The following is a 45838-nucleotide window of genomic DNA, read 5'->3' on the forward strand; positions in this document are numbered from 1 at the left end:
TCCCTGGCGGGATTCTCGCCGTTTTCGTACCCACAACCCCGGCGGGTCAGCGGGGCAGGTTGCGCAGGTTCGAGCGGGCCATGGACATGACCTCGCCCATGCCGCCGCCGAAGATCTCCTTGGTCATGGCGGTGGCGAACCCGCGGATCTGCCCGGAGGTGATCGACGGCGGGATGGACAGCGCGTTCGGGTCGGTCACCACCTCGATCAGCGCGGGTCCCTTGCGGTCGAGACCGTCCTGGAAGGCGCGGCGCAGGTCCTTCGGCCGCTCGACGCGGACGGCGGGGATGCCGACCGCTCCGGCGATCGCGCGGTAGTCGACCGGGGGCGAGTCGGTGCCGTACGAGGGCAGCCCCTCGACGAGCATCTCGAGCTTCACCATGCCGAGGGTGGCGTTGTTGAAGACGACGATCTTCACCGGCAGGTCGTACGCGCGCACGGTGATGAGCTCGCCCAGCAGCATGGACAGACCGCCGTCGCCGGCGAGCGCCACGACCTGCCGCCCGGGCTGCGCGAAGGCGGCGCCGATGGCGTGCGGCAGGGCGTTCGCCATCGACCCGTGCAGGAACGACCCGATGACGCGCCGCTTCCCGTTGGGGGTGAGGTAGCGCGCGGCCCACACGTTGTTCATGCCGGTGTCGACGGTGAACACGGCGTCCTCGGCCGCGGTCTCGTCGAGCTGCACGGCCGCGTACTCGGGGTGGATGGGCGTGTGCTTCTCCACGTTGCGGGTGTACGCGCCGACGACCTTGTTCATCAGCCCGGCGTGCTTGTCGACCATCGAGCGGAGGAACTTGCGGTCGCTCTTGCGGCGCACCAACGGGTTGAGCAGGCGGAGCGTCTCTCCGACGTCGCCGTGCACGGGCAGGTCCAGCCGCGTGCGCCGGCCGAGGTGCGAGGCGTCGATGTCGATCTGCGCGGTGCGGACGTCCCCCGGCAGGAAGGAGTCGTAGGGGAAGTCGGTGCCGACGAGGATCAGCAGGTCGGCCGACTGCATCGCCTCGTGACAGGAACCGTAGCCGAGCAGGCCGGACATGCCGACGTCGTGCGGGTTCTCGTACTGGATGATCTCCTTGCCGCGCAGCGAGTGGCCGATCGGCGCGGCGGCCAGGTCGGCGAGCTCGAGCACCTCCGCGCGGGACCCGCGGGCCCCGGCGCCGACGAACAGCGTGACCTTCTTCGCCTGGTTGATCGCGTCGGCCAGAGCCTCGACGTCGGTGCTGTTCGGCACGATCCGGGCGGGGCAGGCGCCGGGCACGAGGATGGGCGCGGCGTCGTCGGGCACGCGTTCGTCGGCGACGTCGCCGGGCAGGGTGAGGACGGCGACGCCCGGCGCGGCGAGCGCGTGCTGGATGGCGGAGCGGGTGACGCGCGGCAGCTGGGCGGGGGAGGAGATCAGCTCCGAGAACACGGACGCCTCGTTGAAGATGCGGTCCGGGTGCGTCTCCTGGAAGAACTGCGTGCCGATCTGGGCGCTGGGGATGTGCGACGCGATGGCGAGCACGGGCAGGTGCGACCGGTTCGCGTCGTAGAGGCCGTTGATGAGGTGCAGGTTGCCGGGCCCGCACGACCCGGCGCAGACGGCGAGCTCACCCGTCACCTCGGCGTCGGCGGCGGCCGCGAACGCGGCGGCCTCCTCGTGCCGGACGTGCACCCAGTCGATGCCCTCGGTGCGGCGGACGGCATCGACGACGGGGTTGAGGGAGTCCCCCACGATCCCGTAGATGCGCTTCACGCCGGCGGCGACGAGCTGGTCGACGAGGTGTTCGGCGACGGTGCGGGCCATGAGGAGACCTCCCGGTGACGACTGTGGGTCCGTCTCGATCCTGCCCCGGACGTGCTTGTTCCGCAGGGTGGCAGGCGTGACGTGCGGCACCCCTTGACCTCAATCATGGTTGAGGTATGAGCATCGAGGCATGACGACGACCAGCCCCCCGCCCACCGGTCCCGCGCGACCTGCCGAGACCGCCGCGAACGTCCCGCAGCGCGTGCGAGACCTCGTCGCTCGCGTCACCGGCGACGAGAAGCACGACCCGAGCGCCCACTCCACGCTCGACGTCGTGTGGACCCTGTACGACCAGGTGCTCCGGGTGGACCCGGCCCGACCGGACGACCCGGACCGCGACCGGTTCCTGCTCTCCAAGGGGCACGGCCCCGCGTCCACGTACGCCGTCCTGGCAGCGCAGGGCTTCTTCCCGGCCTCCTGGCTCGACGACGTCGCGTCCTTCGACTCCCCGCTGGGTCACCACCCCGACCGCACCTTGGTGCCGGGCATCGAGATCGGCAGCGGCTCCCTCGGGCACGGGCTCCCGATCGGCGTCGGCCTCGCGACCGGGCTGCGCGGCCGGTCGCCCGCCCGCGTCGTGGTACTGGTCGGCGACGCCGAGCTGGACGAGGGCAGCAACGCCGAGGCGATCCAGGTCGCCGGCCGGTTCGGGCTCGGCAACCTCACCTGCGTCGTCGTGGACAACCACAGCGACATGCTCGGCTGGCCCGGCGGCATCGCGTCCCGCTTCGCCCTCGAGGGCTGGTCCGCCGCAGAGGTCCGCACCGGCGACCAGGCGCGCCTGACGGCCGCGCTGCGGCGCACCGAGGCGGACCGCCCGACCGTGGTGGTCGTCGACACCACCGGCACCGGAACGACACGGAGGCACGCAGCATGACCACCCTCACCACCACCGGACCTGCGCCCGCATGGTCCCTCGACCTGCGCACCCGCTTCTACGACGAGCTCGACCCGCTGCTCGACGCGCACCCGGACGTCGACGTCGTCCTGGCGGTCATCGGTGCCGGCTACCTGCCGCGCACGATCGCCCGCCACCCCGGGCGCGTCATCGACGTCGGCATCCGCGAGCAGGCGCTGGTGAGCGTGGCGGGCGGCCTCGCACTGGCCGGCCGCCGCCCGATCGTCCACACCTTCGCGTCGTTCCTCGTGGAGCGGGCGTACGAGCAGGTCAAGCTCGACCTCGGCCACCAGGACGTCGGCGCGGTGCTGGTGAGCGCGGGCGCCTCCTACGACGTGTCCGCCGGGGGCCGCACCCACCAGGCGCCCGCCGACGTCGCGCTGATCTCCGCACTGCCGGGCTGGACCGTGCACGTGCCGGGCCACGCCGACGAGGTCGGCGAGATCCTGCGGCGCGAGGCCGCCGGCACCGGGCGCGTCTACGTGCGTCTCTCCGGGCAGCGCAACGCCCGGCCCGGCCCGGTGGACGGGCGCCTGCACCTGGTGCGTGACGGCGGGGGAGCGGCGGCCGCGGACGGGACGGCGCCGCTCGTCGTCGCCGTCGGCCCGATGCTCGACACGGTGCTCGCGGCCACCGCCGACCTGCCCGTCCGCGTCGCGTGGACGGCCACCCCGCACCCGCTCGACACGGCGGGGCTGCGCGCCCTCCTGCCCTCGGACCGCCCGACGTCGCTCGCCGTCGTGACGCCGTACCTGGAGGGCACCGGGGCGGGCGCCGTGGCCGCCGCCCTCGCCGACCGGCCCAGCCGGGTGGTGCACGTCGGCGTGCCCGCCGAGACCGAGCTGCGCCGGTACGGCACGCCCCGCGAGCACGCGGCCGCGCACGGCCTCGACGCGGCGGGCGTCCGGCGACGCGTGGAGGCGCTCCTAGGCTGAGCGTCGTGACCAGCCAGCACCCCAGCGCGGCCTACGCCGCCCGTGCGCAGGAGTACACGGACCTGTTCGGCTCGATGGACGCGGTGCACGACGACGACCGCGACCTCGTCGCCCGGTGGGCGGCCGGGCTGGCCGGCCGCGTCGTCGACGCCGGCTGCGGGCCCGGGCAGTGGACGGACTTCCTCGCCCGGCAGGGCGTCGACGCGGAGGGCGTGGACCTCGCCGAGCCGTTCCTGGACCGCGCCCGCGCGGCGTACCCGGGCGTCCCGTTCCGCCGCGCCGCGCTGGACGACCTCGGCGTGCCCGACGGCAGCCTCGGCGGCGTGCTCGCCTGGTACTCGGTCATCCACACCGCGCCCCCGCGGATGGACGCCGTGCTGGCCGAGCTCGCGCGCGCCCTCGCCCCGGGCGGCGGTCTGCTGCTCGGCTTCTTCCGCGGCCCGCGGGTGGAGCCGTTCGACCATGCCGTCGCGACCGCGTGGTTCTGGCCGCCCGACGAGCTCGCCCGGCGGCTCGACCGCGCGGGGTTCGACGTCGTGGCGACCGCGTCCCGCACCGACCCTGGCGTCCGCCCGCACGGCGCGGTCACCGCGCGGCGCCGCCCCGGGTCCGACGCCTGAGCCGTCGGACGTCAGCCCATGCTGCGCAGCGCGGCGGGGATGGGCGTGTCCCCCGTGGAGAACCGCACGAACCGCCCGACGGTGGCGGGCTCGCGCAGCGTCCAGGCGACGACCTGCGCGACGTCGGCCCGCGGCACGCTCGAGTCGGTCCCGGCGGGGAGGGCGCCCGTCTCCGGGAACAGGCTGACCCGACCCGTGGGCGGCTCGTCGGTGAGGGTGCCGGGGCCGAGGATCGTCCAGTCGAGGTCGGTCGTGCGCAGGTGGTCGTCGGCGGCCAGCTTGGCGTCCGCGTAGGCGAAGAAGCCCGCGTCCTCGGGGACGCCGTGGTCCGGCGTCGAACCGACCCACGACACCATGACGTACCGGCGGACCCCGGCGCTCGCGGCGGCGTCCATGGAGCGGATCGCGGCGTCGCGGTCGACGGCGTACGTGCGCGCCGCGTCGCCCCCGCCCGCACCGGCGGACCAGACGACGGCGTCGGCCCCGACGAGGGCGGCGGCGATCTCCTCGGTGCTCGCGTGCTCGACGTCCAGCAGCACCGGCTCCGCGCCCAGGTCCGCCACCCGATCGGTCTGCTCGGGCTTGCGGACCACGCCGGCGACGTCCGTCACGGGGCCGATCCCGCCGTCGGCGAGCAGCGGGACGAGCTGGCGTGCGACCTTGCCGAGCGCACCGATGACGACGACCTTCATGACGACCTCCGAGCACGTGACGAACCGGACTCCCACCGTCGCGCACCGACCCCCCGGACGCCAACCGTCGAACCGGGTCCCGGCGCGACCCGGAGCCGATCCTGAGCGAGGGTTCTGCCGATCCTGAGCCGATCTTGAGGTCTCCGACGCACGCTCTTCGTGGGGCGACCCAAGAACGCACGGCGCCACCCCGACTCCCCCTTCCGCGGGGCGGCGCCGTGCATCCCCCGGAGCAGAGCTCGGCGGACCCCGCCGCGGCCGTCAGGTCGGCAGTCCGCGCTCAGGGCGGCAGTTCGAACTGCCGCCGGGAACGGGAACTGCCGACCAGTGGCGGCCAGTGCTCAGCGACCGTGCTCAGCGGGCCCGGGCGATGCGGGCGGCGAGGACGGCGAACGCGACGGCCAGCCCTGCCTGCACGACGACGGCCACCGCGAAGCCGCGCGGCAGCCCGGCCGCGCCGCCGTCGGCCGCCCCCGCGGCGACAGCCTGGAACAGCCCCCCGAGCACCGCGACGCCCAGCCCGAGGCCGAGCTGCTGGAGCGTGGTGAACAGCCCGCCCGCCACCCCGGCGGCCCAGGTGGGCGTGCGCGACAGGACGGTCCGCAGCACGGGCCCGTACATGAGCGCCTGCGCGGCGCCGAGCGCCATCAGCAGCGGCTGCAGCGCACCGGTCGTGCCACCGTGCCCGCCGCCCACCACGACACCCAGCCCGAGCAGCACCGCCGCCTGGACCAGGGCCGCGCCCGTCATCGTCCAGCGCCCCGTGCGCCGCTCGATGGCCGGCAGAGCGAGGGCCGTGCCGATGAAGGCCCCGCCGAAGCCGAGCAGCAGCACCACGGTGCCCCACGCGTCGGCACCGAGCGCACCCTGGGCGAGCGCCGAGACCTCGTACAGGAACGCCCCGTAGCCCGTGAAGAACAGGAGCGTCATGACGAGGCCGTGCCGCACGGCAGGGGTGCGCAGGACGCTCGGCGGCACGACGGGCAGCTCGCCGCGCCGCTCGGCCGCGCGCTGGGACCGGGCGAACAGGGCGAGGACGACGCCCGCGGCGGTGAGCATCGCGAGCAGCGCCGGCGGCCAGCCGGCGGACGCGCCGAGGGTCAGCGGCACGACGAGCAGGAGGAGGCCGGCGGCCAGCAGGGCCGCGCCGCGCAGGTCGAGGGAGAGGGGTGCCGACGAGCGGGACTCCGGCACGCTGCGCAGCGCGAGCAGCGCCGCCGCCGCGATCACGCCGGTGGCCACCTGCACCAGGCGCCACCCGAGGTGCGGGCCCGCGACGCCTGCCACCGCACCCGCGAGGACCTGCCCGGCGATGGTCGCGACGCCGCTGACCGCGGTGAAGAGGGTGACGCCCAGCGCGCGCAGGCGGTCGGGTGCTGCCGACTGGATCGTCGAGAGCACCTGCGGCGTGAACAGCCCCGCGGCGACGCCGAGGCCGGCCCGGAGCGCGATCAGCGTCGGCAGCCCGGGCGCCACGGCGGCCGCCGCCGACAGCGCCGCGAACGCCGCCAGCCCGACGGCGAGCAGCCGTCGTCGGCCGTACCGGTCACCAAGCCGCCCTGCGACGACGAGCGTGGCGGCGAACGTCGTCGTGTACGCGGAGAGGACGAGCTGGCCGCCCGACGTCGCGGCGCCGAGGTCCGCCGTGATCGCCGGGGCGAGGAGGTTGACGGACCCGAACGTCATGTTGACCGGGAGGTAGGCGACGAGGAGGACGGCGAGGCCGAGGCCTGTGAGCGCGCGGCCGGGAGCCGCCGCCGCGGCGAGCGGGACCGGGCGGCGCGCGCCGCGCGCAGAGGTCGCGGCGGCGGTGGTGGTGGTCGAGGTCATGCCACGACGGTGCGCCTGCGCCCATCCTGGTACCAGGAGCCTGCTGATCGTGGTACCAGCACCACCTGGTTCGCGGGTGCGATCGGGGCGACACTGGTCGTCATGACCGTCGCCGCGCCCGACCGTGCCGCCCTCGGGGAGTTCCTGCGCGAGCGTCGCGGACGGATCGGACCGGGGGACGTCGGGCTGCCCGTGAGCGGCCGTCGTCGCACCCCGGGCCTGCGCCGCGAGGAGGTGGCGCAGCTCGCCGGGGTGGGGGTCACCTGGTACACGTGGCTGGAGCAGGGGCGGGCGCGGAACGTCTCGGACCAGGTGCTGGACGCGGTGGCCCGGGTGCTCCGTCTCGACGCCGCGGAGCGGCGGCACCTCCTGGCGCTGGCCGGGCGGGAGGCCGCCGTCGCGCCGGGTCCGCCCGCCGAGGTGCGCCCGGAGCAGCTGGCCGTGCTGGAGCAGCTGCTGCCCTACCCGGCCGCGATCCAGACGGACTGCTACGACCTCCTCGCCGCCAACCGCGCCTACCGGTACCTGTTCGACGACCTCGACGCCCGCCCGCCGGACGAGCGCAACTGCGCCTGGCTGATGTTCACGGACCCGCGGTGGCGCGCTGCCCTGGGCGACACCGAGGACGTGGTGCTGCACAACATCGCCGCGCGGCTGCGGGCACGGGAGCCCGAGCATCGCGACGACCCGCGCTGGTCGGCCCTGCTGGCGCGGCTGCGCGCCACCTCGCCCGACTTCGTCCGGCACTGGGAGTCGTACGACGTCGCGGGGGACGGCACGCAGCTGCGGCGATACCGGTCCGCGCGCGTGGGCCGGCTGGAGGTGCACTTCCAGAGCCTGTGGCTCGACCGCGCGCGCGGCGACCGCGTCATCCTCATGACGCCCGCGGACGACGCGACCCGGCAGCGCCTGGAACGGCTGGACGCGCTGGTCGGCGCGGCTCCGGCGACGACGACGCGCGACGACGCCGTCTCCCGTGCCGACGTCGTGGCCGGGGGCGTCGCGGACCGCTGACCTGCGTGATCCTCGGAGGAGGGTCCGCTCGTCGTGGAATGGCCGTGTCGGGCACGACGGCCGCGGGGGATGATGGTCTCGTGCGCACCATCCGACAGAGCCGCAAGCTCCTCAACGTCCGCTACGACGTCCGCGGTCCGATCCTCGCCGAGGCCCAGCGCCTCGAGGCCGAGGGGCACCGCATCCTCAAGCTGAACATCGGCAACACGGCGCCGTTCGGCTTCGAGGCACCGGCCGCCATCCAGGCCGACGTCGTCCACCACCTGCCGGAGGCGCAGGGGTACAGCGACTCGCGCGGCATCTACGAGGCGCGCACGGCGGTGGCGCAGTACTACCAGTCGCGCGGCCTGCGCGACACGACGGTGGACGACGTGTTCATCGGCAACGGCGTCTCCGAGCTCATCTCGATGGTGCTGCAGGCGTTCGTCGACGAGGGGAACGAGATCCTCGTGCCCGCGCCGGACTACCCCCTGTGGACGGGGGCGGTGACGCTGTGCGGCGGCACGGCCGTGCACTACCGGTGCGACGAGGAGAACGGCTGGATGCCGGACCTCGAGGACATCGAGTCGAAGATCACCGAGAACACGCACGCGATGGTGATCATCAACCCGAACAACCCCACCGGCGCCGTGTACAGCAAGGAGATGGTCGAGGCGCTCGTGGACATCGCGCGCCGGCACGACCTCGTGATCCTCACCGACGAGATCTACGAGAAGATCCTGTTCGACGGCGCCACCCACCACCACGCGGCGGCCGCGGCGGGCGACGACGTGCTGTGCCTGACGTTCAGCGGACTGTCGAAGGCGTACCGGGTGTGCGGCTACCGCGCCGGCTGGGTCATGATCTCGGGCCCCAAGGAGAACGCGACCGAGTTCCTCGAGGGCCTCACGCTGCTGGCCAACATGCGCATGTGCGCGAACGTGCCCGCGCAGCACGCCATCCAGACGGCGCTGGGCGGCTACCAGTCGATCGACGAGCTCATCGTGCCGGGCGGGCGGTTCTACGACCAGGCGATGCTGGCCGACAAGCTGCTCAACGAGCTGCCCGGCGTCACCTCCGTGCGTCCGCGCGGAGCGCTGTACTGCTTCCCGCGCCTGGACCCGGAGATGTACCCGATCGACGACGACCAGCAGTTCGTCATCGACCTGCTGCGGGCCAAGAAGATCCTGGTCACGCACGGCACCGGGTTCAACTGGTTCGAGCCCGACCACTTCCGTCTCGTCACGCTGCCCGACGAGGAGGTCCTCACCGAGGCCATCGGCCGGATCGGGGAGTTCCTCGCCACGCGCCGCCGCTAGGCCCGCCCGCTCGACGTAGCGGTTCAGGCTCGTCCCGCCGTGTGACGAGCCGGAACCGCTACGTCGACGAAGAACACCTGCAACAAAAGGTTGCATCGACGCCCCGACGGGGCTAGGTTGATGTGCAACCAAACGTTGCAGGAGGGGTCATGGAGCGGGGAAGCATCGAGCGCGAGATCTACGTCGAGGCGTCGCCGGACGTCGTCTTCGAGGTGGTGAGCAGCCCGGACCACGTGCGCCAGTGGTGGCCGGACGACGCCGACTTCGGACCAGAACCCGGGGCAGCGGGCACGATCACCTTCGGGGACCCGGAGGTCGACGGGACGGTCCAGTCGTTCACGGTGGTCGAGTCCCGGCCGCCGCGCACGTTCTCGTTCCGGTGGACGCACCCGGCGGGCGAGGCGGCCGCCGCCGGCAACTCGCTCCTCGTCACGTTCGAGCTCGCCCCCTCCGGCGGCGGGACCCTGCTGCGCATGACCGAGACCGGCTTCCGCGAGCAGGGCTGGGAGGTCGCCGTCCTCGAGCAGCAGTACCGGGAGCACGAGGAGGGCTGGGCCTACTACCTGCCCCGCCTCGTCGCGTACGCCGCGTCGCAGCAGGTGCGGTCGTGAGCCCGGTGCCCGCGCCGGTCGACGACCACCTGTGGTCCGCCGTCGGCGACCCCACCCGGCGCCGCATCCTCGACCTCCTGCTCGCCGACGGCGGCGGCACCGCCTCGTCGCTGAGCCGGCAGCTGCCGGTCACCCGGCAGGCGGTCGCGAAGCACCTGGAGGTGCTGGACCGTGCCGGGCTCGTCCGCTCCGCGCCGGTCGGCCGCGAGAAGCGGTGCGAGGTCGACGCCGCGCAGCTCGCCCGCGCGGCGGACCAGCTGGAGACCGTCGGGCAGGCGTGGGACCGCCGCCTGCACCGCATCAAGACGATCGCCGAGGCGATCGAACGCACTCGGCAGAGCAGCGACGGCCGGGACCAGGGCTGACGACGTCGGCCCCCGATCGGACGCGAAGGAGAAGGACGATGGTGGACATCCTGCACAGGATCGGGGTCACGACCCCGACGCCTCAGACGGTGTACGACGCGCTGACGACGGTCGACGGCCTCGCCGGCTGGTGGACCGAGAAGACCACCGGGGACGCCGGGCCCGGTGGCACGCTCGAGTTCCGGTTCCCCGCCGGCGGCTTCGACATGGAGGTCGTCGAGCTCCGCCCGCAGGAACGGGTCGCGTGGCGGGTGGTCGGCGGCCCCGAGGAGTGGGTCGGCACGACGATCGAGTGGGACCTGCGCCAGGACGGCGACTGGACCATCGTGCTGTTCGCCCACCGCGGCTGGCGCGAGCCGGTGGAGTTCATGCACCACTGCAGCACCAAGTGGGCCACGTTCCTGCTGAGCCTCAAGGCGCTCGCCGAGGACGGCGCGGGCGCGCCGTCGCCCGACGACGTGCAGATCGACGACTGGAACTGACCCCGTCCCGCGCCCGCCCGGGCCGGCGTCACGTCGCGCGCGCCACGGCACGCGCGACGTGCGCGCGCGTGGCGGCGAACGCGTCCGCCAGCTCCCGTGCCTGGCCGGGATACTCGGCGTGCCCGGCAGAGTGCACCGCCAGCTCCAGCTCGGCCCCGGTCCCCGCGCGCTCGGCCGCGGCGACACCGCTCGCGACCCCGAACTGCCCGGGCGGCGGCACGTGCACGTCCCACAGGGCGCACTCGACCCGTGTCGGGACGCGCAGGTACCTCGCCGCGACGGACGCGTCGGTCAGGGCGAGCACGGCCCGCGCCTCCGGGTGCTCGGCGACGTACCGGCGCTGGGACTCGCCGCTGCCGGTGCACCGCACCGCCAGGCGCTCGTCGTACTGGCCGAAGCTCGGCACCTCGAGCGTCGCGCCCACGAACCGGTCGTCCCACGGCACGGCCAGCGCCCCCACCCCGCCGCCGAAGCTCGTGCCCACGTAGTACAGCGGCAGGTCGGCGGGCATCCGCGCGACCCCGGCGAGCGCCTCCTGCAGCGCGCTCGCCGCGTGCCACAGGTCGACGGCGCAGCGGCCCAGCACGTACGTCGCCACGTCCTCGATGCCCGCGAGCACATGCGCGGTGCTCACGTCCGGCGCCCCCACCCCCGCGTTGAGCGACCCCAGCCCGCGGGCGACCGGGAAGAGCACCGCCGCGTCGCGCGGCACCCGCTCGAACGACGGGGCGTCCCGGCCGCCGTACCCGTGCCCGTGCACGATCCCCACCCGGACGGGCCCCGCCGCGGGCAGGGCCAACCACGCGCGCAGGCGCAGGCCGCCGGCGGCGGTGAACGTCACGACCCGCACGTCGTGGGCGCCCCGCCGAGCCGCGGGCTCCGCCACGACGTCGGCCGCCACAGTGCGCGCCTCGGCGTGCCACGACCGCCACAGGTCGGCGAAGCCGGCCGGCTCCGCGGCGGGCGGCACGGCGAGCAGACCGTCCCGGTCGCGGCCGTACGTGCCGTCGAGGGGGCTGTCGGGGAACCATGCGTCGTACGGGGCGGGCAGCATCAGAGGTCTCCAGGGAGTGCGGGACGCCGGGCGGCAGGGTCGGGCGGCAGGGTCGGGTACGACGTCGCGTGACAGACTGTGCGCCGGGTCGAAAGGGGTGCGGGTGCTCGTCGCAGAACGCAGGTCACGGATCGTGGCCGAGGTGCGCCGTCGGGGCGCCGCGAGCGTCACCGAGCTGGCCGAGGAGCTGGGCGTCAGCGCGATGACGGTGCGCCGTGACATCGAGGCGCTGGCCGACTCGGGCGAGCTCGACCGGGTGCGCGGCGGGGCGACGACGCGCGGCGACGCCGGCGGCGGCCAGGAGCGCGGCTTCGCGTCGCGGGTCCAGCAGCAGGCCGACGCCAAGCGCGCCATCGCGCGCCGGGCAGCGCAGCTGGTCGAGCCCGGCATGGCGGTGGGTCTCTCGGGCGGCACGACGACGTGGGTGCTCGCCCAGGAGCTGCGCGCCGTCCCCGACCTCACCGTGGTGACGAACTCGCTGCCCGTCGCGGAGGCGTTCCGCCGTCCCGACCGTGCCGACGAGCCGTACACGCAGTCCGTCGTGCTCACCGGCGGGGTGCGCACCCCGTCCGACGCCCTGGTGGGGCCGGTCGCGGTGCGCTCGCTGGAGCACCTGCACCTCGACGTCGCGTTCCTCGGCGTGCACGGCGTGGACCTGCACGCCGGCCTCACCACGCCCAACCTGCTGGAGGCGGAGACCGACCGGGCGCTCCTCGCCGCGGGCCAGGACGCCGTCGTGCTCGCGGACCACACCAAGTGGGGCGTCGTCGGCCTCACGACCATCGTCGACCTGCACGAGGTGGAGCGCCTCGTCACCGACGACGGCCTGGACGACGACGCCCGCGAGCTGCTCGAGGCGCACGTGGGCGAGCTCTGGGTGGTCCCGGCCGCCGACGGCTGACCGGCGGTCCGGCCCGGCCGGACGGCACCCGGCCCTCGGCCTGCGCGGCGCACGGACGTCAGCGAGCGGTGCTGGCGCGCTGCACGACCCGCGCCTCCACGACCACGTGCTGCACCGGCAGGTTCGCACCCGGCGGGGTGGCGATCTGCCGTTCGAGCTCGCTCAGCGCGCGCTCGACGAGCGCCTCCTTGTCGGGGGCGACGGACGTCAGCGACGGCGTGGTGAACCGGGCGCCGCGCACGTCGTCGATGCCGACGACGGCGACGTCCTGCGGGATGCGCCGGCCGGCGTCGTGCAGGGCGGGCAGGGCGCCGAAGGCGACCGAGTCGTTGGAGCAGACGATCCCGTCGAGCTCCACCCCGCGCTCCAGCAGCTCGCGCACGGCGCGGAGCCCCTCGGCGGGGGTGAACGACTCCACCTGGGCGACGAGCGCCGGGTCGTCCGCGATCCCGAGCGCGGCGACCGCCTCGAGGTAGCCGGCGTACCGCCGGTCGGCGGCGTCCGACGGGCGGGCGTCCCGAGGCCCGACGAACGCGACCCGCCGGCACCCGACGGAGGCCAGGTGCGCGGTGGCGGCGTACGACGCGGCCCGGTTGTCGATGGTCACGTGCGTGAACGGGCTGACGAGGATGTGCTCGCCGAGCAGCACCAGCGGACCGGGGGAGGTGCGCCGGGTCAGGTCGGCCACGGAGAGCGCGCGCGGGATGTGGATGAGGCCGTCGGTCGGGGGCAGCCCGATGCCGTTGGCGACGTCGACCTCACGCTCGTGGTCGCCTGCGGTCTGCTGGATCAGGATCGACAGGCCGCGCTCGTCCGCGCGCCGCACCAGCAGCGCCGTGAGCTCGGCGAAGTACGGCTCCTCGAGGTCCGGCACGGCGAGCGCCACGATGCCGGTGCGCTCCTTCCTGTGCACGGCGGTCAGCGTAGCCCGGGCCTGCGTCACGGTGCCGCGGGTCGGGCGGGCGAGTCCTGCGTGCGGCACGGTCACTCCTGCACGCGCAGCGCGACCACACGGGCCTGCGCTGCGCCGTTCGTGGCACCGACGACGAGGCGTGCGGCGCGCAGCGGGCCGAGGTCGTCCGGCAACGGGTGCACGCGCAGGCGCCACCGGTTGTCCGTCTCGTCGGCGACGGTCACCCACCCCGTTCCCGCGTCGGGCAGCACCTCGACGCGGTAGTCCTTCACCAGGGTCGGCATGATCTCGTCGGGCGTGCGGTGGTGGTGCAGGGTGTTGAGCTCGACGTCGAGGTCGTCGTCGAACACCACGCGCACCTCACGCCCGGTCACGGGCTCGTCCCAGTCGAGGCGCAGCCACTCGTCGCGGCCGGGCACCATCGGCGAGGAGGCCCACAGGTGCGGGCCGCCGTGGTTGCGGTGGTAGCCGCTGGTGGCGCGCTCGGGCGCGAGGGCGCGCGTGTCGGGCCCGGCGCGGAAGACGACGGACCGGCCACGCAGCGGCTTGGTGGGCCACTGCACCAGCAGCTCCTCGGAGCTGATCTGCACGTTCTGGTCGTCGTTGTCGACGCGGTGCACGAGGGTGAGCACGCCGGGTGGCAGCGGCGCGGTGGTGCGCACGGCGACGTCAGGGTTGGCGCGCAGGACGACGACGGCGTTCTGCGGCCGGTCGGGTGCGTACGCCAGGTGCGCGGTGACCCAGCGTTCGTCGCCGGCGGCCACGGCGACGTCGGTCTTGGTCTCCAGGTGCGCGGGCACCACGTTCTGCGGCTTGCCGGTGGAGTACACCTCCACGGACAGCGTGGTGTCGCGACGGGCGGACACGAGCAGCTCGACGGTGTCGAGGCGAGGGTCGACGGGCAGCGCGATGCCGAGGTCGACGTCGAGGTCGAAGACGTCGTAGCTGTCGTAGGGGTCGCCGTCGGCGTGGTCGACGACGGGCGCGGCGATGCGCGTCGTCGTGCTGGAGGCCGTGACGGCGGCGCGGCGCGCGAGGTCGTGGGGGTCGGTGTTGGCGATGCCGACGGCGGGCGCGTCCCAGCGCAGGAGGGTCTGGCGCAGCTCGTCGAGGTGGTCGGTGTAGATCCCGCGCGGGGTGGTGCCGTGCTGCACGCAGAGCGCCGCCGCGGTGCCGGCGGCCTGCCCCATCGCGCCGCAGGTCGCCATGACGCGTGCGGCGCCGAACGCGATGTGCGTGGCGGACACGTCGCGCCCGGCGAACAGCATGTTCTCCACGTTCACCGAGTACAGGGAGCGGTAGGGGATCTCGAAGACGCCCTCGGAGAAGCGTTGCAGCGCGCCCGCTCCTTCGGCGTACATGCCCTGGGCGGGGTGGAGGTCGATGGACCAGCCGCCGAAGGCGACGCCGTCGTCGAAGACGGTCTGGTCGACGACGTCGCCCTGGTGCAGCGTGTAGTCGCCGACGAGCCGGCGGTACTCGCGCTTGCCGGGCACGTTGCCGATCCACTCGAGCGTGAGGTTGTCGGCGTCGAACTTGCCCGAGTTCTTGATGTAGTCCCAGATGCCGAGGATGACGCCGCGCAGCTCGTCGCGGATGCGCTCGTTGTCGTCGACGATGTCGAGCTCGCCGCCCCACTCGATCCACCAGTAGTGGGCGCCCGAGTCGCCGCTGCGGATGACGCGGTTCATCGGGATCGGCGTGGTGGTGATGTCGATCGCGGTCTCGGGCGCCACGTACTTCACCGGCCGGCCGAGGTCCTTGGTGTAGAAGAGCAGCGTGGAGCCGAGGAACTCGCGCACGGGCTCCGGCGGCGCCCACTCCTCGTCGAACTCGGCCTGGGACTCCTTGCCGAGCCGGTAGCGCGCGCCGGCCTGCGCCCCGACCAGCCCGTCCCCGGTGCAGTCGAGGAAGACCGGCGCGGTGAACGTGGTGAGGATCTCCGAGCCCATCGTCCAGCCCGTGACGGACTCGATGCGGCGCGCGTCGTCGGGTCCCGTCGCCACCACCTCGCGCACGTCCGTGTTGAGGAAGAGCCGCAGGTTCTTCTCGCGGCGCACCGTGTCCAGCACGACGTCGTCCCAGTAGACCGGGTTGCCCTCGGGGTTGCGGTACTGGTTCTCGACGTACATCTCGCCGACGATCCCGGTCTCGCGTGCCCAGCGCTGGTTGCCGTGCGCGGTGGCGCCGCACACCCACACCCGCACCTCGGAGGAGGAGTTGCCGCCCAGCACCGGCCGGTTGTTGACCAGCACCACCTGGCGGCCCAGCCGTGCGGCGGCGACCGCCGCGCTGACGCCGGCGAGCCCTCCTCCGACGACGACGACGTCCGCCTCGACGGTCTGCGTGCGCATGTTCTCTCAGTCCTCGTTCCGGTGGTTCAGGTGGTGCTCGTGCTGCGGGTGTGCGGCGCCGGGGTCAGCCGGCGGCCAGCACCTCGACCTCGAAGACGCGGGCGACGTCGGTCTCGGACGCCGACGGGTCGGTGACGACCAGGCGGACCTGGTCGGCCGTGACACCCGGGGTGGGCACGGTGACGTTCCCGGCCGTGCTCCCGGTGACGGACCCGACCTGGACCCACCCGGTCGCGGTGTGCAGCTCGACCGTGAAGTCGCGCAGCACGGCCGAGGCCGGGTCGACGGCGGCGCGGTACCCGCTGTGGACGCGGACCGACGCCACGGGGGCGGTCCGGCCCCACGCCACGGTGAGGGTCGGCGTGGCGTCGTCGGCGGCGGAGATCCAGCGGCTGTCGTCGGTGAGCCGGCCGTCCACGGCCTTCTCCCCGCCCGTGTCCGCCCGCAGCGCGGACGAGACGGTGACGGTGCCGCCGAGCGCGAGGTTGCCCGCGGGCTCCGGGGTGCCCGGGTCACCACCGCCCTCGCCACCGTCCTCGCCGTCGTGGTCGCGGACTCCCGCGACGACGTCCGCGATCGGGCTGCCGGCCGACGGCCCGCCGGTACGGGGCACGCGGGCGTGGAACAGGGTGCCCGACGTCGGCCCGGACTCGGCGGCGCTCACGTACAGCACGTCGGTGCCCGCGGACGGTCCGGTGCGGACGGTGCGTGCGGCGAGGCGCTGCTGTCCCACCTGGACGTCGCCGAGCCCGGCGAAGCGCCACGTCCCGCCGTCGAGGCCGCGTTCGGCGCGGACCACCTGGGTGCGGACCTGGCCGGCCACCGTGCCCTGCACGACGGCGTACGCGCGAGTCGTGCCCGCCGCGGACGTGGCGTCGAGCGCGGCCACCGTGTCCGTGCCGGGACCGAGGTCGTCGGCGCCGATCACGGTCTCCCGCTGCCACGCCGAGCCGGTCCAGCGCGCGAACCGCACGTCGAAGCGGTCGGGTGTGCCGTCGGCCTTCGCTGCGGCATACCGGTACACGACCCCGGCGAGCGTGTCCCCGTGCACGGCCAGCTTGGCGGTCTGCACGGTCGGGCCGTCGGTCGTCAGGGACTCACCCGGCGCGAAGGGCTGGTAGACGACGGCGCCGCCCGCGGACGGCGCGATGGGCGTCGTCAGTGCGTTCCCGGCGGCGTCGTGCCAGGAGTCGTCCTTCGGGTCGTACACCGCGTACGAGCCGAGGTGCCGGTACGGGCCGGCGGCCCAGCGGTGCCACTCCCACAGCACGTGCAGGCGGCCGTCCGTGCCGACCTCCAGGTCGTCCGGGTAGACCGACGCGCCCACGCCGGAGGCGAAGACCGCCACCCGCGACCACGTGCTCGTGGCGGTGTCGAACCGGTAGAGGCGCCCGTCGCGCACGGTGGCCTCGTCGCGGCCGCCGCGCACCATGACGTACGCGTCGCCGTCGGCGCCGCGCGCGGTGACGGGGTAGGTCATGGGGACGCCCTGGTCGGGGAGGTCCGCGCTCGCCTCGACCAGCGACGTCACGTCGCCGGGCGTGGTGGAGCGGTAGTACTGCCACGGCACGTGGTGCATCGACACGAAGGCGTGGATCGTGCCCTGGCCGTCCACGACGATCGACGGCTGGTCGTGCCCGCTGTCGTCGAGGAACGTCGCGCACGACCCGTCGCCGGCCCGCAGGCAGCCCGCGGTCCAGTCGCCGTCGGCGCCCTTCGCCGCGATGTGCACCTCGTGGCGCGAGGCCTCGGCGGCGGGCGAGTCGAACGCCATGTAGGTGACGCCGTCGACCACGTCGAGCGGCGTCCACCAGCCGGCGTTGTTCGAGCGATCGACCGGGAACGGCAGCTCCTCCACGGTCTCGGCGTGGCGGCCGGCGCCGTCGGTGCCCGTGGGCGCGGCGGTGGCGGGCGTCGCGAGCGCCGTCAGCGCGAGGGCGGCCGACGCGAACGCGACCCCGCGGGCGAGCCTGCGCGCCGCCATCAGCCGACCAGCTTCTGCGCGGCCTCGCCGGCCTTCTGCATGGCCGTCTTCGGGTCGGTCTTGCCGACGAGGACGGCCTGCACCTGCTCGGCGATCTCGGTCTCGATCTGCGAGTAGGCGGTGAACGCCCAGAACGGGTTGGACGTCGAGGTCTTGGTGATGCGCTCGTTGAACAGCGACCCGAACGTGTCGGAGGCGACGACGTCGGACTGCTGCGCCTCGGTGGTCACCGGCGGCAGGCCACGGACCTTGTAGTCGGCCAGCACCGTGTCGAGGTCCGACGTCGCGAACTGCGCGAAGTCTGCCGCGGTCGCCGCGCCCTCGCCGTCGACGACGGCGATCGCGCCGCCCCACACCAGCGCGCGGGGGGAGTCGCCGGCCTTGAGCACCGGGCGGGAGAGCGGGACGAGCTTGCTGCCGAGGTCCTTGTCGGGGGACTCCTCGGTGACGGCGCCGCGGCCGACGGGGGCGTCGTCGTAGATCGCGGCGCGGCCCTGGGCGAACAGCGAGCGGGCGTCGAAACGGTCGACGTCGGGCGCGATGAGCTTCTGGTCGTACAGGCTCTTGTACCAGGTCACGGCCTCGACGGAGGCGTCGTCGCCGATGGTCACGGTGTCGCCGTCGACGAGCGGGCTCCCGAAGGTCTGCATCCAGATGAGGATGTCCTTGAGCTGGGCCGCCTTGGTGGACGCGGCGTAGGGGATGAGCCCGTCGCCGAGGCCCTTGAGGTCCTTGAGCGCCTTCTCGAACTCGTCGATCGTCGTCGGGAACGCGTCCGGGTCGAGCCCGGCCTTCTGCAGCAGCGCGGAGTTCGCGACGAGGCCGATGGCGCCGATCGTCCACGGCAGGCCGTACTGCACGCCGTCGAACTGGGCGGCGGACAGGGCGGCGTCCGCGTACCCGCGACCCTCGGTCAGGGCCGACAGGTCCTGCAGCTTGCCCATGGCGGCGAGGGAGCCGAGCCACGCGACGTCCACGTGCGCGGCGCCCGTGAACTGGCCGCCCTTCACCTGGAGGGTCAGCTGGTTGATGTACTCGTTGTACGGGAAGGAGACGTCCTTGATCGTGACGCTCTCCTTGTCCTGGTAGGCCTTCACGATGGCCTCGAGGGCGGGCGCCGCGGCCTCCTCGGTGAAGGACCAGGACGAGAACGCGAAGTCGGTCTTGGCGCCGCCGGTCGCGGCAGCCGAGGCGGCACCGCCCGCGGGCGCCCCGGCGGACGGCGCGCACGCGGCGAGGGCGGCGGTGCCGGCGCCGAGGCCGAGCAGCTGGAGCACGTGGCGGCGCGACATCGCGGAGCCGGTGAGGGCAGGGGGCAGGACTCGGGACATGGGGATCCTCCGCATCGAGGGTCGTGGGGTTCTCTGGTGAGTGTTCGGGTGCGTGCGACGGCGGTCGGTGCCGGGCGGTCAGCCCTTGACGGCGCCGGCGGTGAGGCCGCCGACCAGGTACTTCTGCAGCGCGATGAAGGCGATGGCGACGGGGAGCGACACGACGAGCGACGCCGCCATGAGCTCGGGCCATGCCGTCGAGGCCTCGCCGATGAAGGTGTTGACCAGGCCCGGGGGCAGGGTCTGCTTCTCCGGGCCGGCGAGCGTCAGGGCGAAGACGAAGTCGTTCCACCCGCGGACGAAGGCGAACAGGCCGGCGGCGATCAGCCCCGGCGCCGCGAGCGGCAGGACGATCGAGTGGATGATCCGCAGGCGGGACGCGCCGTCGACGCGCGCGGCCTCGATGAGCTCGTCGGGGATCGTGTCGAAGAAGCCCTTGAGCATCCACACGCACAGCGGCAGCGTGAACGTGGTGAAGCTGAGCACCAGCGCGGTGTACGTGTTCAGCAGGTTGTACGCGCTGAAGACGCTGTAGAGGGTCACGAGCAGCAGCGCCTGCGGGAACATCTGCGACGCGAGCACCAGGTACATGAGCGAGCGGCGGCCGCGGTAGCGGAACTTGGAGAACGAGTACCCCATGTAGGCCGAGACCAGCACGGACAGCAGCGCGGTGATCACGGAGACGATCACGCTGTTGCGCAGGTAGCCGAACAGCTGGTCGTTGGAGGCGAGCGCCGCGAACGCGTCGAGCGTGGGGGCCGCCGGGAAGAACCGGGGCGGGTACGCGAACACCTGGTCGCGCGGGGTGAGCGACGTGGCCAGCAGCCAGTAGACCGGCAGGAGGCCGAAGCCGCCGCACACGACGACGGTGGCCCAGGCCGCGACGCGGACCCCTGGCCGTTCGGACCGCAGGGCGCTGCGGCGGCGGCGCTGCGGCGGTCGCGCGGCGCCGTCGGGCGGGACGGGCGCGGAGGGGGACGGGGTGGGCGCGGCGGGGAGCTGCGTCGTCGCGCTCATCGCTCCTCTCCCTTCTCCGAGAAGCGGACGTACACGACGACGAGCGCCATGAGCAGGATCATCCACAGCAGGCCCAGCGCCCCGGCACGGCCGAGGTCGAAGCCCTGGAACGCGGTCTCGTACACGGCGGTGGCGAAGGTCTGGGTGGCGCCCGCGGGTCCGCCGCCGGTGAGGACGTAGATGATGTCGAAGTGCTGGAAGTTCCAGATGAACTCCAGCAGCACCACCAGGCCGACGATGCCCTTGAGGTGCGGCAGCGTGATGGCGAAGAACCGGCGGACCGTGCCCGCACCGTCCATCTCGGCGGCCTCGTGGAGCTCGACCGGGACGGTCTGGAGGCCGGCGAGCAGCATGACCATCATCCAGGGGAACGACTGCCAGGTCTTCGCCAGGATGACGGCACCCATCGCGGTGCCTGGCTGGGCGAGCCACGCCTGCGGGTCGTCGATGAGCCCGACCGACTGCAGCAGCGCGTTCATCACGCCGTAGTTCGCGTTGAAGATCCACATCCACAGGAACGACACGACGACGCCGGGCACGAGCCAGGGGATGAGCATGAGGCCGCGCAGCACCTTGGCCCCGCGGATCCGCGTGTTCAGCGCCAGCGCGAGGGCGAAGCCGATGACGAACGGCAGGACCGTCGTGCCGACCGTGAAGACCAGCGTCTGGCGCAGCAGCCGCAGGAAGTCGCCCTGCAGCACGTCGACGATGTTCTGCAGCCCGACGAACGTGCGCCCGGGCAGCACGAGGCTCTGCTCGAAGAACGCCGTGACGAGCGCGGCGAGCAGCGGGTACAGCACGACGCCGGCCAGCAGCGCGACACCCGGCAGGAGCAGCAGGACGGCGAACTGCCCGTCGCTGAGCCGACGTGATGCGGTCTGTGACTTTCTGTGTTCAAGAGTGTGAGTTTGTGAACTCATCGTGTCCACGTCCCTGTGGGTCATCCTCGGCAACGAGGGTGATGATCTGGTGTCCGGGACACACTCTGGCCGAAGTTGGCCGTTCTGGTCAATCGCTGCTGGTCTCGGTGCGGTAACAACCTGCCGCATCTGTGAACAGAAACTCACAGATCGGTTCACAGATGCGCACAGCGCGGCGATCAGTCCACGGCCTCCACCAGCAGCACCAGGGAGGTCTCCGGGACGGCCTCCGGAGCCTGCAGGCCGGAGACGGCGAGCGCCCGGCCGGTGAGCACGGTGCCGCGCGGCACGTCGTCGGGCCGTGCGGGCCGCGGCTGCGGCGTGACGCCGTCGGACGCCACGGCGCCGTCGGCCGACGGCAGCCCGAACCACGGCGGAGCGTTCCAGAAGCCGAACGCCTCGCGGCTCGCTGTCAGCGGAGTGACGCGATACCGGCGCTCGCGGTCCAGGCCGCGCAGGGTGATGCGTCCGGGCGGTGCGGTCGCCGGGCGCGTCAGCGTGGCGAGCTGGAACAGGGCCCGGGAGCGGTCGTCCGCGACGACGCCCCACACCTGCAGGCCGTCCTCGGCCGGCACGTCCTGACGCACCAGCCTGCCCGTGTGCAGCAGCCCGCGCTCGGCCTTGTAGAGCTCGACCCAGCCGGACAGCTCGGCGAGCTGTCCGGGCGTCGCGCGCGTGAGGTCCCACTCGATCCCGAAGTGCCCGAACAGGGCGGTCGCGGCGCGGAACGCCACGGACGACGTGCGGCGCGTCTGGTGGCTGACGTCCGCCGCGACGTGCGCGCCGAGGTACTCCAGCGGCAGGAGCTGCGCCGTCCACGGCTGCATCTGCTGCCGCTCCAGCGGGTCGGTGCAGTCCGACACCCAGACGCGCTGCGTGTGCTCGGCGACGCCGAGGTCGACGCGCCCGCCGCCCGACGAGCAGGACTCGATCTCCAGCCCGGGGTGGCGGCGGCGCAACTCGGCCATGAGGCGGTACGCCGCCAGCGTCTGCGCGTGCACGACGGGGCGGCCGTCGCGGCCCGAGCCCGGGTCGACCAGGTCGCGGTTGTGGTCCCACTTCACGTAGTCGACGCCGTACCGGCCGATGATGGCGCTCATCCGCTCCAGGACGTGCGCGGCGGCGTCGGGGTTCGCCAGGTCGAGCACGTGCTGGTGCCGCGACGGGACGGGCACGCGCCCGCCCGTCCCCATCACCCACTCCGGGTGGGCACGGGCCAGGTCGCTGTCGAGGTTCACCATCTCGGGCTCGAACCACAGGCCGAGCTCCATGCCGAGGCCGTGCACGTGGTCGGCGATGGGGTCGAGGCCGTCGGGCCAGACGTCCTCGTCGACCTCCCAGTCACCGAGGCCTCGCGTGTCGTCCCGCCGGCCGCGGAACCAGCCGTCGTCGAGCACGTACCGCTCGACGCCGAGCGCGGCCGCGGCGTCGGCGAGCGCGGTGAGGCGCTCCAGGTCGTGGTCGAAGTACACGGCCTCCCACACGTTCAGGGTGACCGGCCGCGGGCTGCGGGGGTGCGCGGTGCGGCGGCGCAGCATCCGGTGCAGGCGCGCGGCCTGCGCGTCCAGGCCGTGGCCGTGCACGCCGTAGACCCAGGGCGTCTCGTACTCCGCACCGGTCGCGAGGGTGACCTCGCCGGGCAGCAGCAGCTCGCTGCCGCCCAGGGCGTGCTCACCGGTGGGCAGGCGTTCGGCCCAGTGCCGGTGGTTGCCCGACCAGCCCACGTGCACGCCCCACACCTCGCCGTGGCCGAAGCCGAAGCCGGGCACGCCGGCCGTGAGCACGGTGGGGGCCTCGAAGCCGGTGCGCCCTCGCCGGCCCTCGCGCAGGTGCGAGCCGACGGTCAGCGCGTGCCGCTGCGGCACCCGCTCCTTGCCCCACCGGCCCGTGAGGTCGAGCAGCTCCCGGGCGCGCGGGGGCACGGGCAGGGTGACGCCGAGCTCGTGCACGCGGTACGGGTCCGCGCCGTCGTTGCCCAGCGTCGCCCGGGCGCGCACGACGCCGTCGGGCGTGAGCTCGACGTCGAGGGCGAGCGTCAGCCCCGCGACGGCGTCTGTCGCCGTGACGCGCAGCGCGCCGGCGCCCGCCTCCGTGAGACCCGTGGGGAGGGCGGCGCCGCAGAGCGTCGCGGCCGTCGTCGTGAACGCCGGCGACCAGCCCTGCCCGTCGCGCTCGCCCGCGAGGCCCGGGCGCCCCAGCCAGCCCGTGCGCGGCTCCGGGACGAGCGCGAGGCGCACCGGCTCGTCCGGGGCGCTGTTCGCGAGCGGAGCCGCCGCCGCGAGGACGACGGCGGCCGCGTCCTCGGCGGTGAGCGGGCCGAGGTCGTCGCCCCAGTGGACGACGGCGGGCAGCTGCCCGCCCCGGACGTCGACCAGCAGGCTGACGCCGTCCGCCCGCAGGTGGACGAGGGCGTCGACGGCGGAGCCGGACGAGCGGTGGTCGGTGGCGTCGGTGGTGGCGGCGGCGTCGGCGCGGCCGGAGGAGGCGGTCACGCCCCGAGCCTGCCAGCCGCGGGACGAGGGTGGGGCGAACCAGCGCCGCAGACGTCAGGCCTCGGGGACCGTCGCGACCGCCTCGACCTCGACCAGGGCGCCGGGCCGGGCAGGCGCGACGGCGAGCACGGTCACGGCGGTGCGGGAGCGCCAGACGCGCCCGGAGGCGGCGTAGGCCTCGTTCGCGTCGACCGACGGGTCGAGGTAGATGGTCAGCTTCGCGACGTGCTCCGCGTCGGTGCCGGCCTCGGCGAGCACGGCGAGCACGTTGCGCAGCGCCTGCTCGGTCTGCGGGCCGAGGCCTCCCTCGACGAGAGCGCCGTCGGGGCCGGTGCCGTTCTGGCCGCCGACGTACAGCGTGCGGCCGGCGGGCAGGACCATCCCCTGCGCGAACGCGGGGTTCTGGTGCAGCGAGGGCGGGTTGACGGGCGTCGGCGTCGACATGGTGCGTCCCTTCGTCGAGGTGCGGGTCGAGACATCGAGCATCTCGCCGGCCACCGACACGCGGCGACCCTCGACCAGGTCTCCCGGGTCGTCTTCTGGGTCGCCTTCCGGGTTGCGGTCGCGCCGGGCTGGAGAAGACTCGCTGACCATGGACAACGTGGACTACGACCAGCTCGCGGACGACTACGGGTGGCTCGCCGGCGGGGCGGCGATCGCTGTGTACGTCGCGATCCTGGTGGTCGTGCTGATCGCCTACATCCGGATCATCCAGAAGGCGGGGTACTCGGGGTGGTGGGTGCTCGTCGCGTTCGTCCCGATCCTCAACCTGGTGATGTTCTTCGTCTTCGCGTTCGCACGCTGGCCCGTGCAGCGTGAGCGGGACGCGCTGCGGGTGGGCCAGGCCTACCCGCGCTGACCTGCGGCCGCAAGGACGAGGCTCGGACGCCTTGGAGGAATCCTCCAAAACGACTGGGGGGACATTGGCACCACCGTCGGGGGGTGCTCCCCATGGACGGCAACCTACGCTGGCGTAGGCTACGAAGGCGTAGGTTCCGGTGGTTCCCGCCGGAACCTTGCCCGTGCCGCAGCAGTCCACCCCCGCCTGGGGCCGCTAGCGAAGGAGAACGCGTGCCGCAGCCCACCACCGGCGAGCCCGAGGTCGTGCCCGCCGACGTCGAACCGCTCGTGCAGCTCGTCTCGCCCACCGGCGAGCGTGTCGTCGAACCCGACAACGCGACCTACCGTTCGCGTGTCGACCACCTCACCTCCGAGGACCTCCGCGCCCTGTACCGCGACATGGTGCTGACGCGACGGTTCGACGACGAGGCCACGGCCCTGCAGCGCCAGGGCGAGCTCGCGCTGTACGCGCAGGGCCGTGGCCAGGAGGCGGCCCAGGTCGGGTCGGCGTACGCCCTGGCCCCGCAGGACTACGTGTTCCCGTCCTACCGCGAGCACGGCGTGCTCCAGGCGCGCGGCGTCGACCCGGTCGACCGCCTGCGCCTGTACCGCGGCGAGGACCACGGCGGCTGGGACCCCAACGCCCACAACGTGCACCTGTACACGCTGGTCATCGGCTCGCACGTCCTGCACGCCACCGGCTACGCGATGGGCGTGCAGCGCGACGGCGCGGTCGGCACCGGCGACGCCGGGCGCGACGCCGCCGTCGTCACCTACTTCGGCGACGGCGCGACGAGCCAGGGCGACGTGAGCGAGGCGCTCGTGTTCGCGGCCGTGAACAACGCGCCCGTCGTGTTCTTCCTGCAGAACAACCAGTGGGCGATCTCCGAGCCGACGTCGCGCCAGACGCGCTCCCCGCTCTACCGGCGGGGCGAGGGCTTCGGCATCCCGAGCGTCCGCGTGGACGGCAACGACGTGCTGGCCTGCTACGCCGTGACGGCGGAGGCGCTCGAGCGTGCGCACTCCGGCGGCGGCCCGACCTTCGTCGAGGCGTACACGTACCGGATGGGCGCGCACACCACCTCCGACGACCCGACCCGGTACCGGGCCCGCGCCGAGGAGGACTACTGGGCCCGCCGCGACCCGATCGAGCGGCTCGCCACGCTGCTGCGCGCCGAGGACGCCTGGGACGACGCCTGGGCCGCCGACCTCGACCGGGAGGCCGACGCCCTGGGCGAGCGGCTGCGCACCGAGGTCCGGGAGCTCGGCGCACCTCCGACCTCGACGATGTTCGAGCACGTGTACGCCACCGAGCACGCCCAGGTGACGACCGAGCGGGAGTGGTTCGAGCAGTACGAGAACGAGACGAGCGAGGCGACCCGATGAGCGAGACCCTCACCTTCGCCCGCGCCATCACGGAGGGCCTGCGCTCCGCGCTCGAGTCCGACCCGAAGGTCCTCGTCATGGGCGAGGACGTCGGCCGCAACGGCGGCGTCTTCCGCGTCACCGACGGTCTGCAGAAGGACTTCGGCGAGGACCGCGTCGTCGACACGCCCCTCGCGGAGTCCGGCATCGTCGGCACCGCGATCGGCATGGCGCTGCGCGGCTACCGGCCCGTGTGCGAGATCCAGTTCGACGGCTTCGTCTTTCCCGCCTACGACCAGATCACGACGCAGCTCGCCAAGATGCACTACCGCTCGCGCGGCAAGCTGCAGGTGCCCGTCGTCATCCGCATCCCCTACGGCGGCGGCATCGGCGCGGTGGAGCACCACTCGGAGAGCCCGGAGGCGCTCTTCGCGCACACCCCGGGGCTGCGCGTCGTCTCGCCGTCCACCCCGCAGGACGCGTACGACATGATCCGCGCGGCCGTCGCCTCGCCGGACCCGGTGCTGTTCTTCGAGCCCAAGGGCCGCTACTGGTCCAAGGGCGAGGTCACCAAGAGCGCCTACCCGTCGGTCCAGGCGGCCGGCGCCGCGGACGTGCTCAACCGGGCGCGCGTCGCGCGGCAGGGCACGGACGTCACGCTCGTCGCGTACGGGCCCACGGTGGCGACGGCCCTCAAGGCCGCCGACGCGCTGGCCGTCGAGGGCACCAGCGCCGAGGTCGTCGACCTGCGCTCGATCTCGCCGCTCGACGTCACGGCCGTCACCGAGTCCGTGCGTCGCACCGGGCGCTGCGTCGTCGTGCACGAGGCGCCGACGTTCCTCGGCTCGGGCGCCGAGGTGGCGGCCCGCGTCAGCGAGGAGTGCTTCTACGTGCTGGAGGCCCCCGTCCTGCGGGTCGGCGGCTTCCACGCGCCGTACCCGGTCGCCAAGCTCGAGCACGAGTACCTGCCGAGCGTCGATCGCGTGGTGGACGCCGTCGACCGCGTCCTGGCCCACTGAGAGCGGACCGAAGGAGAACGATGACGACCCAGCGGTTCCCGCTGCCCGACGTGGGCGAGGGCCTCACCGAGGCCGAGATCGTGGAGTGGCGCGTCGCCGTCGGCGACACCGTCGCCGTCAACCAGGTGATCGTGGAGATCGAGAGCGCGAAGTCGCTCGTCGAGCTGCCGTCGCCGTGGGCCGGCACCGTCACGGCGCTCCTGGCCGAGGAGGGCACCACCGTCGACGTCGGCACGGCGATCATCGAGATCACCACCGGCGCCGAGGCGCCCGGCTCCTCCGGCGGACGCACCGACGACGGCTCCGGGGAGGCCTCCTCCGACGAGCCTTCAGAAGACGCCGCGGGCGAGGGCTCGGGCTCCGTGCTCGTCGGGTACGGCACGGGCGCCGGTGCGGGACGACGTCGCCGCCGCCGCGGCGCCGCCCCGGAGCCTGGTGCCGCGACCGCGGCTCCCGCGGCTCCCGCTGCTCCCGCTCCGGCTCCTGCCCCGGCGCCCGCGCCTGCTCCGGCGCCCGCGCCCGCGCCTGCTCCGCGTCCGGCTCCTGCTCCCGCCGCTGCCGGGCCCGCGATCGAGAAGCCGATGGCGAGCGTCCCGGCGTCGTCCGTCGCCGGGGCGCAGAGCGCCCGCGTGCTGGCCAAGCCGCCGGTGCGCAAGCTCGCCAAGGACCTCGGGGTCGACCTCGCGTCCGTGCACCCCACGGGCCCGGGCGGGATCGTCACGCGGGAGGACGTCGTCGCGCACGCCGAGGGCGCCGCGCCGAAGCCGCTCGCCACGTACCCCGACGACGACCAGCCCTGGCTCGCCTCCGGCACGGTCAGCACGGACGGCCGCCAGACCCGCGTTCCGGTGAAGTCGGTGCGCAAGCGGACGGCCGAGGCGATGGTGGCCAGCGCGTTCACAGCCCCGCACGTGACCGTCTTCCAGACGATCGACGTCACCAAGACGATGAAGCTGGTCGCCCGTCTCAAGGAGGACCGCGACTTCGCGGACGTGCGCGTCACCCCGCTGCTCATCGCGGCGAAGGCCGTGCTGCTCGCCGTGAACCGGCACCCGCAGATCAACGCGAGCTGGGACGACGTCGCGCAGGAGATCGTCTACAAGCACTACGTGAACCTGGGGATCGCGGCCGCCACGCCGCGCGGGCTCGTCGTGCCGAACATCAAGGACGCGCACACGCTCGACCTGCTCGGCCTGGCGAAGGCGATCGCGACCCTCACGTCCACGGCGCGCGCGGGTCGCACGCAGCCGGCGGACATGGCGGACGGCTCGATCACCATCACCAACGTCGGCATCTTCGGCACCGACACCGGTACCCCGATCCTCAACCCGGGGGAGGCGGGCATCCTCGCGTTCGGCGCGATCCGGAAGCAGCCCTGGGTCCACAAGGGCAAGATCAAGGCGCGCTGGGTCACCCAGCTCGCCCTGTCCGTCGACCACCGGCTCGTCGACGGCGAGCTCGCCGCCCGCTACCTGGCCGACGTCGCGAAGGTGCTGGAGGATCCGGCCCGCGGCCTCGTCTGGGGCTGACCCCGCGAGGTAGTGAGGAGAAGGCCGAGGTAGTTCGAGCTCTGGCGAGGTAGTCAACTACCTCGCGGACTCTCGAACTACCTCGGCCTTCGTCGAACTACCTCGCGGGTCTTTGGACTACCTCGCGGTCACAGGGGCATGCCCACGTACTGCGTCTCCTGGTACTCGGCGATGCCCTCGAAGCCGCCCTCGCGGCCGGTGCCGGACTGCTTCATCCCGCCGAACGGCGCGGCCGCGTTGGAGATGACGCCGGCGTTGAGGCCCAGCAGGCCGAACTCGAGGCGCTCGGCGAACGCGAGCCCACGACGCACGTCGCCGGTGAACACGTACGACGCCAGCCCGTACTCCGTGGAGTTGGCGAGCTCCGCGGCCTCGTCCTCGGTGCGAAACGTCGCCACGGGGGCGACGGGGCCGAAGATCTCCTCCGTCATGCAGCGGGCGTCGGCGGGGACGTCGCGCAGCAGGGTCGCGGGGTAGAAGTGGCCCGGGCCGTCGGGGCGGGCGCCGCCGACGACGACCTGCGCCCCGCGGGCGACGGCGTCGTCCACGAGCGCGGCGACGGAGTCCACGGCCTTGGCCTCGACGAGCGGGCCGAGCGTCGTCCCGTCCTCGAGGCCGTCGCCGGAGACGACGGCGCGGAACCGCTCGGCGAGACGGGAGACGAACTCGTCGGCCACGGACTCGTGCACGTAGAAGCGGTTCGCCGCCGTGCACGCCTCGCCGCCGTTGCGCAGCTTGGCGGCCATCGCGCCGTCGACGGCGGCGTCCAGGTCGGCGTCCTCGAAGACGATCAGCGGGGCGTTGCCGCCCAGCTCCATCGAGGTGCGGAGCACGTTCCCGGCGGCCGACCGCAGCAGCGACTGCCCCACCGGCGTCGAGCCGGTGAACGACACCTTCCGCAGCCGCGCGTCCGCCAGCAGCGGCTCGCTGACCGCCGACGCGGAGGCCGACGGCACCACGTTGAGCACACCGGCGGGCAGCCCCGCCTCGACCATCAGCTCCGCGAAGAGCAACGACGTCAGCGGGGTGAGGCGGGCCGGCTTGAGCACCATCGTGCAGCCGGCGGCGACGGCCGGCGCCACCTTGCGGGTGGCCATCGCCAGCGGGAAGTTCCACGGCGTGATGAGCAGGCACGGGCCCACCGGGCGACGCTGCACCAGCAGCCGCAGCGACCCCTCGGGGGAGTGCGTGTAGCGGCTGTCGTCGTGGGTGGCCTGCTCGGCGAACCAGCGCAGGAACTCGCCGCCGTAGGTGACCTCGCCGCGCGCCTCGGCCAGCGGCTTGCCCATCTCGAGCGTCATGAGCAGCGCCAGGTCCTCGCGCCGCTCCTGCACGAGGGCGAACCCCCGGCGCAGGATCTCGGCGCGCTCGCGGGCGGGGGTCGCGCCCCACGACGCCTGGGCCGCTGCGGCGGCGTCCAGCGCGGCCCGGGCGTCGTCGCCGGACGCGGACGCGACGTGCGTCAGCGTCTCCTCGGTGGCGGGGTTCTCGACGGCGAACGTGCCGCCGTCGGACGCGTCGCGCCACGTGCCGCCGATCAGCAGCCCGGTGGGCGTGGTGGCCAGGAGCTCGGCCGCGCGCCGGCGGACGTCGGCCGTGGTGGTCGGGGCTGTCGTCGTCATCGGGGTCCACCGTCCTTCGTGCGAGCGGCGACGCGGGCTGCGAGCTGCTCCGCGCCGCGGGCGATCAGGGTGACGTCGGCGCCGACGACGACGTAGGCCGCGCCGGCGTCGAGGTAGCGGTCGGCCATGGCGGGGTCGAACGCGTTGACACCGACGGGGGTGCCGGTGCGGCGGCCCGCGTCCAGCGCCGCGAGCACGGCGTCCACCACCTCCGGGTGGTCCTGCTGCCCGAGGTGGCCGAGGGAGGCGGCCAGGTCGGCGGGCCCGACGAGGACGGCGTCGACGCCGTCCGTCCCCGCGATGGCCTCGGCGTCCTCGATCGCGGCCCGCGTCTCGAGCTGCACCACCAGCGTGATGCCGTCGTCCGCCTCGTCGAGGTAACCGGAAACCCGGTTCCAGCGGGAGGAGCGGGCGAGCGCGCTGCCGACGCCGCGCACCCCGGCGGGCGGGTAGCGCACGGCGCGCACGGCCTCCTGGGCCTGGCGGGCGGAGTCCACCATCGGCACCAGCACGTTGGTGGCACCGAGGTCGAGCACGCGCTTGAGCGTCACCGCGTCGCCCCAGGGCACGCGCACGAGCGTCGCCACGGGGTACGCGGCGGTGGCCTGGAGCTGCGCGAGGACGGTGGTGAGGTCGTTGGGCCCGTGCTCGCCGTCCACCAGGACGACGTCGAGGCCGCTGCCGGCGAGGATCTCGGCGGCGAGCGGGCTGCCCAGGCTGGACCAGGCGCCCACCAGGGGGCGGCCGTCGGCCTCGGCGAGGAGGGCGGCCAGCGAGCGGTCGGTGGTCAGACGAAGCGGCATGTCACGGCTCCCAGGCTCCCAGTGCCGGCGTGGTAGTCGGCGTGCACGGTGTCGCCGGGGTGCACCCACGTGGGGCGGGTGAACGACCCGGCCAGGACGGTCTCGCCGGCGGCGAGCGAGTCGCCGTGCGCGGCCAGCTTGTTCGCGAGCCAGGCGACGCCCGCGGCGGGGTGGCCGAGCACGCCGGCCGCCACCCCGGTCTCCTCGATCGTCTCGTTCCGGTACAGCAGCGCGGACACCCACCGCAGGTCGACGTCGTCCACCCGGACGGGGCGGCCTCCCACGACCATGGCGCCCATGGCGGCGTTGTCGCTGATGGTGTCCACGATCGTCCGGCCCGGCATCTCGACGCGGGCGTCGAGGATCTCCAGCGCGGGCACGACACGGTCGGTCGCACGCAGCACGTCGGTGACGGTGACGCCGGGGCCGACCAGGGGCTCGGCGAGCACGAAGGCGAGCTCCACCTCGACGCGCACGTTCGAGTACGCGGCGTGCTCCACGACGCTCCCGGACTCGAGCACCATGTCGTCGAAGATGACGCCGTAGTCGGGCTCGGTGATGCCGGTCGCGGCCTGCATGGCCTTCGACGTCAGGCCGATCTTGTGCCCGACGACGCGGCGCCCGCGCGCCTCGCCACGCTCGCGCCAGGTGCGCTGCACGGCGTACGCGTCGGCCACCGTCATCCCCTCGTGCCGCGCGGTGAGCAGCGGCACGGGCGTGCGGGTGCGGTCGGCCTCGGCGAGCTCGTCCGCGATGGCGACGACGGCGTCGTCGTCCAGGGTGCGCCCGCCGTCGGGGTCGGCCGTCACAGCGTGGCCCCCAGCTTGAAGCCCTGCTCCGTGTCGCCCTTGCGGGTGTAGGAGAAGCCGTCCGCGCCGACGGTCACCTCCATCTCGGAGTCGTCGGTGCGCGCGACGACGGGCTGCGGGTTGCCGTCGAGGTCCAGCACGAGGGACGCCTCGGTGTACCAGCTCGGCACGACGGGGTTGCCCCACCAGTCGCGGCGCTGGTTGTCGTGCACGTCCCAGGTGACGACGGGGTTGTCGGGGTCGCCCGTGTAGTAGTCCTGCGTGTAGATCTCGACGCGGTGCCCGTCCGGGTCGCGCAGGTAGAGGTAGAACGCGTTCGAGACGCCGTGGCGGCCGGGGCCACGCTCGATGGCGTCCGAGCGGCGCAGCGCGCCGAGCTTGTCGCAGATGGCGAGGATGTTGTGCTTCTCGTGCGTGGCGAAGGCCACGTGGTGCATGCGCGGGCCGTCGCCCCCGGTCATGGCCGTGTCGTGCACGGTGGGCTTGCGCCGCATCCACGCCGCGTAGACGGTGCCCTCGTCGTCCTGGATGTCCTCGGTGACACGGAAGCCGAGGTCCTGCATGAACTTCACGGCCCGCGGCACGTCCGGGGTCACCTGGTTGAAGTGGTCCAGGCGGACCAGCTCGCCGGGCGTGTGCAGGTCGTAGCGCCACGACAGCCGCTCGACGTGCTCGGACTGGAAGAAGAACTCGTACGGGAAGCCGAGGGGGTCGATGACGCGCACCGACGCGCCGATGCCCTTGGTGAAGCCCTCGGCGGCGCGGCGCACCTCGCAGCCGAGCTCGGTGTAGAAGGCGACCGCCTTCTCCAGGTCCTCCGGGGTGCGCACGCGGTAGGAGAACGCGGCCACCGCGGCCACCTCGCCCTGGCGCAGCACGAGGTTGTGGTGGATGAACTCCTCGGTGGAGCGCAGGTAGACGCTCTCGCCGTCCTCCTCCGTGACGTACAGGCCGAGGACGTCCACGTAGAACTCGCGAGAGGCCGCGAGGTCGGTGACGACGAGCTCCATGTACGCGCACCGCAAGATGTCCGGCGGCGGGGAGGACGGCGTCGGCGTCGGGTTGGCGCAGCTGATCGGGGCCTCCTGGCTCACGTAGAAGCCGGAGGAGGTGAGGGTGCGGTCCTTGAGGTGGGTCATGTCTGGCGTCCTTGCCTGCGTGCCGGGGAGGTCAGTTCTTGCCGAAGGTCGGGTTGTGGACCTTGCCGAGCGTGATGTGCACGGCCTGCTGGTCGGTGTAGAAGTCGATGGAGCGGTAGCCGCCCTCGTGGCCGAGGCCGGAGGCCTTGACGCCGCCGAACGGGGTGCGCAGGTCGCGCACGTTGTTCGAGTTCAGCCACACCATCCCGGCCTCCACGGCCTGGGAGAAGTTGTGGGCGCGCTTGAGGTCGTTGGTCCAGACGTAGGCGGCCAGGCCGTACTTCACGCCGTTGGCCAGCTCGAGCGCCTCGGCCTCGGTGTCGAAGGGGGTGATGGCGACGACGGGGCCGAAGATCTCCTCCTGGAAGATCCGGGCGTCGGGCTTGACGTCGGCGAACACCGTGGGGGCCACGAAGTTGCCCGTCTCGAAGCCCTCGGGACGTCCGCCGCCGGCGACGAGCCGGGCCTCGGTCTTGCCGATCTCGACGTAGCTCATGACCTTGTCGAAGTGCTCCGGGTGCACGAGGGCGCCGACCTCGGTCGTCCTCTCGTGCGGGTAGCCGACGCGCACCCGCTTCGCCTGCGCCGCGTAGCGCTCGACGAACTCGTCGTACACGGACCGCTCGACGAGGATGCGCGACCCGGCGGTGCACCGTTCGCCGTTCAGCGAGAAGACGCCGAAGATCGTCGCGTCGACGGCGGCGTCGAGGTCGGCGTCGGCGAACACGATCGCGGGAGACTTGCCGCCGAGCTCCATCGACAGGCCCTTGAGGTACGGCGCGGCGTTGCCGAAGATGAGCTGCCCGGTGCTGCTCTCGCCGGTGAAGGAGATGAGCGGGACGTCGGGGTGCTTGACCAGCGCGTCGCCGGCCTCCTCGCCCAGCCCGTTGACCAGGTTGAACACGCCCTGCGGCAGCCCGGCCTCCTCGAAGATCCCGGCCCACAGCGACGCCGAGAGCGGCGTGAACTCGGCGGGCTTGAGCACCACGGTGTTGCCGGTGGCGAGCGCAGGCGCCAGCTTCCAGGACTCGAGCATGAACGGCGTGTTCCACGGCGTGATCAGGCCGGCGACGCCGATGGGCTTGCGATTGACGTAGTTGATCTGGCGCCCGGGCACCTTGTAGGTGTCGTCGGCCTGCGCCACGACGAGGTCCGCGAAGAAGCGGAAGTTCTCCGCCGCGCGGCGGGCCTGGCCCAGGGCCTGCGTGATCGGCAGGCCCGAGTCGAACGACTCCAGCTCGGCGAGGCGCGCGTCCCGCGACTCGACGAGGTCGGCGATCCGGTGCAGGACGCGCGAGCGCTCGCGCGGCAGCATCCTCGGCCACGGCCCGTCGACGAACGCGCGGCGGGCGGCGGCGACGGCGGCGTCGACGTCGGCCTGCTTGCCCGCGGCGGCCTGCAGGTACGTCTCGTTGCTCACCGGGTCCAGCACGTCGAACGTCGCGCCGTCGACGGAGTCGACGAACCGGCCGTCGATGTAGTGCTGGATCGCGGTGGGCAGGTCGGCGGGGCGGTGCGGCTGCGGCATGGTCTGCTGCGTGGTCTGCTGCGTGGTCTGCTCGGTCATCACTTCTCCGAAAGGGGCGGTCGGTGGGTCGCCTGGTAGGCGAGCACGGCGTCGAGGGTGGCGGTGCGGTGCCGGCGGGCCGCGAGCTCCACGTCGGTCGCGGAGGTGCGCCCGGCCTGCAGCGCGGCGACCAGGTCGAGGATCTGGTCGTGCTCGGCGACGGACTCGCGCGCCCGGCCGGGCACGAACGAGAACGACGAGTCGCGCAGCACGGTCATGCGGCGCCAGCCCCGGTGCACCAGGTCGAGCACGTGCGGGTTGGGGCACGGCTCGAACAGCACCGCGTGGAACTCGAGGTTGAGCTCCGTGAAGCGGTGGGGGTCGAAGTCGGCGAGGCAGCGGTGCATCCGGTCGTTGACCTCGCGGGCGGCGGCGAGCTGCGCGGCGCTCAGGTGCGGGGCGGACAGGGCGGTGGCGAACCCCTCCACGAGCGCCAGCGTCTCCATCGTGTGCTGGTACTCGGTCTCGTGGAGGAGGGCGACCTGGGCGCCGACGTTGCGCTCGAACGTCACCAGGCCCTCGGCCTCCAGGCGACGGATCGCCTCACGCACCGGCACCACGGACATGTCGAGCTCTCCCGCGAGCTGCGCCAGGACCAGCCGGTAGCCGGGCACGTAGCGGCCGTCCTCGATCCGCTCGCGCAGGAACGCGTACGCGCGTTGCGACTTGCTCACGGAGGCGGCGGGCCCGGCGGCGACGCTCATCCGGCACCCCCGGCGGTCTCGCGCTCGTACCGCGCGCGCCACTGCGCGTTCATGGGGAACAGCCCGTCGACGGCCGCGCCGGCGGCGACCTGCCGCGCCACCCAGGCGTCGGCGGCCTCCTGGGCCTCGGCCTCGGCGAGCACCTCCTCGACGAGCGCGGGCGGGATGACGAGGACGCCGTCGCCGTCGCCCACGACGACGTCGCCCGGCTGCACCGCGGCGCCGCCGCACGTGACGGTCACGTCGGTCTCCCACGGCACGTGCCGGCGCCCCAGCACGGACGGGTGGGGGCCCTGCGAGAACACGGGGATGCCGATCTCGGCGACGGCGTCCGCGTCGCGCACACCGCCGTCGGTGACGATCGCGGCCGCGCCGCGAACGTGGGCGCGCAGGGCGAGCACGTCGCCGACGGTCCCGGTGCCGCGCTCGCCGCGCGCCTCGACGACGATCACCTCGCCCGGTCCGACGCCGTCGAACGCGCGCTTCTGCGCGTTGAAGCCGCTGCCGTGGGACGCGAACAGGTCCGGCCGGAACGGGATCAGCCGCAGGGTGCGGGCGGTGCCGACGAAGCGGTCGCCCGGGTGGTTGCCGTGCACGCCCTCGACGAAGACGTCGGTGTAGCCGCGCTTGCGCAGCGCCGCCGACAGCGTGGCGACGGCGACGGCGGCGAAGCGCTCGCGGTGCGCGTCGGTGAGGGCGAACGTGGGCTCGGGCGCGGGCGCGGGGGTGCCCCATGCCTCGGCGCGCTGCTTCTCGTCCACGGACGGCTTCGACCCGAAGTCGCCGAAGGCGCGGGTGCCGGCGGTGACCGTGGTGACGAGGCGGCCGCTGCTCGGGGCGCCGGGTGCGTCGGGGGCGTCGACCTCGACCTCGACGACCTGCCCCGGCTCGACGACCGAGGAGCCCGCCGGGGTGCCCGTGAGGATCACGTCGCCGGGCTCGAGGGTGAGGTGCTGGGAGAGGTCGGCGACGAGGCGGCCGAGGTCGAAGAGGAGGGTGCCGGTGGAGTCGTCCTGCACCAGCGCGCCGTCCACCCAGGTGCGCACGCGCAGGCCTGCGGGGTCGACGTCGGCCGCGGGGATCCACTCCGGGCCGAGCGGCGTGAACCCGTCACCGCCCTTGTTGCGCAGGTTGGAGCCCTTGTCCGCGGCGCGCAGGTCGTAGAGGCCGAAGTCGTCCGCGGCCGTCACGGCGTCGACGTGCGACCAGCCGTCGGCGGGGGAGACCCACCGCGCTGCGGTGCCGATGCGGATCGCGACCTCGCCCTCGAACGCGAGCAGCTCGGTGCCGAGCGGCCGCTCGATCGTGCCGCCGGTGCCGGCGAGCGACGAGGCGGGCTTGAGGAAGTAGGACGGCTGGCCGGGCGTCCGGCCCCGCTGAGCAGCGCGGGACGGGTAGTTCAGGTGGACGGCGATGATCTTGCCGGGGAGGTCGTCGGTGACCACGGGCACCCCACTGTCGAAGGAACGGCGATGTCGTATCCCACATGATATACGATTCCTCGAACGGCACCACCCCGAGGACAGAGAGGTCTCCCGGACATGACCATCGGCACCGCAGCCGCCCCCAGCGACACCGACCGTCGCGAGCTTCGTCGCGTCGCCTTCGCGACCGTCATCGGCACCACCATCGAGTGGTACGACTTCTTCCTCTACGCCAGCGCCGCCGGGCTCGTGTTCGGCACGTTGTTCTTCGAGCCCGCCGGCCCCGGTGCAGCCACCCTGCTGTCGTTCGCCACCGTCGGGATCAGCTTCCTGTTCCGTCCGCTCGGCGCCTTCCTCGCCGGGCACTTCGGCGACCGGATCGGCCGCAAGGCCATGCTCGTCGTCACGCTCGTCCTCATGGGCGGCGCCACCACGCTCATCGGCCTGCTGCCCACCTACGAGTCGATCGGCATCGCCGCGCCCGCGCTCCTCGTCCTGCTGCGCATCGTGCAGGGCCTGTCGACCGGCGGCGAGTGGGGCGGCGCCGTCCTCATGGCCGTCGAGCACGCGCCCGACGGGCGTCGCGGCCGCATGGGCGCCTTCCCGCAGATCGGCGTCCCCATCGGCCTGCTGCTGGCCTCCGGCGTGCTCGCCCTCATGACCGGCGTCGTCTCCCCGGGCGACGCCTTCGTCCAGTGGGGCTGGCGCGTCCCGTTCCTGCTGAGCATCGTGCTCATCGGGGTCGGGATCCTCGTGCGGCGCTCGGTCGAGGAGAGCCCCGTCTTCCTGGAGATCGCCGAGAAGAAGGCCGCGGCGAAGACGCCGATCCTCACCCTGTTCCGCAAGCACTGGCTGCTCGTGCTGCTCGCCGCGCTCACCTTCGCGGGCAACAACGCCGCCGGCTACATGACGACCGGCGGCTACCTCCAGAACTACGCGACCACGCCGGTCGCCGACGGTGGGCTGGTCGGCATGGACCGCACGCCCGTGCTGCTCGCGGTCGCCTGCGCGTCCGTCGTCTGGCTGGCCTGCACGTTCGCGGCGGGCGCCCTCTCCGACCGCATCGGGCGGCGGAACACCTACATCATCGGCTGGGTCGCGTTCCTCGCCACCGTGTTCCTGCTGTTCCCGCTGGTGAACACCGGCAACCCGTGGCTGCTCTTCCTCGGCGTGGCCCTGTTCGCCATAGGCAACGGCTTCACGTACGGGCAGCAGGCCGCGTACTTCGCCGAGCTCTTCCCGGCGTCGATCCGCTACTCGGGCGTGTCGATCACCTACGCCATCGGCGCCATCCTGGGCGGCGCGTTCGCACCGACCATCGCGGCCTGGCTGGTGCAGCGCACCGGCACCGCGACGTCCGTCGCGTTCTACGTCGCGGGCGTCATGGTGGTGGCGTTCGCCGCCACGCTGCTGCTGCGCGACCGCACCGGCATCCCGCTCGGCCCGGAGCACGAGGAGGAGCAGGCCGCGAGCCCGATCTACGGGGTCTCGCACGTCTGATGTCCGGCCAGGGGTCGCGCCGACCTGTCACGGCCGGCGCGATCCCTGATCGCGCTGGCTAGTCCTCCGTCAGTGTCAGCCCGTCCGGGAGGCCCGCGACGGCCACGAGACTCCAGTCTGAGGCCGTCTGCTTCGTGGTCTTCACGGAGATGACACGCTTCCCGGGCGCATCAAAATGGACGACCGACTCAACGGGGACCCCGTTGCAGGGCCACACCTCTGGTTCGCCGGTTGCCTCGTCCTGGCCCTTGTCCCAGACGCGGATCTCGCCGTCGCCGTGGCAGACGAAGTAGCGGGTGTAGAACCGATCCGCGACCATGACGGTGAACCGTGCGGAGCCAGTTCGGTTGGTGGCGGGCTTCATCAGGAGTGCTGATCCTGCTGGATACCAGCCGTCGTTTGCGCCAGGCGCAGGAGTTGTAGCGGCCGAAGGCTCTTCCTTGGGAGGACGCGCCGTGCCCAGCGGCTCCGTCTCGACGGCCGCGGTCGATGGTGGGCCTGTGCAGCCAGCCAGGAATGCCGCGAGCGTGACAGGCAGAGCGGCGCCCGATATCCGCGATAATCTCATCCCGCGCCTCTCTCCACAGCTTGCTTCGACGAAGACCTGTCGGCGCTAGATCCTCTTGTCCCAGATCTTCCAGTTCTCACGGTAAGGGGCAGAGAAGGAGCCGTATTTCCAGGTCGAGTATGTGCAGTTCGAATAACGGTGAGCGGTCTTATAGCGCACCACTTCCTTCCAGTTGCCGTAGTCGCCGTACTTTCGGGTGTGGGCGGGAACCTTGCCCGAGACCTCGGCCCCGTACTCCGTCGTGTTGGACTTCTCGATCCCGCCGTTGACGGTCGCGCTCACCTTCGCGAAGATGGCGGCCTTGGCTTCGGCGGTCACGGAACCGGACACCGACCACCTGGTCGTCTTGGTCTTCTTGGTCGACCACTTGAAGCGAATCGCGCTGCTTCCGCGGTTCGACACTGCCGTGGCATAGGCGACGTCCATCTTGTTGGGCTTGTTCGTGAGGACGATGGCCTTGCCTGGCGTGCATCGCGCCGAACGCAACTTGCCGCTCGCGGCGCCGTCCTCCATCCAGAGGAGTTCCTCGCCATCCACTGTCAGGCCGCCGAGCGAAGCGTCGGTGGGCGGCGCGGGTGCAGGGGCAACGGCCGCATCTGGGGGTTCATTCGTGCCCCTGGAGGCCATCGCGGCCGTTGGCGTCAGGAGGCTCGCCGTCACTGCTATCAGGGCAGCACTCGCAGTCAAGAGCTTGTGGGGTCGCGCCCGAGATGATGGTCTCGGATCATTCCGAGAATAATGGGTCATAGATTGGACGCTAACACCGCGCGGCCGTGATCGGCAAAGTCCGGTTGTCGATGTTTCAAATTGACGAGCCGAGAGCGAATCTAGCGGAAAAGAGGTGGCTCAGAGATATCGATCAGGCGGGTTTCTCAATCAAGCAGGTGTGCCTGGGCGCGCACGCGCCTCACTCGCCCAGGGCGCTCCGCACCGCCTCCGCCGACCGCTGGAGGCGGGCGGCCACCCGCTCTGCGCTCACGTCGTGAGAGACGTGCACGACGGCGAGTGCCGCAGGGCCTCGTCCTTGGACCGCGAGCGGCACGGCCACCGACCGCAGGCTCGGGATGACCTCGTCGTGGCTGGTCGCATATCCGCGGGCCGCCACCTCGGCCACGGCCTCTGCCACCTCGGGCGCGGATGCGGGCCACCGCGCCGGGGGCAGCTGGGACAGGATCGCCTTGCCGGGGGCACCCCGGGTGATGGGGTGCCGTGCGCCGGGGCGTTGCGCCACGGGCGCCACGGCGTGCCGCGGCTCGACGCTGACGAGCGTCACGCACTCGTCGTGGTCGAGCACGGCGAGGAAGCAGGTCATCCCCAGGTCGTTCGCGACGGCGGTGAGCTCGGGGAGGGCCTCGGCCTGCAGGTCGTGGGCGACGCCGGCGGCCAGCGCGGCCATGCGTGCACCGAGGGCGACGTGCCCGTTCGCGTCGCGCACCACGAGGCCGTGGTGCTCCAGGGTGCGCAGCAGGCGGTAGGCGATCGAGCGGTGGACGTCGAGGCGCGCGGCGACGTCGTCGATGGTCAGCGGCTCGCGGGCGTCGGCGAGCGTCTCCAGGATGCGGATGCCGCGGCTGAGCGTCTGGGACGGGGGTGCGCCGGCGTCGGCCATCGTCGATCCTCCGTGAGCTAGGCTGCATTCAATAGTAGAACGTCGCGTTCGAATATAGAACGCGATGGTCGACCGTGCAACGCCCGACGCGGAGGTCGGGGCATCGACGACGATGAGGAGTGCTCGTGCAGTTCCACCACCACGGCTATGTCTCCGGGGACCCGCGGGTGCTGCCGCCCGCCGGCACCGGGGTGGACCGCCCCGTCGAGCTGCCCGACGAGGTCGACGTCCTCGTCGTCGGGTCGGGCCCCGCGGGCATGCTGCTGGCGGCGCAGCTGTCGCAGTACCCGGACGTCACCACGCGGATCATCGAGAAGCGCGAGGGCAGGCTCGAGCTGGGACAGGCCGACGGCATCCAGCCGCGCAGCGTCGAGACGTTCCAGGCGTTCGGGTTCGCGGAGCGCATCGTCGCCGAGGCGTACAACATCGGCTGGATGAACTTCTGGGGGCCGGACCCGGAGAACCCCCAGCACATCGTCCGCACCACACGGACCGAGGACTACGGCCTCAAGATCAGCGAGTTCCCGCACCTGATCGTCAACCAGGCGCGCGTGCTCGACTACTTCGCGGAGGCCGCCGCGCACGGACCGGGCCGGATCGTGCCCGACTACGGCGTCGAGTTCCTCGGTCTCACCGTGCACGACGGCGACGACGCCGGCGAGCACCCGGTCGAGGTGCGTGTCCGCCACGTCGCGGGCGAGCGCGCCGGCGAGGAGCGCACGGTGCGCGCGAAGTACGTGGCCGGGTGCGACGGCGCCCGCAGCGGCGTGCGGGAGGCGATCGGCCGCAAGCACGTCGGTGAGTTCGCGGCGCACGCCTGGGGCGTGATGGACGTGCTGGTCAACACCGACTTCCCGGACTGGCGCACCAAGTGCGCCATCAACTCCGAGGCCGGCAACATCCTGCTCATCCCGCGCGAGGGGGGGTACCTGTGCCGCGTGTACGTGGACCTCGGCGAGGTGGCAGCGGACGACCACCACCGGGTCCGCAGGACACCGATCGAGGAGATCGTCCGCCGGGCCAACGAGATCCTCACGCCCTACCAGCTCGACGTGAAGGAGGTGGCCTGGCACAGCGTGTACGAGGTGGGCCACCGCGTGACCGACAAGTTCGACGACGTGCCCGACGGCGAGGAGCACCGCACCGCGCGCGTCTTCCTCACCGGCGACGCCTGCCACACCCACAGCGCCAAGGCCGGGCAGGGGATGAACGTCTCGATGCAGGACGGCTTCAACCTCGGCTGGAAGCTCGGGTCCGTGCTCACCGGCCTGGCCCCGGAGTCGCTCCTGGCCACCTACTCGGCCGAGCGCCAGCCCGTGGCGCAGCAGCTCATCGACTTCGACCGCGAGTGGTCGAGCCTCATGGCGCGCAAGCCCGAGGAGATCTCGGACCCGCAGGAGCTGGCCGACTACTACCTGGCGACCTCGGAGTTCCCGTCGGGCTTCATGACGCAGTACGGGCCGTCGTCGATCGTGGCGGGAGACGCCCGACAGGAGCTCGCCGAGGGCTTCCCCGTCGGCAAGCGGTTCAAGTCCGCCGAGGTGACGCGCGTCTGCGACGGCAACGCGGTCCACCTGGGGCACCACGCCAGGGCGGACGGGCGGTGGCGGGTCTACGCGTTCGCAGACGCCGCCGCACCGGGTGCGGGGTCCGCGCTCGAGACCTGGGCCCGGTGGCTCGCCTCGGACGACTCGCCCGTGGGCCGGTACACGCCCCCCGGGGCGGACGTCGACGCCGTGTTCGACGTCAAGGTGATCTACCAGCAGGGCTTCCAGGACGTCGACCTGTCGGCCGTGCCGGACGTGTTCCGTCCGCAGACGGGACCGCTCGGGCTGACCGACTGGGAGAAGGTCTACGCGGCCGGACCGACGGTGTGGACCGGCACCGACATCTTCGCGGAGCGCGGCCTGTCGCGCGACGGCGTGGTCGTCGTCGTGCGGCCCGACCAGTACGTGGCTCACGTCCTGCCGCTGACGGCGACCCGCGAGCTGGGGGAGTTCCTCGCGGGGGTGTTCGGCCGCTGACCCTGCCTGCGCGGCAGCTCTCCAGCGACGTTTCGGACGCAGCGGACAGTCGTGCGCAGGTCGGGCAGGGACGGTGTCGCCCGGGCTAACAAGTGGATTGCGATTTCTGCACGGCGGCCTGAGTGGCGCGGACGGGGACTGATACTCGAACGAGTCCACCCGGGTCCGAGCGTCAGGAAAGGCGGGCGTGCGAGATGAAGCGAGAGCTCGAAGCGTTGGCCGCCGTGGCCCGTGAAGGGTCGATGGCGCGTGCTGCCAGCACCCTGCACGTGGCGCCGTCGACGGTGAGTCGCTACGTCGACTCGTTGGAACGGTCCGTGGGACACAAGCTGGTCCGGCGGGCCGGGTCCGGCCCCCAGGCGCGGGCGCACCTGACCCAGCAGGGGCGCCGGGCCCTGGCGTACGGCTGCCCGGTGCTCTGCGGCATCCGCTCCCTCGGATTCTCCGGGCCCTCCGGCCCGGAGGACCCCCGGTGCCCCGCCGGGGAGGACCTGCCGTGCGTGGGCTTCGGGGGGTGTCTCGGGCGTGGCCAGGTCGACTCGTGGGTCGGGCTCCCCAGCCCGGTCGACCAGGACGAGATCGACGACGACCTCTGGGCCCTCGGCCAGCTGCGCGCAGGGGCCACGGCGGTGCGCGGCGCGGAACCGGCGCTGGCGAGGTCGACGCCGATCTGGATCAGCAGGGTGCACCTCGACAGCGCGCTGCAACTGTCGGACGGGTCGGACGTCGAGGAGCTGCGGCACCGCACGATCCGGTCGGCCGAGCGCTGGCACGCCGACGTGCTGCGGCGGGCCGCCTTCGTGCACCGGGAGACGCCGTCGGTGCAGGTCGTCCTCGACGGGAGGCTGCACCCCGACGACTACGCCACGGCGGAGGAGTTCGCGGCGGCGTGCGCGGCGGTGCGCCCGGGGATCAAGCGGGTCGTCGGGTTCGCCGGGCGGGTCCTGACGCTGCAGCGCGGTGAGCTCTCCGAGATGGCGCGAGCGCGGTTCGTCGAGCGGCACCGGGAAGCGGTGCGCGAGCTGGCCGCCCTGGAGCCCGAGGTCGCGCACGCCGAGCAGGTGCTGGCCGACCTCCATGCGAGCTGGCTGCGGGCGGATCAGCGGTACGACGAGGTGGTGCTCTCCACCGCCCGCGCCGCGGCGATGCGCCTGGGCTACTCGGTCCCGGTGATGTTCGAGACCTGTGACCCCGGCGAGGGCGAGTTCGACGAGGCGCGTGAGGCGGTCGAGCGGGCGATGCTCAAGCAGCTTCCGGTCATCGGTACGCGGCAGCGCGCCGGCGAGGCCACCGGTGCCACCGTCGTCTCGGCGTGGCGCGCCGCCGGGCTCGCGGTGTCCGCGGCGGCGTGACCCGTCCGACGGGTCCCGCGCCGGCGCGACGTGACGGGACGACCTCCCGCTGGCGTCAGCGGCCGCGCTGCACGGCGTGCCGTGCGAAGACCTCGCGGTAGACGTGCAGCCGCTCGACCTGGAGGTCGGCGAACATCGGCACCTCGATCTCGTCCGGCGGCTGCGCCGCCAGCGCGGCGAGGATGTCCGACTGCTGACGGTCGACGGCGGCGAGCCGCAGGCGGTCGGCGGGCGTCAGCCAGCAGAAGGTGTCGGCGAGCGTCGGAAGGCCGACCTGCCGCAGGACGCCCCCCGTCCAGGTGCTCTCGGTCGCCCCGGTCATGGGCGCGAGACCGAGTCGATGAACTGGGCGATCCCGATCCCGGCGAGGCACGACGCGATCATCAGGGGCGCCCACCACGGGGGCAGGTGGCGCAGGATCCCGCCCCTCGACCGCCGTCGCCGTCGCCGACGAGACCGCTCCTGGTGGCGTCCCTGCCCGCGCGGGCGCGCGACCTCGGGCGCTGGAGCTCGCGAGACGACGTCCGGTGTCGGACGTGCCTCGGTCGTCGGAGTGGTCATCGCGGTCCCTTGGCATGGGTGGGTGCAGAGCGGGGACCTGACCGCCGGACGGTGAGCCTCCCCGTCCCATGATCCGGCTTCCTGAGGCGCCGAAGATCGGTGTTGCAGAATCTGCACGACGGCAGTTCGGCGCCGTGCCGGGCGGCATGATGTGGAGCGCGGACCAGGCGGGAGATCAGCGGTCGGGTCCGTCGACGGTCGGACTGTGCCCCGCTGGGGGTGGCGCGGTCCGACCGTCCCTGTCCTGGCAGCGACGCGGGCGCGTCACTCAGTTGTCGCCCGCCTACTACTCATTCCTCCGCGGGCGGCCATCCGGGGACGGGCGGCTCGCCCTCGTCACGGGAGATTGGCACGCGTGAACACTCCGCACCGGCGCGCCCCCGCGCGCACAGCCCTGGCCGCGCTGGGAGCCGTGGTCAGCCTGCTCGTCCTGGCCGGCTGTATGAAGATCGACATGGACATGATCGTGTCCGAGGACGACACCATCTCGGGCTCCATGATCATGGCGCTCCAGGACGACGCCGCCGAGTCCTTGAACGAAGATCCGCAGGACCTGTGGGACCAGTGGAACAAGGAGCTGACGCCGACTCTCGGCGACGGGATGTCGCAGGAGGAGTTCGCCCAGGGCGGGTTCACCGGCACCCGGATCATCTTCAAGGACCAGCCGCTGCACGAGTTCAACGCGGGGGGCACGGCCGGCGAGGAGCTGACCATCGTCCGCGACGACGACGCGTTCGTCGTGGACGGCGTCGTCGACCTGTCGGAGGCGGGGAAGCAGCTCAAGGCCCTCCCGCGAGCCGTGCGGGACACGTTCGAGGTCCGCCTGACCATCGGCTTCCCCGGCCCCGTCTTCGAGTCGAACGGCACCATCGACGGCAACCAGGTGACCTGGTTGCCGCCCGTCGGGAAGTCGACCGAGATCCACGCACGAGCCCGCGCGACGGCGCATCCCGCCCCCACGGCGTCCCCGGCCGCGGAGCCGACCGCGGCCCCCGCGCGGGATGGGGTGTCCTCCTCGGCCGGTTGGTACGTGGCAGGACTGGTCGCGTTGATCCTCGTCGTGGTGCTGATCCTGCGGGCACGGACGAACCGCGCCCGGGCGACCTCCTCGGAGCCGAGCCCGAAGGCCTTCACCGGCGCGGCCGGGGCCGCTCCCGGTCTCGGCGACGTGATCTTCGGCGAGCGACCGCGTCCTGACGGCGAGGCGCAGCACGACGTCGTCCCGAAGCCCACGCCGAGCGAGGCTGCGCCGCCCCCCGCGCCCGCCCAGGAGAGTGCGGCGCCCGCTGCCGCCGAGCCGGAGCCGAAGGAGCCGGAGCCGACGAAACCGAAGCCGACCGAGCCGGCGGCGATGGCCCGGGCGGTGGTGGAGCGGGCGTTCGCGACAGCCGCGGGGTCGACGGCGGCACCGGAGCCTGCGGCGGAAGCGGTCGACGACGACGCCTCCGAGCCGGCGGAGCCGAAGGAGCCCGAAGTGCGCGAAGAGGGCGAGCAGCCGAACGGCTGACCATCGGCAGTGGTCCGGCTCGCGGGTACTCAAACCTTGCTCGCCCCGGGCGTGCATGGTGATCCGGCGCTCCTCGCTCGGTAGGTTCGTGGCCCAGGGCACACGGTCGTGCCGGGCCTTCGGAGAGGAGTGACGTGGAGCTGCGCGAGATCGAGATCGACGGGACGAGGACGCCGACGGCGCATCGGCTGCGCGACACGCTGCGGAGGTTCATGGACGACGCCGAGGAGCCCGGCATGCCGGGTCGCGAGGCGCTCGAGCCGATGCTCGCGGCCATCGTCGACGCTCTGGCCGACCTGGAGGATTCCGCGACGACCGCCGCTCGCTCACCGTCCGACGACGACTCCGTGCGCTGACCGAGACATCGAAAGCGCGGCGACGGCTCATCGTGGTGAGCCG

Annotated in this window: 41 protein-coding genes; 18 read left to right on the forward strand and 23 right to left on the reverse strand. The window is 73.1% G+C overall.

The features are described 5' to 3' along the window. Positions 1-46: 46 nt before the first annotated feature. Positions 47-1786 carry a pyruvate dehydrogenase gene (locus ACWGKI_RS12280; RefSeq protein ID WP_380244927.1) on the reverse strand — a complete coding sequence of 580 codons (1740 nt, stop codon included), beginning with the start codon at positions 1784-1786 and terminating at the stop codon, positions 47-49. A 130-nt stretch (positions 1787-1916) separates the two neighbouring features. On the opposite strand from ACWGKI_RS12280, the gene ACWGKI_RS12285 reads away from it, so the two are divergent. Genes ACWGKI_RS12285 through ACWGKI_RS12295 form a run of 3 tightly spaced genes read left to right on the forward strand, consistent with a single transcriptional unit; the run spans position 1917 to position 4239 of the window. After that, a complete protein-coding gene (locus ACWGKI_RS12285) occupies positions 1917-2663 on the forward strand; it encodes a thiamine pyrophosphate-dependent enzyme (RefSeq protein WP_452187292.1) in 747 nt (248 codons plus the stop codon). After that, positions 2660-3619 carry a transketolase family protein gene (locus ACWGKI_RS12290; protein WP_452187293.1) on the forward strand — a complete coding sequence of 320 codons (960 nt, stop codon included), beginning with the start codon at positions 2660-2662 and terminating at the stop codon, positions 3617-3619. The genes ACWGKI_RS12285 and ACWGKI_RS12290 overlap by 4 nt, the downstream gene beginning before the upstream one ends. A gap of 5 nt (positions 3620-3624) precedes the next feature. Continuing rightward, positions 3625-4239, forward strand: coding sequence for a class I SAM-dependent methyltransferase (locus ACWGKI_RS12295; RefSeq protein ID WP_452187295.1), 615 nt, complete (start codon positions 3625-3627; stop codon positions 4237-4239). An 11-nt stretch (positions 4240-4250) separates the two neighbouring features. Here the strand turns inward: ACWGKI_RS12295 and ACWGKI_RS12300 are convergent, their stop codons facing one another. Together ACWGKI_RS12300 and ACWGKI_RS12305 are read right to left on the reverse strand one after the other, a co-directional pair. Then, on the reverse strand, positions 4251-4931 hold the full coding sequence (locus ACWGKI_RS12300; RefSeq protein ID WP_452187297.1) for an SDR family oxidoreductase: 681 nt from the start codon (positions 4929-4931) through the stop codon (positions 4251-4253). Between the two features lie 354 nt (positions 4932-5285). Continuing rightward, positions 5286-6761, reverse strand: a complete 1476-nt coding sequence (locus ACWGKI_RS12305; protein ID WP_452187299.1) for an MFS transporter — start codon at positions 6759-6761, stop codon at positions 5286-5288. A 102-nt stretch (positions 6762-6863) separates the two neighbouring features. Here ACWGKI_RS12305 and ACWGKI_RS12310 point away from each other — a divergent pair, with 102 nt between their 5' ends. From ACWGKI_RS12310 to ACWGKI_RS12330, 5 genes are all read left to right on the forward strand, one after another. Then, positions 6864-7775 carry a helix-turn-helix transcriptional regulator gene (locus tag ACWGKI_RS12310; RefSeq protein WP_452187301.1) on the forward strand — a complete coding sequence of 304 codons (912 nt, stop codon included), beginning with the start codon at positions 6864-6866 and terminating at the stop codon, positions 7773-7775. 80 nt (positions 7776-7855) lie between these two features. Continuing rightward, complete coding sequence (locus ACWGKI_RS12315; protein WP_380244934.1) at positions 7856-9073, forward strand: pyridoxal phosphate-dependent aminotransferase; 1218 nt, start codon at positions 7856-7858, stop codon at positions 9071-9073. 149 nt (positions 9074-9222) lie between these two features. Continuing rightward, positions 9223-9684 carry an SRPBCC family protein gene (locus ACWGKI_RS12320; RefSeq protein WP_380243866.1) on the forward strand — a complete coding sequence of 154 codons (462 nt, stop codon included), beginning with the start codon at positions 9223-9225 and terminating at the stop codon, positions 9682-9684. Further along, on the forward strand, positions 9681-10049 hold the full coding sequence (locus ACWGKI_RS12325) for an ArsR/SmtB family transcription factor (RefSeq protein WP_452187303.1): 369 nt from the start codon (positions 9681-9683) through the stop codon (positions 10047-10049). Before ACWGKI_RS12320 ends, ACWGKI_RS12325 begins: the two co-directional genes overlap by 4 nt. Positions 10050-10087: 38 nt before the next feature. Continuing rightward, positions 10088-10531 (forward strand): SRPBCC family protein, encoded by a 444-nt coding sequence (locus ACWGKI_RS12330; protein ID WP_452187305.1) that lies wholly within the window; start codon positions 10088-10090, stop codon positions 10529-10531. A 28-nt stretch (positions 10532-10559) separates the two neighbouring features. Here the strand turns inward: ACWGKI_RS12330 and ACWGKI_RS12335 are convergent, their stop codons facing one another. Beyond that, on the reverse strand, positions 10560-11585 hold the full coding sequence (locus ACWGKI_RS12335; protein ID WP_452187307.1) for an acetylxylan esterase: 1026 nt from the start codon (positions 11583-11585) through the stop codon (positions 10560-10562). Positions 11586-11688: 103 nt separating this feature from the next. On the opposite strand from ACWGKI_RS12335, the gene ACWGKI_RS12340 reads away from it, so the two are divergent. Then, on the forward strand, positions 11689-12486 hold the full coding sequence (locus ACWGKI_RS12340; RefSeq protein ID WP_380243870.1) for a DeoR/GlpR family DNA-binding transcription regulator: 798 nt from the start codon (positions 11689-11691) through the stop codon (positions 12484-12486). 58 nt (positions 12487-12544) lie between these two features. On the opposite strand, the gene ACWGKI_RS12345 is transcribed toward ACWGKI_RS12340, so the two are convergent. The 8 genes from ACWGKI_RS12345 to ACWGKI_RS12380 all read right to left on the reverse strand — a co-directional run bounded on the left by ACWGKI_RS12345 (position 12545) and on the right by ACWGKI_RS12380 (position 24001). Further along, positions 12545-13399: a LacI family DNA-binding transcriptional regulator gene (locus ACWGKI_RS12345; protein WP_452187310.1), complete on the reverse strand. Its 855-nt coding sequence runs from the start codon at positions 13397-13399 to the stop codon at positions 12545-12547. Between the two features lie 71 nt (positions 13400-13470). Further along, a complete protein-coding gene (locus ACWGKI_RS12350) occupies positions 13471-15753 on the reverse strand; it encodes an FAD-dependent oxidoreductase (RefSeq protein WP_452187312.1) in 2283 nt (760 codons plus the stop codon). Positions 15754-15817: 64 nt separating this feature from the next. Beyond that, positions 15818-17737 carry a BNR-4 repeat-containing protein gene (locus ACWGKI_RS12355; protein WP_452187314.1) on the reverse strand — a complete coding sequence of 640 codons (1920 nt, stop codon included), beginning with the start codon at positions 17735-17737 and terminating at the stop codon, positions 15818-15820. Further along, on the reverse strand, positions 17737-19068 hold the full coding sequence (locus ACWGKI_RS12360; protein WP_452187316.1) for an extracellular solute-binding protein: 1332 nt from the start codon (positions 19066-19068) through the stop codon (positions 17737-17739). Before ACWGKI_RS12360 ends, ACWGKI_RS12355 begins: the two co-directional genes overlap by 1 nt. 78 nt (positions 19069-19146) lie before the next feature. Then, on the reverse strand, positions 19147-20085 hold the full coding sequence (locus ACWGKI_RS12365; protein WP_452187318.1) for a carbohydrate ABC transporter permease: 939 nt from the start codon (positions 20083-20085) through the stop codon (positions 19147-19149). Beyond that, positions 20082-21029, reverse strand: coding sequence for a carbohydrate ABC transporter permease (locus tag ACWGKI_RS12370; protein ID WP_452187320.1), 948 nt, complete (start codon positions 21027-21029; stop codon positions 20082-20084). Before ACWGKI_RS12370 ends, ACWGKI_RS12365 begins: the two co-directional genes overlap by 4 nt. A 155-nt stretch (positions 21030-21184) precedes the next feature. Next, positions 21185-23497: an alpha-galactosidase gene (locus tag ACWGKI_RS12375; RefSeq protein ID WP_452187321.1), complete on the reverse strand. Its 2313-nt coding sequence runs from the start codon at positions 23495-23497 to the stop codon at positions 21185-21187. Positions 23498-23551: 54 nt separating this feature from the next. Then, entirely contained in the window at positions 23552-24001 is a 450-nt protein-coding gene (locus ACWGKI_RS12380) for a RidA family protein (RefSeq protein WP_452187323.1), read from the reverse strand. Positions 24002-24089: 88 nt separating this feature from the next. On the opposite strand from ACWGKI_RS12380, the gene ACWGKI_RS12385 reads away from it, so the two are divergent. The 4 genes from ACWGKI_RS12385 (at position 24090) to ACWGKI_RS12400 (ending at position 28250) form a co-directional block, all read left to right on the forward strand. Further along, a complete protein-coding gene (locus tag ACWGKI_RS12385; protein ID WP_452187325.1) occupies positions 24090-24356 on the forward strand; it encodes a DUF805 domain-containing protein in 267 nt (88 codons plus the stop codon). 212 nt (positions 24357-24568) lie between these two features. After that, positions 24569-25723: a pyruvate dehydrogenase (acetyl-transferring) E1 component subunit alpha gene (gene pdhA, locus ACWGKI_RS12390; protein WP_452187327.1), complete on the forward strand. Its 1155-nt coding sequence runs from the start codon at positions 24569-24571 to the stop codon at positions 25721-25723. Continuing rightward, entirely contained in the window at positions 25720-26721 is a 1002-nt protein-coding gene (locus ACWGKI_RS12395; protein ID WP_380243881.1) for an alpha-ketoacid dehydrogenase subunit beta, read from the forward strand. Before pdhA ends, ACWGKI_RS12395 begins: the two co-directional genes overlap by 4 nt. A gap of 20 nt (positions 26722-26741) precedes the next feature. Then, positions 26742-28250, forward strand: a complete 1509-nt coding sequence (locus tag ACWGKI_RS12400) for a dihydrolipoamide acetyltransferase family protein (protein WP_452187329.1) — start codon at positions 26742-26744, stop codon at positions 28248-28250. Between the two features lie 128 nt (positions 28251-28378). On the opposite strand, the gene ACWGKI_RS12405 is transcribed toward ACWGKI_RS12400, so the two are convergent. The 7 genes from ACWGKI_RS12405 to ACWGKI_RS12435 are packed head-to-tail and all read right to left on the reverse strand — an operon-like array spanning position 28379 to position 36339. Then, positions 28379-29872, reverse strand: coding sequence for an NAD-dependent succinate-semialdehyde dehydrogenase (locus ACWGKI_RS12405; RefSeq protein ID WP_380243108.1), 1494 nt, complete (start codon positions 29870-29872; stop codon positions 28379-28381). Further along, positions 29869-30675 carry an HpcH/HpaI aldolase family protein gene (locus ACWGKI_RS12410; RefSeq protein ID WP_380243106.1) on the reverse strand — a complete coding sequence of 269 codons (807 nt, stop codon included), beginning with the start codon at positions 30673-30675 and terminating at the stop codon, positions 29869-29871. Before ACWGKI_RS12410 ends, ACWGKI_RS12405 begins: the two co-directional genes overlap by 4 nt. Next, positions 30660-31484 (reverse strand): fumarylacetoacetate hydrolase family protein, encoded by an 825-nt coding sequence (locus ACWGKI_RS12415; RefSeq protein WP_380243103.1) that lies wholly within the window; start codon positions 31482-31484, stop codon positions 30660-30662. Before ACWGKI_RS12415 ends, ACWGKI_RS12410 begins: the two co-directional genes overlap by 16 nt. Then, on the reverse strand, positions 31481-32623 hold the full coding sequence (gene hpaD / locus ACWGKI_RS12420; RefSeq protein ID WP_380243101.1) for a 3,4-dihydroxyphenylacetate 2,3-dioxygenase: 1143 nt from the start codon (positions 32621-32623) through the stop codon (positions 31481-31483). Before hpaD ends, ACWGKI_RS12415 begins: the two co-directional genes overlap by 4 nt. Before the next feature lie 31 nt (positions 32624-32654). Beyond that, positions 32655-34190, reverse strand: a complete 1536-nt coding sequence (gene hpaE, locus ACWGKI_RS12425; RefSeq protein WP_452187332.1) for a 5-carboxymethyl-2-hydroxymuconate semialdehyde dehydrogenase — start codon at positions 34188-34190, stop codon at positions 32655-32657. Then, positions 34190-34894: a GntR family transcriptional regulator gene (locus ACWGKI_RS12430; RefSeq protein ID WP_452187334.1), complete on the reverse strand. Its 705-nt coding sequence runs from the start codon at positions 34892-34894 to the stop codon at positions 34190-34192. The genes hpaE and ACWGKI_RS12430 overlap by 1 nt, the downstream gene beginning before the upstream one ends. Beyond that, positions 34891-36339, reverse strand: coding sequence for a fumarylacetoacetate hydrolase family protein (locus tag ACWGKI_RS12435; protein ID WP_452187336.1), 1449 nt, complete (start codon positions 36337-36339; stop codon positions 34891-34893). The genes ACWGKI_RS12430 and ACWGKI_RS12435 overlap by 4 nt, the downstream gene beginning before the upstream one ends. 96 nt (positions 36340-36435) lie before the next feature. Here ACWGKI_RS12435 and ACWGKI_RS12440 point away from each other — a divergent pair, with 96 nt between their 5' ends. Continuing rightward, positions 36436-37818: an MFS transporter gene (locus tag ACWGKI_RS12440; RefSeq protein WP_380243094.1), complete on the forward strand. Its 1383-nt coding sequence runs from the start codon at positions 36436-36438 to the stop codon at positions 37816-37818. Between the two features lie 58 nt (positions 37819-37876). Here ACWGKI_RS12440 and ACWGKI_RS12445 read toward each other — a convergent pair whose 3' ends face one another. From ACWGKI_RS12445 to ACWGKI_RS12455, 3 genes are all read right to left on the reverse strand, one after another. Continuing rightward, entirely contained in the window at positions 37877-38182 is a 306-nt protein-coding gene (locus ACWGKI_RS12445) for a hypothetical protein (RefSeq protein WP_380243092.1), read from the reverse strand. 249 nt (positions 38183-38431) lie between these two features. Further along, the gene (locus tag ACWGKI_RS12450; RefSeq protein ID WP_380243090.1) at positions 38432-39046 is read right to left on the reverse strand and encodes a hypothetical protein; all 615 of its coding nucleotides are present in this window, start codon (positions 39044-39046) and stop codon (positions 38432-38434) included. A 247-nt stretch (positions 39047-39293) separates the two neighbouring features. Next, a complete protein-coding gene (locus ACWGKI_RS12455) occupies positions 39294-39995 on the reverse strand; it encodes an IclR family transcriptional regulator (protein ID WP_380243088.1) in 702 nt (233 codons plus the stop codon). Positions 39996-40120: 125 nt separating this feature from the next. Here ACWGKI_RS12455 and ACWGKI_RS12460 point away from each other — a divergent pair, with 125 nt between their 5' ends. Continuing rightward, positions 40121-42019 (forward strand): FAD-dependent monooxygenase, encoded by a 1899-nt coding sequence (locus ACWGKI_RS12460; protein ID WP_380243086.1) that lies wholly within the window; start codon positions 40121-40123, stop codon positions 42017-42019. A 194-nt stretch (positions 42020-42213) separates the two neighbouring features. Beyond that, entirely contained in the window at positions 42214-43371 is a 1158-nt protein-coding gene (locus ACWGKI_RS12465; protein WP_452187340.1) for a helix-turn-helix domain-containing protein, read from the forward strand. Between the two features lie 55 nt (positions 43372-43426). Here ACWGKI_RS12465 and ACWGKI_RS12470 read toward each other — a convergent pair whose 3' ends face one another. Continuing rightward, complete coding sequence (locus ACWGKI_RS12470) at positions 43427-43693, reverse strand: hypothetical protein (protein ID WP_452187342.1); 267 nt, start codon at positions 43691-43693, stop codon at positions 43427-43429. Positions 43694-44287: 594 nt separating this feature from the next. Between ACWGKI_RS12470 and ACWGKI_RS12475 the strand changes: the two genes are divergently transcribed. Together ACWGKI_RS12475 and ACWGKI_RS12480 are read left to right on the forward strand one after the other, a co-directional pair. Beyond that, positions 44288-45439 carry an LppM family (lipo)protein gene (locus ACWGKI_RS12475; RefSeq protein ID WP_452187344.1) on the forward strand — a complete coding sequence of 384 codons (1152 nt, stop codon included), beginning with the start codon at positions 44288-44290 and terminating at the stop codon, positions 45437-45439. A 134-nt stretch (positions 45440-45573) separates the two neighbouring features. After that, positions 45574-45795, forward strand: coding sequence for a hypothetical protein (locus ACWGKI_RS12480; RefSeq protein ID WP_452187346.1), 222 nt, complete (start codon positions 45574-45576; stop codon positions 45793-45795). The last annotated feature ends 43 nt before the right edge of the window (positions 45796-45838 follow it).

This window comes from Isoptericola sp. NPDC055881 (genome assembly GCF_053615895.1).

What these genes read in the sequence shown, in the direction of transcription:
- ACWGKI_RS12400 (WP_452187329.1), top strand. Translation starts at nt 26,742, where the DNA reads ATGACGACCCAGCGGTTCCCGCTGCCCGACGTGGGCGAGGGCCTCACC.
- ACWGKI_RS12320 (WP_380243866.1), top strand. Translation starts at nt 9,223, where the DNA reads ATGGAGCGGGGAAGCATCGAGCGCGAGATCTACGTCGAGGCGTCGCCG.
- hpaD (WP_380243101.1), bottom strand. Translation starts at nt 32,623, where the DNA reads ATGACCCACCTCAAGGACCGCACCCTCACCTCCTCCGGCTTCTACGTG.
- ACWGKI_RS12330 (WP_452187305.1), top strand. Translation starts at nt 10,088, where the DNA reads ATGGTGGACATCCTGCACAGGATCGGGGTCACGACCCCGACGCCTCAG.
- ACWGKI_RS12360 (WP_452187316.1), bottom strand. Translation starts at nt 19,068, where the DNA reads ATGTCCCGAGTCCTGCCCCCTGCCCTCACCGGCTCCGCGATGTCGCGC.
- ACWGKI_RS12430 (WP_452187334.1), bottom strand. Translation starts at nt 34,894, where the DNA reads ATGAGCGTCGCCGCCGGGCCCGCCGCCTCCGTGAGCAAGTCGCAACGC.
- ACWGKI_RS12440 (WP_380243094.1), top strand. Translation starts at nt 36,436, where the DNA reads ATGACCATCGGCACCGCAGCCGCCCCCAGCGACACCGACCGTCGCGAG.
- hpaE (WP_452187332.1), bottom strand. Translation starts at nt 34,190, where the DNA reads ATGACCGAGCAGACCACGCAGCAGACCACGCAGCAGACCATGCCGCAG.
- ACWGKI_RS12395 (WP_380243881.1), top strand. Translation starts at nt 25,720, where the DNA reads ATGAGCGAGACCCTCACCTTCGCCCGCGCCATCACGGAGGGCCTGCGC.
- ACWGKI_RS12455 (WP_380243088.1), bottom strand. Translation starts at nt 39,995, where the DNA reads ATGGCCGACGCCGGCGCACCCCCGTCCCAGACGCTCAGCCGCGGCATC.
- ACWGKI_RS12445 (WP_380243092.1), bottom strand. Translation starts at nt 38,182, where the DNA reads ATGAAGCCCGCCACCAACCGAACTGGCTCCGCACGGTTCACCGTCATG.
- ACWGKI_RS12470 (WP_452187342.1), bottom strand. Translation starts at nt 43,693, where the DNA reads ATGACCGGGGCGACCGAGAGCACCTGGACGGGGGGCGTCCTGCGGCAG.
- ACWGKI_RS12290 (WP_452187293.1), top strand. Translation starts at nt 2,660, where the DNA reads ATGACCACCCTCACCACCACCGGACCTGCGCCCGCATGGTCCCTCGAC.
- ACWGKI_RS12280 (WP_380244927.1), bottom strand. Translation starts at nt 1,786, where the DNA reads ATGGCCCGCACCGTCGCCGAACACCTCGTCGACCAGCTCGTCGCCGCC.
- ACWGKI_RS12385 (WP_452187325.1), top strand. Translation starts at nt 24,090, where the DNA reads ATGGACAACGTGGACTACGACCAGCTCGCGGACGACTACGGGTGGCTC.
- ACWGKI_RS12285 (WP_452187292.1), top strand. Translation starts at nt 1,917, where the DNA reads ATGACGACGACCAGCCCCCCGCCCACCGGTCCCGCGCGACCTGCCGAG.
- ACWGKI_RS12405 (WP_380243108.1), bottom strand. Translation starts at nt 29,872, where the DNA reads ATGACGACGACAGCCCCGACCACCACGGCCGACGTCCGCCGGCGCGCG.
- ACWGKI_RS12355 (WP_452187314.1), bottom strand. Translation starts at nt 17,737, where the DNA reads ATGGCGGCGCGCAGGCTCGCCCGCGGGGTCGCGTTCGCGTCGGCCGCC.
- ACWGKI_RS12300 (WP_452187297.1), bottom strand. Translation starts at nt 4,931, where the DNA reads ATGAAGGTCGTCGTCATCGGTGCGCTCGGCAAGGTCGCACGCCAGCTC.
- ACWGKI_RS12370 (WP_452187320.1), bottom strand. Translation starts at nt 21,029, where the DNA reads ATGACCCACAGGGACGTGGACACGATGAGTTCACAAACTCACACTCTT.
- ACWGKI_RS12310 (WP_452187301.1), top strand. Translation starts at nt 6,864, where the DNA reads ATGACCGTCGCCGCGCCCGACCGTGCCGCCCTCGGGGAGTTCCTGCGC.
- ACWGKI_RS12305 (WP_452187299.1), bottom strand. Translation starts at nt 6,761, where the DNA reads ATGACCTCGACCACCACCACCGCCGCCGCGACCTCTGCGCGCGGCGCG.
- ACWGKI_RS12465 (WP_452187340.1), top strand. Translation starts at nt 42,214, where the DNA reads ATGAAGCGAGAGCTCGAAGCGTTGGCCGCCGTGGCCCGTGAAGGGTCG.
- ACWGKI_RS12365 (WP_452187318.1), bottom strand. Translation starts at nt 20,085, where the DNA reads ATGAGCGCGACGACGCAGCTCCCCGCCGCGCCCACCCCGTCCCCCTCC.
- ACWGKI_RS12410 (WP_380243106.1), bottom strand. Translation starts at nt 30,675, where the DNA reads ATGCCGCTTCGTCTGACCACCGACCGCTCGCTGGCCGCCCTCCTCGCC.
- ACWGKI_RS12350 (WP_452187312.1), bottom strand. Translation starts at nt 15,753, where the DNA reads ATGCGCACGCAGACCGTCGAGGCGGACGTCGTCGTCGTCGGAGGAGGG.
- ACWGKI_RS12335 (WP_452187307.1), bottom strand. Translation starts at nt 11,585, where the DNA reads ATGCTGCCCGCCCCGTACGACGCATGGTTCCCCGACAGCCCCCTCGAC.